Annotated in this window: 43 protein-coding genes; 21 read left to right on the top strand and 22 right to left on the bottom strand. The window is 73.6% G+C overall.

Features of this window, described 5'->3' with window-relative positions; translation table 11 throughout:
• Window positions 1–41 precede the first annotated feature (41 nt).
• From ACFUVW_RS04090 to ACFUVW_RS04055, 8 genes are all read right to left on the bottom strand, one after another.
• Window positions 42–1,352 (bottom strand): ABC transporter substrate-binding protein, encoded by a 1,311-nt coding sequence (locus ACFUVW_RS04090; RefSeq protein WP_430570078.1) that lies wholly within the window; start codon window positions 1,350–1,352, stop codon window positions 42–44.
• A 173-nt stretch (window positions 1,353–1,525) separates the two neighbouring features.
• Window positions 1,526–2,251: a ZIP family metal transporter gene (locus ACFUVW_RS04085; protein ID WP_430570077.1), complete on the bottom strand. Its 726-nt coding sequence runs from the start codon at window positions 2,249–2,251 to the stop codon at window positions 1,526–1,528.
• A 17-nt stretch (window positions 2,252–2,268) separates the two neighbouring features.
• The gene (locus ACFUVW_RS04080) at window positions 2,269–2,862 is read right to left on the bottom strand and encodes a DNA-3-methyladenine glycosylase I (RefSeq protein WP_430570076.1); all 594 of its coding nucleotides are present in this window, start codon (window positions 2,860–2,862) and stop codon (window positions 2,269–2,271) included.
• Window positions 2,863–2,929: 67 nt separating this feature from the next.
• Entirely contained in the window at window positions 2,930–3,817 is an 888-nt protein-coding gene (locus ACFUVW_RS04075) for a carbohydrate ABC transporter permease (RefSeq protein ID WP_430570075.1), read from the bottom strand.
• Window positions 3,814–4,746 carry a carbohydrate ABC transporter permease gene (locus tag ACFUVW_RS04070; RefSeq protein ID WP_430570074.1) on the bottom strand — a complete coding sequence of 311 codons (933 nt, stop codon included), beginning with the start codon at window positions 4,744–4,746 and terminating at the stop codon, window positions 3,814–3,816. Before ACFUVW_RS04070 ends, ACFUVW_RS04075 begins: the two co-directional genes overlap by 4 nt.
• 7 nt (window positions 4,747–4,753) lie before the next feature.
• The gene (locus ACFUVW_RS04065; protein WP_430570073.1) at window positions 4,754–6,043 is read right to left on the bottom strand and encodes an ABC transporter substrate-binding protein; all 1,290 of its coding nucleotides are present in this window, start codon (window positions 6,041–6,043) and stop codon (window positions 4,754–4,756) included.
• A 254-nt stretch (window positions 6,044–6,297) separates the two neighbouring features.
• Entirely contained in the window at window positions 6,298–6,795 is a 498-nt protein-coding gene (locus ACFUVW_RS04060; RefSeq protein ID WP_430570072.1) for an excalibur calcium-binding domain-containing protein, read from the bottom strand.
• 177 nt (window positions 6,796–6,972) lie between these two features.
• Complete coding sequence (locus ACFUVW_RS04055) at window positions 6,973–8,184, bottom strand: beta-ketoacyl-[acyl-carrier-protein] synthase family protein (protein WP_430570071.1); 1,212 nt, start codon at window positions 8,182–8,184, stop codon at window positions 6,973–6,975.
• Window positions 8,185–8,415: 231 nt separating this feature from the next.
• On the opposite strand from ACFUVW_RS04055, the gene ACFUVW_RS04050 reads away from it, so the two are divergent.
• Window positions 8,416–9,909, top strand: a complete 1,494-nt coding sequence (locus ACFUVW_RS04050; protein ID WP_430570070.1) for an APC family permease — start codon at window positions 8,416–8,418, stop codon at window positions 9,907–9,909.
• A 134-nt stretch (window positions 9,910–10,043) separates the two neighbouring features.
• Here ACFUVW_RS04050 and ACFUVW_RS04045 read toward each other — a convergent pair whose 3' ends face one another.
• From ACFUVW_RS04045 to ACFUVW_RS04030, 4 genes are all read right to left on the bottom strand, one after another.
• Entirely contained in the window at window positions 10,044–11,414 is a 1,371-nt protein-coding gene (locus ACFUVW_RS04045; RefSeq protein ID WP_430570069.1) for a DUF222 domain-containing protein, read from the bottom strand.
• A gap of 75 nt (window positions 11,415–11,489) precedes the next feature.
• On the bottom strand, window positions 11,490–12,014 hold the full coding sequence (locus tag ACFUVW_RS04040) for an O-acetyl-ADP-ribose deacetylase (protein ID WP_430570068.1): 525 nt from the start codon (window positions 12,012–12,014) through the stop codon (window positions 11,490–11,492).
• Window positions 12,015–12,068: 54 nt separating this feature from the next.
• Window positions 12,069–12,317 carry a PspC domain-containing protein gene (locus ACFUVW_RS04035; RefSeq protein WP_430570067.1) on the bottom strand — a complete coding sequence of 83 codons (249 nt, stop codon included), beginning with the start codon at window positions 12,315–12,317 and terminating at the stop codon, window positions 12,069–12,071.
• Between the two features lie 89 nt (window positions 12,318–12,406).
• Window positions 12,407–13,336: an aminoglycoside phosphotransferase family protein gene (locus ACFUVW_RS04030; RefSeq protein ID WP_430570066.1), complete on the bottom strand. Its 930-nt coding sequence runs from the start codon at window positions 13,334–13,336 to the stop codon at window positions 12,407–12,409.
• 167 nt (window positions 13,337–13,503) lie between these two features.
• On the opposite strand from ACFUVW_RS04030, the gene ACFUVW_RS04025 reads away from it, so the two are divergent.
• Genes ACFUVW_RS04025 through ACFUVW_RS04010 form a run of 4 tightly spaced genes read left to right on the top strand, consistent with a single transcriptional unit; the run spans window position 13,504 to window position 17,106 of the window.
• Window positions 13,504–13,794 (top strand): hypothetical protein, encoded by a 291-nt coding sequence (locus ACFUVW_RS04025; protein WP_430570065.1) that lies wholly within the window; start codon window positions 13,504–13,506, stop codon window positions 13,792–13,794.
• Entirely contained in the window at window positions 13,794–15,086 is a 1,293-nt protein-coding gene (locus ACFUVW_RS04020; protein ID WP_430570064.1) for a hypothetical protein, read from the top strand. Before ACFUVW_RS04025 ends, ACFUVW_RS04020 begins: the two co-directional genes overlap by 1 nt.
• Before the next feature lie 5 nt (window positions 15,087–15,091).
• On the top strand, window positions 15,092–15,787 hold the full coding sequence (locus ACFUVW_RS04015) for a hypothetical protein (protein WP_430570063.1): 696 nt from the start codon (window positions 15,092–15,094) through the stop codon (window positions 15,785–15,787).
• Window positions 15,784–17,106 carry a hypothetical protein gene (locus tag ACFUVW_RS04010; protein ID WP_430570062.1) on the top strand — a complete coding sequence of 441 codons (1,323 nt, stop codon included), beginning with the start codon at window positions 15,784–15,786 and terminating at the stop codon, window positions 17,104–17,106. Before ACFUVW_RS04015 ends, ACFUVW_RS04010 begins: the two co-directional genes overlap by 4 nt.
• Before the next feature lie 19 nt (window positions 17,107–17,125).
• Here the strand turns inward: ACFUVW_RS04010 and ACFUVW_RS04005 are convergent, their stop codons facing one another.
• Window positions 17,126–18,226 carry an amidohydrolase family protein gene (locus ACFUVW_RS04005; protein WP_430570061.1) on the bottom strand — a complete coding sequence of 367 codons (1,101 nt, stop codon included), beginning with the start codon at window positions 18,224–18,226 and terminating at the stop codon, window positions 17,126–17,128.
• Window positions 18,227–18,465: 239 nt separating this feature from the next.
• Between ACFUVW_RS04005 and ACFUVW_RS04000 the strand changes: the two genes are divergently transcribed.
• From ACFUVW_RS04000 to ACFUVW_RS03975, 6 genes are read left to right on the top strand one after another with little or no spacing between them, the layout of a single operon-like run.
• Window positions 18,466–19,353 (top strand): SIS domain-containing protein, encoded by an 888-nt coding sequence (locus tag ACFUVW_RS04000; protein ID WP_430570060.1) that lies wholly within the window; start codon window positions 18,466–18,468, stop codon window positions 19,351–19,353.
• Window positions 19,354–19,400: 47 nt separating this feature from the next.
• Entirely contained in the window at window positions 19,401–20,723 is a 1,323-nt protein-coding gene (locus ACFUVW_RS03995; protein WP_430570059.1) for an ABC transporter substrate-binding protein, read from the top strand.
• Window positions 20,720–21,664, top strand: a complete 945-nt coding sequence (locus tag ACFUVW_RS03990) for a carbohydrate ABC transporter permease (RefSeq protein WP_430570058.1) — start codon at window positions 20,720–20,722, stop codon at window positions 21,662–21,664. The genes ACFUVW_RS03995 and ACFUVW_RS03990 overlap by 4 nt, the downstream gene beginning before the upstream one ends.
• The gene (locus ACFUVW_RS03985; RefSeq protein WP_430570057.1) at window positions 21,664–22,554 is read left to right on the top strand and encodes a carbohydrate ABC transporter permease; all 891 of its coding nucleotides are present in this window, start codon (window positions 21,664–21,666) and stop codon (window positions 22,552–22,554) included. The genes ACFUVW_RS03990 and ACFUVW_RS03985 overlap by 1 nt, the downstream gene beginning before the upstream one ends.
• Window positions 22,551–23,504 carry a carbohydrate kinase family protein gene (locus tag ACFUVW_RS03980; protein WP_430570056.1) on the top strand — a complete coding sequence of 318 codons (954 nt, stop codon included), beginning with the start codon at window positions 22,551–22,553 and terminating at the stop codon, window positions 23,502–23,504. The genes ACFUVW_RS03985 and ACFUVW_RS03980 overlap by 4 nt, the downstream gene beginning before the upstream one ends.
• Window positions 23,501–24,478 carry a PfkB family carbohydrate kinase gene (locus ACFUVW_RS03975; protein WP_430570055.1) on the top strand — a complete coding sequence of 326 codons (978 nt, stop codon included), beginning with the start codon at window positions 23,501–23,503 and terminating at the stop codon, window positions 24,476–24,478. Before ACFUVW_RS03980 ends, ACFUVW_RS03975 begins: the two co-directional genes overlap by 4 nt.
• Here the strand turns inward: ACFUVW_RS03975 and ACFUVW_RS03970 are convergent.
• Window positions 24,460–25,266, bottom strand: coding sequence for a DeoR/GlpR family DNA-binding transcription regulator (locus tag ACFUVW_RS03970; protein WP_430570054.1), 807 nt, complete (start codon window positions 25,264–25,266; stop codon window positions 24,460–24,462). The genes ACFUVW_RS03975 and ACFUVW_RS03970 overlap by 19 nt on opposite strands.
• A 174-nt stretch (window positions 25,267–25,440) precedes the next feature.
• Here ACFUVW_RS03970 and ACFUVW_RS03965 point away from each other — a divergent pair, with 174 nt between their 5' ends.
• From ACFUVW_RS03965 to ACFUVW_RS03955, 3 genes are read left to right on the top strand one after another with little or no spacing between them, the layout of a single operon-like run.
• Window positions 25,441–26,757, top strand: coding sequence for an alpha-glucosidase/alpha-galactosidase (locus ACFUVW_RS03965; RefSeq protein WP_430570053.1), 1,317 nt, complete (start codon window positions 25,441–25,443; stop codon window positions 26,755–26,757).
• Window positions 26,754–27,605 (top strand): class II fructose-bisphosphate aldolase, encoded by an 852-nt coding sequence (locus ACFUVW_RS03960; RefSeq protein ID WP_430570052.1) that lies wholly within the window; start codon window positions 26,754–26,756, stop codon window positions 27,603–27,605. Before ACFUVW_RS03965 ends, ACFUVW_RS03960 begins: the two co-directional genes overlap by 4 nt.
• A 31-nt stretch (window positions 27,606–27,636) precedes the next feature.
• A complete protein-coding gene (locus ACFUVW_RS03955) occupies window positions 27,637–28,518 on the top strand; it encodes an endo alpha-1,4 polygalactosaminidase (RefSeq protein WP_430570051.1) in 882 nt (293 codons plus the stop codon).
• Window positions 28,519–28,528: 10 nt separating this feature from the next.
• On the opposite strand, the gene hrpA is transcribed toward ACFUVW_RS03955, so the two are convergent.
• The 3 genes from hrpA to ACFUVW_RS03940 are packed head-to-tail and all read right to left on the bottom strand — an operon-like array spanning window position 28,529 to window position 34,773.
• On the bottom strand, window positions 28,529–32,998 hold the full coding sequence (gene hrpA / locus ACFUVW_RS03950; RefSeq protein WP_430570050.1) for an ATP-dependent RNA helicase HrpA: 4,470 nt from the start codon (window positions 32,996–32,998) through the stop codon (window positions 28,529–28,531).
• A 14-nt stretch (window positions 32,999–33,012) separates the two neighbouring features.
• Window positions 33,013–33,618 (bottom strand): VanZ family protein, encoded by a 606-nt coding sequence (locus ACFUVW_RS03945; protein ID WP_430570049.1) that lies wholly within the window; start codon window positions 33,616–33,618, stop codon window positions 33,013–33,015.
• A gap of 54 nt (window positions 33,619–33,672) precedes the next feature.
• Complete coding sequence (locus tag ACFUVW_RS03940) at window positions 33,673–34,773, bottom strand: substrate-binding domain-containing protein (RefSeq protein WP_430570048.1); 1,101 nt, start codon at window positions 34,771–34,773, stop codon at window positions 33,673–33,675.
• 125 nt (window positions 34,774–34,898) lie between these two features.
• Here ACFUVW_RS03940 and ACFUVW_RS03935 point away from each other — a divergent pair, with 125 nt between their 5' ends.
• Entirely contained in the window at window positions 34,899–36,590 is a 1,692-nt protein-coding gene (locus ACFUVW_RS03935; protein WP_430570047.1) for an acyltransferase, read from the top strand.
• A 109-nt stretch (window positions 36,591–36,699) separates the two neighbouring features.
• Here ACFUVW_RS03935 and ACFUVW_RS03930 read toward each other — a convergent pair whose 3' ends face one another.
• Window positions 36,700–37,476, bottom strand: a complete 777-nt coding sequence (locus tag ACFUVW_RS03930) for a class I SAM-dependent methyltransferase (protein ID WP_430570046.1) — start codon at window positions 37,474–37,476, stop codon at window positions 36,700–36,702.
• Window positions 37,477–37,569: 93 nt separating this feature from the next.
• Here ACFUVW_RS03930 and ACFUVW_RS03925 point away from each other — a divergent pair, with 93 nt between their 5' ends.
• Window positions 37,570–38,610, top strand: a complete 1,041-nt coding sequence (locus tag ACFUVW_RS03925) for a D-2-hydroxyacid dehydrogenase family protein (protein WP_430570045.1) — start codon at window positions 37,570–37,572, stop codon at window positions 38,608–38,610.
• Here ACFUVW_RS03925 and ACFUVW_RS03920 read toward each other — a convergent pair.
• Together ACFUVW_RS03920 and ACFUVW_RS03915 are read right to left on the bottom strand one after the other, a co-directional pair.
• Window positions 38,517–38,990, bottom strand: coding sequence for a hypothetical protein (locus tag ACFUVW_RS03920; RefSeq protein WP_430570044.1), 474 nt, complete (start codon window positions 38,988–38,990; stop codon window positions 38,517–38,519). The two genes, ACFUVW_RS03925 and ACFUVW_RS03920, sit on opposite strands and share 94 nt — an antisense overlap.
• Window positions 38,991–39,033: 43 nt before the next feature.
• Window positions 39,034–39,984: a helix-turn-helix transcriptional regulator gene (locus ACFUVW_RS03915; protein WP_430570043.1), complete on the bottom strand. Its 951-nt coding sequence runs from the start codon at window positions 39,982–39,984 to the stop codon at window positions 39,034–39,036.
• 145 nt (window positions 39,985–40,129) lie between these two features.
• Here ACFUVW_RS03915 and ACFUVW_RS03910 point away from each other — a divergent pair, with 145 nt between their 5' ends.
• Both ACFUVW_RS03910 and ACFUVW_RS03905 read left to right on the top strand, forming a co-directional pair.
• The gene (locus ACFUVW_RS03910) at window positions 40,130–41,254 is read left to right on the top strand and encodes an epoxide hydrolase family protein (protein WP_430570042.1); all 1,125 of its coding nucleotides are present in this window, start codon (window positions 40,130–40,132) and stop codon (window positions 41,252–41,254) included.
• Between the two features lie 103 nt (window positions 41,255–41,357).
• On the top strand, window positions 41,358–42,206 hold the full coding sequence (locus ACFUVW_RS03905; RefSeq protein WP_430570041.1) for a siderophore-interacting protein: 849 nt from the start codon (window positions 41,358–41,360) through the stop codon (window positions 42,204–42,206).
• 45 nt (window positions 42,207–42,251) lie between these two features.
• Here ACFUVW_RS03905 and ACFUVW_RS03900 read toward each other — a convergent pair whose 3' ends face one another.
• Window positions 42,252–42,962, bottom strand: coding sequence for a GntR family transcriptional regulator (locus ACFUVW_RS03900; RefSeq protein WP_430570040.1), 711 nt, complete (start codon window positions 42,960–42,962; stop codon window positions 42,252–42,254).
• A gap of 159 nt (window positions 42,963–43,121) precedes the next feature.
• Here ACFUVW_RS03900 and ACFUVW_RS03895 point away from each other — a divergent pair, with 159 nt between their 5' ends.
• Both ACFUVW_RS03895 and ACFUVW_RS03890 read left to right on the top strand, forming a co-directional pair.
• Complete coding sequence (locus ACFUVW_RS03895; protein WP_430570039.1) at window positions 43,122–44,540, top strand: MFS transporter; 1,419 nt, start codon at window positions 43,122–43,124, stop codon at window positions 44,538–44,540.
• Window positions 44,537–45,571 (top strand): L-idonate 5-dehydrogenase, encoded by a 1,035-nt coding sequence (locus tag ACFUVW_RS03890; RefSeq protein WP_430570038.1) that lies wholly within the window; start codon window positions 44,537–44,539, stop codon window positions 45,569–45,571. The genes ACFUVW_RS03895 and ACFUVW_RS03890 overlap by 4 nt, the downstream gene beginning before the upstream one ends.
• Before the next feature lie 35 nt (window positions 45,572–45,606).
• On the opposite strand, the gene ACFUVW_RS03885 is transcribed toward ACFUVW_RS03890, so the two are convergent.
• Window positions 45,607–46,083, bottom strand: coding sequence for a hypothetical protein (locus ACFUVW_RS03885; protein ID WP_430570037.1), 477 nt, complete (start codon window positions 46,081–46,083; stop codon window positions 45,607–45,609).
• A gap of 80 nt (window positions 46,084–46,163) precedes the next feature.
• Between ACFUVW_RS03885 and ACFUVW_RS03880 the strand changes: the two genes are divergently transcribed.
• Window positions 46,164–47,429: an amidohydrolase gene (locus tag ACFUVW_RS03880; protein WP_430570036.1), complete on the top strand. Its 1,266-nt coding sequence runs from the start codon at window positions 46,164–46,166 to the stop codon at window positions 47,427–47,429.
• Window positions 47,430–47,495: the final 66 nt, after the last annotated feature.

The raw sequence follows: 47,495 nt of genomic DNA, 5'->3' as shown, positions 1-47,495 counted from the left end.
GAAGTCGGCCCGGGGGCGTCGTCGTCCTCCGCCTGACGCGGTTACTCCGCCTTGACGGTGTCCTGCACGTAGGCGAACCACTGGGAGGCGAACTGGTCCTCGTCGAGGTTGCCGTACTGCATCTCCTCGGAGAGGCGGGCCATCTCCACCTCGATCTCGCCGTAGCCCTCGACCGGGACGGGGGCGGGCTCGGTGACGTCGTCGGCGCGGGCGTCCTCGTAGGCGAGCAGGCGGGCGTCGGGCGACCCCTCCTCGATCGTCATCGCGTCCTTCTGGGCGTCCGTGGCGGGCACGCCCTTGCTGGTGCCGAAGATCTCGCCCACCTGCGGGTCGTTCGTCATGAAGTCGATGAACGCGGCCGCCGCGTCCGGGTGCGCGGAGCTGGCCGAGGCCGAGAGCATCACGCCGGAGTGCCAGTACATCTTCTTGCCGTCGTCACCGGTCGGGATGGGCATGAGCTCCAGGTCGTCGCTGCCGAGCTCTGCGGTGTAGTTGGGCATCAGCGTGTCCCAGTTCGCCTCGGCCACGACCTCGGCGGAGTTCAGGCCGGTCTTGGGCTCGAGCTGGGCGGCCCGCTTGGCGGGGAAGAACGCCTGGGACTCGCGCAGGGGGGCCCACAGGTCGGCCCACGCCTGGACGTCCTCCTCGGTGAACGCGATCTGGCCGTCGTCGGTGAAGGGTGCCTTGCCCTGCTGCACCAGCCACTGCAGGAACCACGGGTTGTTCCCCGTCATGTCGCCGACGGGGTACACCTGCGGGTCGTGCTCCGCGCCCGCCTCGGCGACGTCGGCGAACCACTGGACCAGGTCGTCCCAGGTGTAGCCGTCGGCCGGGGGCTCCATGCCGAGCTCCTCGAGGAGCGTCGCGTTGTAGATGATCGACTGGGTGTTCAGGCTGACGGGGACCGCGTAGGTCCTGCCCTCGATCTGGCCCGACGCGAGAGCGGTCTCGTCCACGCCGTCGGTGTCGAGGTTGACGCCCACCTGGCCGTCCAGCTCGGCGAGCTGGCCCGTGGCGCCGTACTGCCGCACGTAGCCCGCGTCCATCTGGACGACGTCGGGCAGGGCGCTGCCGGCGGCCTCGGTGGAGCGCGCCGTCCAGTAGTCGTCCCAGGACTGGAACTGCGTCTGGACGGTGATGTTCGGGTACTTCTCCTCGAAGGCGTCGATCGCCTTCTCGTACCGCGCGGCGCGGTCGTCGTTGCCCCACCACGCGAACGTCAGCGTGATCTCCTCGTCCATGGAGACCGGGGCGGCCGGGCCGGCGTCGGCCCCGCCGTTCCCGCAGGCGGCGGTCAGGCCGACGGCGAGGGCGAGCGTGGCGATCGTTCCGGTCGCACGAGAGAGCTTCATGAGGTGCGTTCCTCCGTCCCGCAACGGTGCGGGGGTTGGGCGGGTCGGCGTCGACCCGCGATCCAGGCGGCGATCTAACGTGGGACCACTCTGGGAGCGAGATCGTCACCCGTCAAGGGAGGCGCGCCGAGTTCAAGCCGCGCGGGCGCGATGCAACGTGGAACAGATGGCGGTCAATCCAGCGCCGACAGCCCGAAGGCGGTGGCGAAGCCGAGCACGGTGACGAGCCCGGTGACCGGGCCGCCGAACTCGGTGGCCTCGGGGATCATCGTGTCCACCAGCATGGTGAGCAGGGCGCCCGCGGCGAACGCCTGCACGACGGCGATGGTCACCGGGTCCGCCGCGCCCAGCGTGGCGTAGCCGACCCCGGCGGCGACGGCGGAGACGAGGGTGGTGCCGCCCCACAGCAGCGCCAGCCGGGCGGTGGACGCGCCGGCCTGCCGCAGCCCCACGGTGGCGGACATCGCCTCGGGCAGGTTGGAGATGAAGACGGCGGCCAGCACCGCCACGCTCACCCCGCCGCCGCCGACCAGGGTGGAGCCCAGCACCACGGACTCGGGGACGCCGTCCAGCACCGTGCCCAGCGCGATCGCGCCGCCGGAGCCCTCCGACTGCGCGCCCGTGGACCGCTTGCGGTCACGTCCCCCGCGGCGGTCGATGAGCAGGTCGCCCACGAAGAACGTCAGCGCGCCGGCGGCCAGCCCCGCGAGCAGCACCCAGCCGCTCGCCGCCCGCGAGGCGTCCTCGACCAGGTCGTAGGCGACCGCGCTGATGAGCACGCCCGCGCCGAACGCCATGACGAGGCCCGTGAGCCGGCGGCTCGGCGTCCGCCACAGGACCAGGGCAGCGCCGAGCAGCAGCGACGAGCTGCCCAGCAGGCCCCACCAGAACCCGGTCACGGGGTCATTCGACCAGGTCAGGAAGAGCGCTGCGCGCCGAGCGTCCCGCCGGTGACCGCCGGGCACGTGGCGAGGTGGTCGTCCACGAGCCCGCAGGCCTGCATGGCCGCGTATGCCGTCGTCGGGCCGAAGAACCGGAACCCCGCGGCCTTGAGCGCCTTGGCCATGGCCCTCGACTCGTCGGTCGCCGCGGGCACCGCCTGCCAGGACGCGAGACGCGAGGCGCGCGGCTCCGGTGCGAACGACCAGAACAGCTCGTCGAGCGTGCGGCCGTCGTCGTGCAGGGCGAGCACGGCGCGGGCGTTGCCGATGGTGGCCTCGATCTTCTGCCGGTTGCGGATGATCCGGGCGTCGCCGAGCAGGCGTTCGACGTCGTCGGGCGTGAGCGCCGCGACCTTCTCCGGCTCGAACTCGGCGAACACCTCCCGGAACGCGGGGCGCTTGCGCAGCACGGTGATCCACGACAGCCCGGACTGGAACCCCTCCAGCGCGATCCGCTCCAGCAGCGCGGCCTCGCCGTGCACGGGCACGCCCCACTCGGTGTCGTGGTACTCCTCGTACAGGGGGTCGCCGTCGCCGAAGCACCGGGCGGCGGGGGTCGTCGTCGTCATGCCCCCAGCCTGCCCGGTCCTGCCGACACGCGAGGCCCGCCGTCCACAGGCTGCCCGCGCGGCCGGTTCAGCCCTTCACCGACCCCGACATCAGTCCGCCCATGAAGTACCGGCCCAGCAGCACGTACACGAGCAGCGTGGGCAGCGACGCGAACAGCGCGCCCGCCATGGAGACGCCGTAGTCCTGCAGCAGCGCGCCGTTGGCCAGGTTGTTCAGCGCGAGCGTCACGGGGCCGTTCTGGCTGGAGGAGAAGAAGACGGCGAACAGGAAGTCGTTCCATGCGGACGTGAACTGCCAGATGAGCACGACGACGAAGCTCGGCACCGAGATCGGCAGCACGATCGACGCGTAGGTGCGCAGCATCCCCGCACCGTCGACGCGCGCGGCCTCGATGAGCTCCTGCGGCACGGTCATGTAGTAGTTGCGGAAGATCAACGTCGTGATGGGGATGCCGTAGACGACGTGCAGCAGGATCAGCGAGGGGACGCCGCTGGGCACGCCCAGCCCGAGCACCAGCTGGTTCAGCGGGATCATCACCGCCTGGTACGGGATGAACATGCCGAACAGGATCAGCGTGAACACCAGGTCGGCGCCGGGGAACCGCCACCGCGACAGCACGAACCCGTTGAGCGACCCCAGGAACGCCGAGATCAGCGCAGCCGGCACCACCATCTGCACGGTGCGCGCGATGGCGGGCGAGAGGGTGCTCCACGCCGTCTCCCAGTTGGCGGTGGTCCACACCTGCGGCAGGTTCCACGCCCGCGTGGGGGCGGCGTCGCCGGGGCCCTTGAAGCTGGTCACGAGCAGCACGTACACGGGCACCAGCACCACGAGGACGAAGAGCAGCAGCACCAGGTAGCGCAGCGTGCGGCCCACGGTGAACCGGCCGCGCGGCGCCGCCGGCCGTCCCAGGTCGACGGGGCGCCCGGCCTCGGCCTCCACGACGGCGGTCATCGCTTCGCCTGCCGGTGCGTGTGCACGAGGTACGGCACGATGACGACGGCCACGATGACCAGCAGGATCGTGCCGACGGCGGCCGCGTTCGCGTAGTCGAAGGCCGACTTGAAGACGTACATGTCCACGGCGGGCACCTTGGTCTGGTAGTTCGCCGGCTTGGAGATCGACATGATGAGGTCGAACGCCTTGAGCGACATGTGGCCGATGATGATGAGCGCCGACAGCGCGATCGGCGACAGCTGCGGGAACAGCACGTGCCGGTACAGCTTCCACTCGCTGGCGCCGTCCACCCGGGCGGCCTCGCGCAGCTCCACGGGGATGCCGCGGAAGCCGGCGAGGAACAGCGCCATCACGTAGCCGGACAGCTGCCAGATCGCGGGGATCGCGATGGCGACGATGCCCACGGACACGTTGTTCCACCAGTTGTTCTGCAGCGCGTCCAGCCCGATCATCTGGAACAGCCGGTTGAGGCCGGACGCCTGCTCGTCCTGGTTGGAGTTGAGCAGCCACCGCCACACCACGCCCGACGCGATGAACGAGACCGCCATCGGGAACAGGTAGATCGACCGGAAGAACCCCTCGCCCCGCAGCGGCTTGTCGAGCAGCCAGGCCCACAGGAAGCCGATGATCATCGTGCCCACGAGGAACACCACGGTGTACAGCACAAGGTTCGTCAGCGAGTGCTGGAACTCCTCGCTCGCCAGCAGGTCGAGGTAGTTGCGCAGCCCGACGCCCGTCGTCGGCTCCTGGCCCGTCGCCTGGGCGGCGGTGTGGTTGTCGGTGGCGGACTGCCGGGCGTTCGCCACGATGAGGCCGTAGACGAACACCCCGACGAGGATCAGCGACGGCAGCAGCAGGAGCAGGGGCGCGCCGGCGCGGCGGACCGCGCGGCGCACCCCCGCCCGCCGGCGGGTGGCGGTGGCCATCGGCGCCTCAGCCGGCGTTCGCGGCGGCCAGCTCCGACTGGAACCCCGCCAGGTCGGAGGCTCCCGAGGTGAACTTGCTCGTGGCGTCGGTGATCGCGGTGAGCGTGGCCACCGGGACGGCGGCCCCGTGCGCCAGCGAGGACACGATGGCGTCGCTCTTGAACGACTCCGCGGCGGACTGCTGGTACTCGCCGAAGGTCGACATGTCGACGTCGGTGCGGGCGGGGATGGAGCCCTTGGCCTTGTTGAACGCCTCCTGGCCCTCGGCCGAGCCCACCGTCTCGAGCCAGGCCTTGGCGCCGTCGGGGTGCGGCGCGCCCACCGGGAGCGTGAACGAGTCGGCGAGGAAGTCGAAGACGCCGTCCGTGCCGGGCACGGGGAACGCCGTGTAGTCGGAGCCGAGCTTCTTGCCCTGCTCCACGTACGAGGCCTCGGCCCAGTCGCCCATCACCGTGAACGCCGCCTTGCCGTCGATGACGAGCTGCTGCGACTCCGGCCAGTCCAGGCCGTCGCGGTCGGTGTTCGTGTAGCCCATGAGCTTCTCGAAGTCCTCCAGCGCGGCGGTCACCTCCGGGCCGCTCCAGTCCGTCGAGCCGTCCCACAGCCCGGAGTAGCCCTCCACACCGAGGTCGGCCAGCAGCACCGTCTCGAGCAGGTGCACCTGCGTCCACGCCTGCGCGACGGCGAGCGGGGTCACCCCGGCCGCCTTGAGCTTGTCGAGGTCGGCCATCCAGGCGTCCAGGTCCGCGTAGGTCGCGGCCGGGTCGATGCCGTTGTCCGTGAGCACCTGGGGGTTGGACCAGACGACGTTGGCGCGGTGGATGTTCGAGGGGACGGAGTAGATCTCGCCGTCGTCGGCGGTGAGCCGGTCCACCAGGTCGGACGGGAAGGCCTCGGTGAGCCCGAACTCGTCGTAGAGCGCGGTGACGGACTCGATCTGCGCGGCGTCGATGTAGTCCTGCAGCTCGGCCCCCGCGTGGGCCTGGAAGGTGTCCGGCGGGTCCTGCGCCTGCAGGCGGGTCTGCAGCAGGTCCTTCGCCTGCGAGCCGGCACCGCCGGCCACGGCCCCGTTGACGAACGTCACGTCCGGGTGCTGCTGCTCGAAGACGCCGACCAGCGCGTCCAGGCCGGCCTTCTCCGACCCGGCGGCCCACCAGGTGAAGACCTCCACCTCGTCCCCGCCTCCGCCGCTTCCACCGCTCTCGGGTTCACCGCCGTTGCCGCCGCACGCGGCCAGCGTCAACGCCGCCACGGCCGCGACCGCGGCGATCGCCGACGTCCTGGGAGCTCCTCGCATGTGCCTCACCCCTACGCCCTCGGGCCGGTCGGGGGTCGGTGCGCGCAGCTGCGCGTCACCGGCCTGGCGCGTCGTTGCGCCCCGGTCTCGCTCTCATCGCACGACCGCGCCGTCACGGTGTCAAGACAACGGGGGAACCTTCGCCCGAATCGTGACCGGAGGTCACCCCGCCCGCGTCCCCACCGGCGAGGCTGCGTGCCGGCCGAGCCGCACGCGGGGCGGACACCGGAGTGACCATCCCGGCGGTGGGTTGATCACTCGCACCCGACGCCGTCACCGTCCCGGTCCAGATGCTCTCCGTAGCCCGGGTCTCCTGCGTGGACCGGCGCAGCACCGGCGGTTCGCGCGGCGTCGCAGTTCTCGAAGGGCGCCGACGCAGGCTCGGGCTCCGGAGCCGCGTCCAGCTCGGATCCTGTCTCGGCCTCCGGGGCCGACGACGCACCGTCGCTCTCCACGACCGCGGCCTCGCCCCTCGGACCCTGCTTCCCCTCGGGGCCCTGCTCGCCGCGGGGACCGGCCGGACCCGCCGGGCCAGGTTCGCCCTGCGGCCCCGGAGGTCCGGCAGGGCCTGCCGGACCTTGGAGCGTCCCGGCATCCTCCAAGGCGGCGATCCGTGCGTCCTGCGATGCGAGGACGGCGGTCTCGACGAGGACGACCAGCGACAGGAAGGCGATGAGCACGATCGCCGGCCAACCGGTCTTCCTGCGAAGCCGGGGAGACACCCCGGGTGCCTCGATCGGTGGTGCAGCCATGTCACCCTCCGCGTGTGCAGGTGGGCGCCGCCCAGGAGGCGGGCGGTGACGCCGGCATCGTCGTCGACGTGCCAGAAAAGAGGAGCGGCGCCGCCCGTCCGAACGTCGCGACCGGGTGAACTGCCACGACATCACCGTGACGGGGTGTCGCCACGCTCCGTGACGGTGCTCCCGGCGTCAGTCCCGCGACAGCACGAGCGCGCCGCTGTGCCCGCCGAAGCCGAAGGCGTCGACGAGCGCGTGCCGCGCCGTCGTCGTCCGGGGCGTGGTGACGACGTCGAGGTCGACGTCCGGGTCGGGGTCGTCGAGGTTGATGGTCGGCGGGACGACGCCGTCGCGCAGCGCCAGCAGCGCGACGAGCGCGCCCAGGGCGCCGGACGCGCCGAGCAGGTGCCCCGTGGAGGCCTTCGTGGCGGTCACGGCGGGCGGGCTGCCGAGGGCGGCGCGCAGGGCCGCGGCCTCGTTGACGTCGCCCATCGGCGTGGAGGTGGCGTGCGCGTGCACCAGCCCGACGTCGCGCGGGTCCAGGCCGGCGTCGCGCACCGCGAGCGTGATGGTCCGGGCCTGGTTGGCGGGGTCGCCGCCGACGATGTCGAACGCGTCGGAGGTGAGGGACGCGCCGTCGACGGCGCCCAGGACGGTCGCGCCGCGGGCGCGGGCGTGCTCCTCGGCCTCCAGCACCACGAGCACGGCGCCCTCGCCCATGACGAAGCCGTCGCGGTGGGCGTCGAACGGGCGCGAGGCGCGCAGCGGCTCGTCGTTGCGGGTCGACAGGGCGCGCACCCGGCCGAAACCGGTGAGGGACAGCGGCACGATGCTGGCCTCCGCCCCTCCGCACACCACGACGTCTGCCGCTCCCGAGCGGATCAGGTCGCGGCCCTGCCCGATCGCCTCCACCCCCGCGGCGCACGCGCTCACCGGCGCGCGGGCCCCGGCCTTGGCCCCCAGGTCGAGGGACAGGTACGCCGCCGGCCCGTTCGCCATCGCCATCGTGATGGTGTGCGGGTTCACGCGGCGGTAGCCGGCCGTCCCCAGGACGTCCTGCATGGCGACGGTCGTCGCGATGCCGCCGTGCGCGGTGCCCACGGCCACGGCGAGCCGGGTGGGGTCCACGTCCGGAGCCCCCGCCGACGCCCAGGCCTCCCGGCCCGCGACCAGCGTCAGCTGCTCCACCCGGTCGCGCGCGCGACGCTCGGGCACGCTCAGCCCGTCGGCGAAGGAGTCGTCCGCCCGCGCGGCGATGCGCACGGGCAGCGTCCCGGCCCAGTCGTCCGCGATCGCACCGGCCCCGTTCGCGCCCGCCCGGAGAGCCGCCCACGTCTCCTCGACCGTTCCCCCGACGGGCGTGACCGCCCCCGCACCCGTGACCACCGCTCGTCGCACCCGCATGCTCCTCGTCAGTCCGGTTGCCCCCTGCACCCGCACCGTGCGAGACCTTGTTGCGGGCAACTCTGCCCTGCCCGCCCGCGCGTCGCCCATGCAGGTCACGCCTCGGCGCGGTTCCATGAGGGGACTGAGGGGACGGCCGGGCCCGCGCGACGAGGCGAGGGGTACGGACGAACCGTGCGAGAGCACGATCCATGCGAGAGCACGATCCACAGCAGGATCCAGGAGGTCGCGATGAGCCAGACGATCGACCAGGCCGGCGGCGGAGCGGGCGGTACCGCCCCCGAACCGGGCCTCAAGCGGGTGATGGGCCGCAAGCTCCTGCTGCTCTTCATCGTCGGGGACATCCTCGGCACCGGCGTCTACGCCCTCACCGGGCAGGTGGCCGGCGAGGTGGGCGGCGCGGCCTGGGCGCCGTTCCTCATCGCGTTCCTGGTGGCGACGCTCACCGCGTTCTCCTACCTGGAGCTCGTCACCAAGTACCCGCAGGCCGCCGGTGCCGCGCTCTACACGCACAAGGCGTTCGGCATCCACTTCGTCACGTTCATCATCGCCTTCATGGTGATGTGCTCCGGCATCACGTCGGCGTCGACGGCGTCGAACGCGTTCGCGGGCTTCCTCAACGACGGCTTCGGGCTCGGCCTCGAGGCCGGTGGTTCCGGGCTGCTGCTGATCGCGCTGGGGTTCATGACGCTCGTCGCGCTGGTGAACTTCCGCGGCGTCGGCGAGAGCGTCAAGGCGAACGTCGTGCTGACCCTCGTGGAGCTGTCCGGCCTGCTCATGGTGATCTTCGTCGGCCTGTGGGGCATGACCCAGGGGCGGGCCGACTTCTCCCGGGTGGTCGTGTTCGAGAGCCCGGACGACAAGGGCGTGTTCCTCGCGGTGACGGCCGCGACGACGCTCGCCTTCTTCGCGATGGTGGGCTTCGAGGACTCCGTGAACATGGCCGAGGAGTGCCGCGACCCCGTGAAGGACTTCCCGCGCACCATGCTCACGGGCCTGTCGATCACGGGGCTGATCTACGTGCTGGTCGCGATCACCGCCGTCGCGCTGGTGCCGGTGGGCGACCTCACCGACGACTCCAAGGGTTCCGCGCTCACGCAGGTCGTCGCGGCCGGGGCGCCCGACGTGCCGTTCGACACGATCTTCCCGTTCATCGGCATGTTCGCCGTCGCGAACTCGGCGCTGATCAACATGCTCATGGCGTCCCGGCTGCTGTACGGGCTGGCGAACCAGCACGTGCTGCCGCGCAGCTTCGGCAAGGTGCACCGCACCCGCAAGACGCCGTGGGTGTCGATCATCGTCACGACGCTGATCTCCTACGGCCTCATCACCTACGTGGTGCGCGCGAGCGGCACCGAGGCGGGGTCGAACGCGATCAGCCTCCTGGGCGGGACGACGTCGCTGCTGCTGCTCACCGTGTTCGCCGTCGTCAACGTGGCGCTGCTCGTGCTGCGGCGCAAGCCCGTGCAGCACGCACACTTCCGCACCAAGGCGTGGGTCGCCGGGCTCGGCGCCGTCACCTGTGCCTTCCTCGCGGGACCGTGGGCGCGCAGCGCGGAGCAGCAGGAGCAGTACGTCATCGCGGGTGGCCTGCTCGCCGTCGGCATCGTGCTCTCCTTCATCACCTGGCTCTACAACCGCGCCGTGCGGCACGAGCCCACCGAGTTCGAGCACGTCGAGGACCTCGACGAGGACCGGCCGCAGGCGGGCTACCCGAAGCGCTGAGCAGGGGCGTCGACCCTGCGCTCGTTGGACCCTGCGCTCGTTGGACCCCGCGCCCGTTCGACCCGCGCCGTCCAGCAGCTCGACAGGTGCTCTGTCTCGGGCCGGCCGTGCGGGTGCGCCCGACGTTCCCGCGCTCACGGCGACGGTCCTGGTCGCCCTGGTTCCGGCGGGGCGGCACCGTGGCGCGGAGGGTGCGGGTGCGCGGCCGGCGGATCCGGGTGGGTGCGTCCGGTCGGTGAGGTCCAGGTGGCCACACCGTCCCGCCCGAGCGTGCTCCGCCAGGCGGTTTGGTGCTTCATCACGTGATGGTGGCGGCACAGGTGAGCCAGGTTGTCCGCGACCGTCCGTCCGCCGTCGGCCCAGGCGACCACGTGGTCGACGTCGCAGCGCACGGCTGCACGCGTACAGCCCGGGAACCGGCAGACGCCGTCACGCGCCCGCAGGAACGCGCGCAGCGCGGCGGGGACGGCGTAGGTGCCGGGGTCGGTGGTGAGCAGGCGACCGTCCACAGGATCGACGAGCAGCCGCCGCAGCGAGGGCGCCGCGGCGGTGAGCACGGACGCGGTCTGCGCGTCCACCGGCCGGTGGCCGTCGAGGTCGGCGACCGCGTCGGAGCCTCCCAGCAGCGACAGCACCGGGACCGTGACCCGCACGGTCGGGACGATGCGCCGCGTGATCCAGGTCGGGTCCGGCACGGAGCCCTGCTCGCCGGTCGGGAAGTCGGTGTCCCGCGCGCCGGCGAGGAGCAGGCCGCCGAGGGCGTCGGCGCGCAGCTGCGCCAGGGTGCGGGTGTCCCCGGCCTCCTGCGCACGTCTCGCGGCGCTGGTGAGTCGGTCGTAGGCGGCGTGGGCGACGTGCGCGGGCACGTACGCGGTGAGCCAGGCCATGCCGTCGGCGCCGGGGTCGACGTAGACGGCCCGCGCCTCCGCCGCCCGGCGATGCCGCTCGACGAAGGGCTCCGGGTGGGCGACGTCCCGGGCACGCCGCAGGTGTCGCCGCAGCTGGGGCACCGTGCAGGTCGTGGCGCGGGGCAGCACGGCAGCCTCGACCAGGGCGCGCGCGTCAGGGTCCGGGAGGTCGGCCAGGGTGTCCGCGACGGCGGTGGCGTGCGCCAGCGAGAGGCGGCCGTGCCGCAGCGCGTCGAGGGTGGCGTGCCCCGGCGCTCCGGGCTCCACGACCAGGGTGCGCGCCGTGTCGAGGAGATGGGCGGCCGCCTGCTCGGTGAGGTGCAGCGCCGTCGCGAGGTCGGCGCCGAAGGCGCGCCGCGCGAGGTCGCGGCGACGTTCCGCGTCCGCGCGGCTCAGCGCGACGTCGTGAGGCGCGAGCAGGGCCGCCTCCGCGCGTTCTGCCACGACCTCCGCGCGTGCCGCCGCGTCCAGCTTGCGCGCCTCGAGCGCGTCGATCTGGTGCTGGAGGCCGACCACCTCGTCGATCGCGGCCGACACGTGCGCGAGCGACGGCCGGGCCGGGACCGGGTCGGTCGCGAGTGCCGATGTGTCGAACATGTGTTCGACCCTAGCGAGCCCGAACACCGGCGACAAGGGTGTGGACAACGGCCTGTGGACAACTGTCCGCGCAGGTCAGGAAGCGACGAGAGCCGCCTCGAACGCCGCGAGGACCGGCGCGTTGAAGAGCACGAAGCGGACCTCGTCGACCGCTGACGGGTTGGTGTCGTCCCACGACCGGACGGCGTCGAGCGCGGCGCGCGCGACGTCGTCGGGCGCCCAGCCGTAGACGCCCGCGCCGACGGCGGGGAACGCAACGGTCCGGGCCCGGAGGTCGGCCGCGACGTCCAGCGAGCGGCTGAAGCACGAGGCGAGCAGCGCCGGGTCGGTCTGCCCGGCGTGCCGGTTCGGGCCGACGGTGTGGATCACCCACGCGGCGGGCAGGTCGAAGCCGGGGGTCGCGACGGCGTCGCCCACCGGCAGGCCGTCGGGCAGGGTGCTGCGCCGCAGCTCGCGGCAGGCCTCCACCAGGCGGGGACCCGCGGCGGCGTGGATGGCGCCGTCGACCCCGCCGCCGCCCAGCAGCGACGAGTTCGCGGCGTTGACGACGGCGTCCGTGGCGACGGTCGTGAGGTCGCCGCGTTCGAGGGTGAGCTCCACGGTTCCTCCAGGGGACGGGCCGGTGGGGTGGGGCCGGTGGGTGGTGCCGGTCGGTCAGGCCGCGCGGAGGGCCTTCTCCTCGTCGGGCATGAGGATCCACAGCACGATGTAGGCGAGCACCTGCGGGCCGGGGATGAGGATCGACGCCACGGTGAGCACGCGGACGAGGCCGCGGCTCCAGCCGAGGTAGTCGGCGAGGCCGGCGCAGACGCCGCCGAGCACGCGCCCGTGCTTCGGGCGGAACAGCTTGCGCTTCGGGGCGGGGCCGGGCTGGACGTACGGGGTCGAGGTCGATGTGGTCATGCTTCGACGGTACGAGCGGCGTCGTGCGCTCGGTATCGGGTGGTCCCCCCGTTCGACCCTGAGGAACCCTGACCGGCTCGTGCTCGCGCTCACCCGGCGACGGCGGCCGCGACGCGTCGCTGCGACGCCCTGGCGAACTCGGGCCAGCGGTCCCAGTAGTACGGCAGCGCGATGATCCCCTGCACCAGCACCCACCCGCGCCCGCGCTCCCAGGCGCCGTCGTCGAGGTCGCCGCCCGGGCCGGCGCCGGCCGCCTCGCGGAACGCGTCGCGGTCACTGCCGCCGAACAGCCACCACGCGGGCGGCAGGTCGGCCGCCGGGTCGCCGACGCCGAGGGCGCCCCAGTCGATGACGGCGGTGAGCCGCCGGCCGGAGACCACGAGGTTGCCCGGCATGAGGTCGCCGTGCAGCCAGGTGCCGGGCACCGGGTCCGACGCCGCCTCGAGCGCGCGGTCCCACGCCTTGAGGACGGCGGGTCCGTCGACGCGGTCGCCGGCCTCGGCGGTGGCGCGGCGGACGTCGTCGTCCAGGCGGGCGAGCGGGACGCCGCGGCCGGTGCCGTCCTTGACCGGGCCGCCCGTCGGGTCGACGGCGCGCAGCGCGGTGACGAACGCTCCGAGGTCGACGGCCGCGGCGGCGGTGTCCAGGTTCGGGGCGGCGGCAGGGTCGAGCGGGTCCGCCGTCGCCGCGCCCGGCACCCACGGCACCACGGACCAGTGGAACGGGTACGCGTCGTCGGGCTCGCCGACGGCGAGCGGCGCGGGCACCGTCAGCGGCACGTGCGGGGCCAGGCGCGGCAGCCATCGCGCGTCGGCGAGCGCATGCTCGCCCGCCCAGGCGATCTTCGGCATCCGCGCCACGAGGCCGTCGTCCTCGTCGCCCAGCCGGAACAGCAGGTGGTCGGTGCCGGACTCCCGCACCGGCGTCACCGGCAGCGCGGCCCACTGCGGGTGCTGCGCCGCGACCAGGCGACGCACGTCGTCAGCGGTGATCCGGACCTCGTCGTCGTGCAGCGGCATGGGCCGACCGTACGGAGGCGGCCGCCGCACCGCCAGATCATTCCCGCGACCTGCGTCGACGTCGTCGGGGGACCGGGGAGAGGTACCCATCGGCGGACGCCACCCAGCGACGCGGGCTGTGAAATCCTTGCGCGAGCACACGTCGACGCCCGGAGGAGAGGACGCTGATGTCCGGCGAGATCGTCATGAACGACACGTTCCTGTCGCAGGTCGAGAACGACCTGGGGCAGATGAGGGAGCGGCTGTACGAGCCGCTCGACGCGATCCGGCGCGCCGAGCCGTCCGCGGTGGGCGAGCCGGAGCTCGTGGACCGGGTCTCCCACTTCCGGGACCGCTGGGACCACAGCATCGACGAGATGTGCGAGGCGACGGACAACGCCCAGGAGCAGCTGCGCAAGATCCGCGACGGCTTCGCCCAGATCGACGCCGACCTCGCCGCGGCGCTGCGGGACGGCTGATGGTCCACTACGAGCACATCGGGTACGACCCCGCCCCGGGCGACCACGACGTCACCGGCTCGCTCGCGACCGGTCTGTCGACCGGGCACGACACGCTCGCCCGCGTGAAGTTCCTGCTCGGCAGCGTGGACGAGGGCGAATGGGTGGGCGAGACGGCGATCGCCTTCCGCTCCATGCTGCACGACGGCTTCGAGCCCAAGGTCGTCGAGGCGGAGGCGGCGTTCCGCAAGGCGGCGGGCGCGCTCGAGACCTGGGCCGGCAGGCTCGAGGACTTCCGGGGCCGGGCGGACACCCTGGACCGCGAGCTGGGCGAGGCGAAGGCCGCGCTGAGCGCGGCCGAGTCGAACCTCTACGGCATGCCCGAGGGCCGCCGGCCCGAGGACGACGCACCGCAGCACGAGTGGGACGACTACCAGGAGGGCGAGCGCGCCCGGGAGACGGCCCGGGGCGCGGTGGACGACGCCCAGGCCGCGGTCGACGGCGTCTGGGGCCGCATCCGCACCCTGGTCGAGGAGTACGGGACCGCGTCGCGCGCTCTGCTCGGCGACTTCGACACGGCGGCCGCGATGGCGCCGGACGACCCGTCGTGGTTCGACCAGGCGGTGGACTGGGTGGGGGACCGGTTCGAGGACCTGGGCGACGCGTTCGCCGACCTCGGCGACATGATCCTCGAGTGGGCGGCCGAGAACGCCGGCCTGCTCGACCTCATCGCGGACGTCCTCGGGGTGGTCAGCCTCGTCGCGGGGATCATCTCCTTGCTGCCGATCCCGGGCGCGCAGGTCTTCGCGCTCGTGAGCGTCCTGGCCAGCGGCGTGGGCACCCTCGCGTCGTATCTCAGCGCCGCGGGGCAGGCCGGCTCCTTCGCCGGTGGCTTCACGCCGGGCGTCATCATGGGCATGGTCGGGACGGCGCTGGGGGCCGGGGGGCTCACGGCCACGTTCAAGGCCGTGGCCGCGTCGGCGACGGCGGCCGGGCGGGCGGCCCCGACGTTCGCGCAGTTCATGAACCCGATGTCGAGCGTGGGCCGCGCGGCGACCGGTGCGTTCCCCGGCTTCTTCACGATGGCGGCCAGGGGCGGCAGCATCGACTCCGTCGCGGAGCTCGGCTGGCGCTCGGCCGACATCATGTTCGACCAGGGGATCTTCCTCGTCGTCGAGCCCTTCAACTGGTTCAGCGACTACGGGCACCTCAAGGGCGACTCGTACAACGGCATCCTGCCCGACTGGGGTGCCACCGCCGACGAGACGGACGGCGAGGGCGCGCTGCTGCGCACCCAGCTCGAGAACAGGTGAGCACGATGACGGATGCCGAGACGCTGGACGTCGACAACCCGACCCGGTGGAAGCTCAGCCTGCGGGTGCCCGACGACTGGGTGGAGCTCGCGGGGACGCAGAGCGCCGAGGAGGCGCTGGGCGTCATCCGCGGGGCCCTGGAGGCGGTGGACGTCGACCTTCCGGCGCGCGACGCCGGTCTCCTGCTGGCGGGGCTGCGCGCCTGGCGTGACGTCTGGAGCGACCGGGCGGTGCTGCTGCACGGCCTCGTCTACCAGGGCAAGGACTATCGCGGACCGACCGCGATCGACGAGGAGATCTTCGTCAACGTCGTGGGGTCCGTGCGGCAGATCGACGCGTTCGACGGGCCGCTGTCCCTGCTCGAGGTCGTGCGACGGGTGGTCGCGGCCAAGATGGGCTTCGACCTGTCCGCCGCGTACACCGAGGGCTTCGAGACCGGCATCGGGCCCGCCCTCGGCGTGACCGTGACGTACCCGGTGGACGTGCGCGACCCGGCGTCGCCACAGGTCACGACCGGAGCCACGCGCGAGATCGGGCTGGCGGTGGTCGTCACGGCGCCGTCGGACGGCGGCCCCGGCCTCGTGCTCGTCGGCTGGTCGAGCGAGCCGCACCACGTGCGCGCCGTCGGCATGCTGCTCGCCGCCATGGCCGGGCCTGCGAGGATCGTCCCCGTGGACGCGCAGGGCGAGGAGACGGAGTGACGGTGCAGGAGGCTGAGGCGCCGGCGCAGCGTCGACGCGGCCGCGAGCCGCTGCCCCCGTTCCCGCACGAGGTGCCGCTGCCCGCGACGTTCGGCGACTGGTACGACGTGGCCGCCGCGAACCTCGGCGTCGCCCAGCGGCGCGACGGCGGCGGGCGGCGCATGCTCGCGGGACTGCTGCTCCTGCTGGGCTGCCTGGCCGGGGCCGGCCTGGCCGCCCGGCCCGTCCTGGTGCTGCTCGGGCGGGGCGCGGACGGCGAGCGGGCCGACGTCGCGTCGCTCGTCGTGGGCGCCGTCCTCGTGCTGGGGACGCTCGGCTGGTGGTTCCGGTACCGGCGCGACTGGGGGCGGGCGCGGCGCCTGCGCCAGGCCTGGTCCCTCGCGCTGCGACGGCCCGAGGTGTTGGCGCTGCCGGCGCGGAAACGCCCGGCCAGCGGCGTCGCTGCTGATCGGGTCGATGCTGTGGTGGTCGACCCCGAGCAGATGCACGACTACCGCGCGCGCGAGCACGGGCTCGAGGGGTACCCCGGGGTCAAGCCCGTGGACGGGGCCACCGGTCTGCTCGACGCGCTGCGCGCGATCCTCTACCCGATCGTGGCCGCCGTCGGCCTCCTGCTGGTGGTCGTCGGACTGGACCAGCGACCGCTGAGCGACGGCGCCACCGCCCTGGCACCCGGGCTCGTCCTGCTGGTCGTCGGGCTCGCGGCGTCGGTGCGGGCATGGTGGCGCCTGGCGGACGGCTGGGCCGTGGTCGGTCTGGAGCACGACGACCGCGCCCGGTGGAGCGGTTGGCGCGTGCTGCACGGATTCCAGGAGCCGGCGGGGCAGCGTCCGTGGTGGCGTCGGCTCAACCTCATGTTCCTGCCCGTCGCGGCCGGTGGCCTGGTCGTCGTGGGCACTCGGCTCGCCTCCGGCACGAGGACGGGCGTCGACGGGGTGTCCGTCGGCGTCGCGATCGTCGTGGTGCCGATCCTGGTGGTCTACGGCAGCTTCGTGGTGCGCGTGCTGGCCGGGCGGGCGCGGGCCCGGGGGGCGGCGGTCGCCGTCCGGGTGCTGGCCGACGACGTGCCGCCGCAGGGCCCGGTCGCGGTCCCCGCGGGCCCGGCGGTGCTCGCCCTCGGCGAGGAGCCGGAGCTGCGCCCCGCGCACGGGCCGGCGGTCGCGCTCGCCGGCGCCGCGCTGATCAGCGGCGCCCCGCACACGGTCGCCGCGCGCCGGCACTGGCTGCTGCTGGCCGACGGGTCGCAGGTGCCGTTGGCGTGCACCGACGTGCGCCGGCTGCGCGCGCTGGCCGGGTCCGCGGGGCTCCGGGTGCTCTGAGCCTCGGCGTGCCGTCGCCTCAGAGCCCGTCGAGGCCGAGCACGCGGCGGGCGTTGCCGGCGTACAGGGCCGGCAGCAGGTGGGCGGGCAGCGCGGCTGCGGAGATCTGCCACCGGCCCTGCGGCGGGACGTCCTCGCCGGGGGCGTAGTCGAAGCTCTCGTCGTCGGTCTCGAGGAACCGGAAGTGCACGTCGAGCTGGTCGCGCGTCACCGGGAACGCGTCGGTGCCGAACAGGACGCGGTCGGGGAACTCCTCGACCAGGCGGCGGAAGCGTCGTGGCTGGCGGCCGAGCTCGGCGAGCCTGCCCGCGATGTCGACCACCAGGTTCGGCGCCGTCCGCAGGAGCCGTCCGACGTGGTCCAGGTCCTCGGCGACGCAGCCCACGTGCGCGCCGATGTACCGCGTGCCGGGCGTCGCGATCAACAGGCGCTCGAACGCGCCGAGCAGCTGCTCGAACGACGGGTAGCGGTCCCGGTCGGCGAACGACCAGTCCGGCTGGCCCGCCAGCTCGTCGAACCGCTCGTTGTGCGCGTCGAGCGGTTCGAAGAAGGCCTTGGGGTCCGCCACGTGCATGAGCACGGGCAGACCCAGCTCGCCCGCCAGGGCGAGGACGCGGACCACCCGGGGGTCGTCGGGCGTGACGAGCGCGCCATCCGGCCCGACGACGGTGAGCCCGAGGTTCTTCCACACCTTCACGCCCCGGGCGCCGCGGGCCGCGCAGTCGCGCAGCTGGTCGGCGAGCTCGAGCTCCCCGTCGGGACGGGCCAGCAACGACCAGTCGAGCTGGCAGAAGGTGATGAAGCGACCTGGGTGGGCACGGTCGTACCGGTCGAGGTTGGCCTCCAGCTCGTCGCCCCACCGCCCGTCGAGGTTCACGACCGTCTCGAGGTTCGCGGTGTCCATCATCCGGAGCAGCTCCCCGACGTCGGGGGCGCACCAGTCGGGCGTCAACCAGCGGCCGAGGTGGTTGTGGACGTCGACGGCCGGGACCGCGGCGCGCACGACCCGGGTGGCCGGCAGCGACACCTGCGGGCGCGGGGACCAGTCGGCGAGCCTGAGGTCCGGGACGGTGACGACGGCGGGGCGTGCTGCCCCCAGCGCGTCCGGTGCTTGGGTCATGGAGGCCCTCCTCGAAGGCGTGCAGAAAGTGCTCGGCGTGCGCGGGTCGTCCCCGAGAATGGGGCACGCATGAGCAGGTTGCCGATCTGTTACGCGAATCACTCAGTCAGAATGATCGAATTCACCAGTTTTGCTGACTTGCGCGCAACGGCCGAGCACGATGGGCCCGACGGCGCCGGTCCGGGGCGTCGTTCCCCCGCACCCACCGCGGGCGGTCGCACGAGGACAGGAAGCCGCACGTGAGTACCAGCGCCATCACCGAGCGTGAGATCCGCAGCCAGCCCGAGGTCTGGGCCCGAGCCGTCGCCACCGCGCCGACGCAGGGGCACGTGCTCGGCCGCCCTGGCGAGCGGGTGCTGCTGCTCGGCTGTGGCACCAGCGCCTTCGTCGCCGAGTCGGCCGCGAGCCTGCGCGAGCGTGCCGGGCACGGCGAGGCCGACGCCGCCTACGCGTCCGAGTGGAGGCCGGGGCGCCAGTACGACCGTGTCGTCGTCATCAGCCGCTCCGGGACCACGAGCGAGGTGCTCGAAGCGCTCGCGGCCGTCCCTGCCGGCACCACCAAGGCCGCGGTCGTCGGCGTCGCCGGCTCCCCGGTCGCCCAGGCGGCCGACGAGACCGTGGTGCTCGACTTCGCGGACGAGGAGTCCGTGGTCCAGACGCGGTTCCCGACGTCGGTCCTCGCGCTCGCCCGCGCCGCCCTCGGTGAGGACCTCGGGCCGGTCGTCGAGCAGGCAGCCGACGTGCTCGCCGCGCCGCTTCCCGTGGACCCGGCCCGCTTCGAGCACTTTGTCTTCCTGGGCCGGTCGTGGGGCTACGGCCTCGCCCAGGAGGCCGCGCTCAAGGTGCGCGAAGCCGCCCAGGCATGGTCGGAGTCGTACCCGGCGCTCGACTACCGGCACGGGCCCGTCGCGGTCGCGGGCCCGACGAGCCTCGTCACGCTCTTCGGTGACGCCGACGACGCCCTCGCCGCCGACGTGCGCCGCACCGGAGCGACCGTGCTCCACGAAACCCTCGACCCCCTGGTCCAGCTGGTCCAGGCGCAGCGGCTCGCCGTCGAGCTCGCCACCAGCCGCGGGCTCGACGCCGACGCCCCGCGGCACCTCACCCGGTCGGTCGTGCTCGGCTGAGCCGAAGCGTTCACCGACGAGACTTCGCAGAAGAGACAAGGACGATCATGCTGCGTCAACACACTCGTACCGGCCGCCGGTGGGGCGCGACCGCCGCCCTCGTGACGGCGACCGCCCTGCTGGCCGCCTGCTCGTCGGGCACCCAGGGCGCCACGACCCTCGACAAGGACGCCGACGTCACCCTCACGTGGTGGACGGGGCAGGCCGACCAGGCCCAGACCATCCTCACCGGTCTCGCCGAGGAGTTCGAGAAGGAGCACCCCAACGTCACGATCGAGCTCTCGTCCGGCGCGCCGTCCACGGAGGACCTGCTGCAGAAGCTGTCGTCGTCGTTCGCGGGCGGCACCTACCCGGACATCTCGTACGCCTTCGGCTCGTGGGCGAGCGAGCTCGCCGACTCGGAGCGGACGCTCGACATCACCGAGCAGGTGTCCGACCCCGAGGTCGGGTGGGAGGAGTTCTCCGGAGCGGCCCGCCAGACGGCGCAGCCGACCGGGCACGCCACGATCGGCTTTCCTGCGGTCGTCGACAACCTCTCGCTGATCTACAACAAGACCGTCTTCGACGCCGCGGGGGTCGAGTACCCGACCGAGGACTGGACCTGGGACGACTTCCGCGCGGCCGCGAAAGAGCTCACCGACCCGGCCACCAACACCTACGGGTACGCGTACTCGGTCTCCGGGTCGGAGGAGACGACGTGGCAGTTCTGGCCGCACCTGTGGCAGAACGGCGGCGAGATCCTCGACGAGTCGAACACCCAGGCCACGTTCGACTCACCGGCCGGCGTCGACGCGCTCACGTTCCTGCGTGACATGGCGGTCGAGGACCAGTCGGTGTATCTCGACCAGACGGACACCAAGTTCGGACAGATCTTCGCCAGCGACCAGATCGGCATGATCACCTCCGGGCCGTGGTCGCTCTACGACCTGCAGGTCGCCGGGACGGACTACGGCGTCGTGCCGCTGCCGGGCACGGACGGGAAGCACACGACGATCTCGGGCGCCGACCTGTGGGTGCTCTTCGACCACCAGGACGCCAACCGCGAGTACTGGTCGTACCAGTTCACCAAGTGGCTCACCGACCCCGAGCAGGACGTGCGCTGGAACGTCGCCTACGGGAACCTGCCGCTGCGGGAGAGCGAAATCGACTCCCCGGAGTTCCAGAAGCAGGTGAAGGAGATGCCGGGCATCGAGGTCATGGCCGCGAACAGCACGAACGCCACCATCCCGCGCCCCACCGTCGCAGGCTACGTGAACCTCTCCGAAGCGATCGGCACCGCGATCTCCCAGGTGCTGCAGGGCCAGGGCGACCCGGCCGAGGCCCTGGCGAAGGCCGCCGACGAGGCGACTGCGGCCCTGGCGGACCAATGACCGCGACGCTGTCCCCGGCCGCGACCCCCGCGGCGACCCCCTCCCGCACGCGGCGGCCCGCACGGGCCCGCCGCGTGCGGGAGGGGCTCACCGGCTGGGGGTTCGTGGGCCCGGCGACCCTCATCGTGCTCGGCCTGTCGATCTTCCCCGCGGTCTGGGCGTTCCTGCTGTCCCTGCAGGACTGGAACGGCTTCTCGACGCCGGAGCCGGTCGGCCTCGACAACTACCGGGCGATGGCCTCCGACCCGGACCTCGCCGCCGCTGCCGGGCACACCCTGCTGTACACGGCGCTCTTCGTGCCGGCCTCGGTGCTGCTGGGGCTCGGACTCGCCGTCCTGCTCAACCGGCGGATCATCCTCGTCGGGGTGTACCGGACCCTGATCTTCCTTCCGTTCGTCGTCTCGGCGGCGGCGACCGGCATCCTCACGACGTACCTGTTCAACCCCCAGTTCGGGCTCGTCAACAACGCGCTGCGCGTGCTCGGGCTGCCGCAGCAGGGCTGGTTGGAGGACCCGCACCAGGCGATGGTGGTCATCGCGATCATGTCGCTGTGGGGGCAAGCCGCCTTCACCACCGTCATCTACCTCGCCGCGCTCCAGGACATCCCCGCCGAGCTGACCGAAGCCGCCCGCGTGGACGGCGCCAACCGCTGGCAGTCGTTCTGGCACGTGACCTTCCCGCAGCTCGCCCCGGTCACGGTGTTCGTGGCCATCTGGCAGACCATCCAGGCGATCCAGCTCTTCGACCTCGTCTACACGACGACGCGCGGCGGGCCGCTCGGGTCGACAGAGACGATCGTCTACTACCTGTGGAGCTCGGCCTTCAAGGACCTCGAGTTCGGGTACGCGTCGGCGGTCGCCTACGGGCTGTTCGCCGTCACCCTCGCGATCACCATCGGCGTAACGGTCTACTCGCGCCGCAGCAAGGTAGGTGGACTCTGATGACGATGCTCGACGCCCCCGCCCCCGCCGTCGCGGGCCCGCCGCCGGAGCCGGGCTCCGAGCCCGCTCGCCGCCACCCGCGCCGCACCGGCTGGTGGCACCTGCTGCTGGTGCCCGTGGCCCTGCTGTTCGCCGTGCCGTTCGTGCAGATGTTCCTCACGTCGCTCACGCCGGAGTCGGAGATCAACCGGTTCCCGCCCCGCTTCTTCCCGTCGTCGCTCACGCTCGCCGGGTACGAGAAGCTCTTTCGGGACAGCGACATCCTGCTGTGGACCGGCAACACGATCCTCGTGTCCGTCGTCGCGGTGGTCTCGCACCTGATCCTGTGCTCGCTGGCCGGGTACGGGTTCGCGCGGCTCAAGTTCCCCGGCCGCAACGTCGGCTTCCTCATGATCGTCGCGACGATCATGATCCCGACGCAGCTGCTCATGGTGCCGACCTACGTGATGTTCGCCCGCGTAGGCATCATCGACACCCTGGCGGCGGCGATGGTCCCGTGGCTCGCATCCGTCTTCGGGATCTTCCTCATGCGGCAGTTCTTCCTGTCGTTGCCGGCGGAGCTCGAGGAGGCGGCCGTGCTCGACGGCTGCTCCCGCTTCGGCACGTTCTGGCGGATCATCCTGCCGCTGGCTCGGCCGGCACTGGCGACCCTCGCGATCTTCACGCTGCTGAGCTCGTGGAACGACCTCGTGTGGCCGCTCATCGCCATCAACGACCCCAGCGCCTTCACGCTGCAGCTCGGCATCACCAACTTTCAGGGCGCCCGCCGCACCGACTGGTCGCTGCTCATGGCGAGCAACGTGGTCGCGACCCTGCCCCTGATCCTGTTCTTCGTCTTCGCGCAGAAGCAGTTCATCGCCACCATGACGTTCACGGGGGTCAAGGGATGACGGCCAACCCGCTCTCCGTCGTGGTCGTGGGTGACGCGAACGTCGACCTCGTGCTGCGCGGCGACGTCGTGCCCCGGTTCGGCCAGGCCGAGCAGCTCGCCGAGTCGGGCGACCTCGTGCTGGGCGGGTCGGCGAGCATCGCCGCGTCGGGCGTGGCACGGCTGGGGGTGCCGACGTCGCTCGTAGCCCGGGTGGGCGCCGACACGTTCGGTGGCTTCACTCTCGACGCCCTTCGAGGTTTCGGCGTCGACGTCTCCGAGGTCGAGGTGGCGAACGACGAGGCGACGGGCCTGTCCGTGATCCTGTCCACGCCGCACGACCGGGCGATCCTCACCGTGCCGGGCACCATCCCCACGCTCACGGGCGAGCGCGTCACCGACGTGCTCGACGCGCGGTCGCCAGGCCTCGTGCACACCGCGTCGTACTTCCTGCAGCCCGGGCTGGCGGCGGCCCTGCCCGCCGTGCTGGCCCGGGCGCGTGCGCACGGCTGGACCACGAGCCTCGATACCAACTGGGACCCGCGGGAGGAGTGGGCGGGGCTCGGCGACGTGCTGCCGCACCTCGACCTCCTGCTGCCCAACCGCAACGAGCTGCGGGCGATCGCCGTCGCGCTCGGTGAGTCCGCGGGCCTGGACGACGTCGCCCTGGCGACGCGGATCGCCGGCCGCGGGCCGCGCGTGGTCGTCAAGGACGGCGCGGACGGCGGCTGGTCGGTGGGCGCGGACGGCGAGGTCGTGCGCGCGCCGGGCGTCGCCGTGGACGTGGTCGACACCACCGGCGCGGGGGACAGCTTCGACGCCGGCTACCTGGCGGCCGTCGCCTCCGGCGTCACCGACGAGCGCGAGCGCGTGCGCTGGGCGTCGACGGCCGGGTCGCTGTCGACGCTCGGCCCGGGCGGCACCGGCCGGCAGGCGACCCGCGAGGACCTCGAGGAGGTGCTCGCGCGGTGATCTCGGCCCTGGCGCTGAGCCCGTCGCTCGACGTCACGTACGTGGTCGACGAGCTGGAGGGGATCCAGCGCCCGCTGTCCACGCACCGGGTGCCGGGCGGCAAGGCGCTCAACGCAGCCCGCGCCGCCGCCGCGCTCGGCGCGCGGGTGTCGGCCGTGGCGGTGCTCGGGGCGGGCGTCGGGGACGACGTCGCCGCGGGCGCGCGGGCGGAGGGCGTCGACCTGCACGTCGTTCCCGGCGAGGAGGCGACCCGCAGCTGCGTCTCGATCCTCTCCCGGCGCTCCGGCCGGCTGACGGAGGTCTACGAGCAAGCCGTGCCCCTCGCGGCCGCCACGGCGGCCGCCGCGGTCGACACCGCGGTCGCGCTCGCGGCGCGGCGTCCGGGGTGGTGGTTCGCCTCCGGCGGCCTGCCGGCGTCTGCTCCCGCCGGCCTGCTGGCGGAGGTCGTGCGTTCCTGGCACGACGCCGGCGTGCGGGTGGCCGTGGACAGCCACGGCCCCGCCCTGCGCAGCGCAGTTCTGGCACGCCCCGACCTGGTCAAGGTCAACCGGGCCGAGGCCGTCGAGCTCACGGGCGCCGACCAGCAGGCGCCCGTCTCGGAGATCCTGGCAGAGGTCCGGGCGCTGACCGGTGGCGCGGTCGTCGTGACGGACGGCGCCGCCGGGGCGTGGGCGACCGACGGGCGTCGCGTGCTGCGTGCGCGGCTCGAGGGCCACGTCGGGCGCTTCCCGGTCGGCAGTGGCGACTCGTTCCTGAGTGGGCTGCTCGTGGCCCTCGACCGCGGCGACGACCTTGCCGGCGCGATGGCGCTCGCGACGGCCGCGGGGACCGCGAACGCCCAGGTGCCGGGGGCGGCGGTGCTCGACCCGGTGCTGGTGGGCCGCCTGGTCGCGGAGGTCGAGCTGACCGAGGCGGCGTATCCGGGCGGCGCCCGGCCCGACCGTCGGTCCGGTGCTCAGTCCGCGACGACCTGAACGTCCACCCCCGCGTCGCGGATCGCGGCGAGCGCCTCGGGGTCGGCCGAGGAGTCGGTGACCAGCACGTCGATCTCCGCGAGGTCCGCGACCTTCGCGAGCGTCACCCGGCCCACCTTGGAGCCGTCCGCCACGACCACGACGTGCTCGGCGTGCGCCACCATCGCGTGGTTGGTGCGAGCCTCGGTCTCGTCGTGGGTCGTGGCGCCCCCGCGCACGCTGATGCCGTCCGTTCCGAGGAAGGCGGTGCCGACGTTGATCGCGTTGAACGTGTTCTCCGCGAGCACGCCCACGGCCTCGAACGAGCTGGAGCGGACGAACCCGCCGGTCATGATGACCTGCAGGTTGCTCCGCGACGCCAGCTCCATCGCGGTGGTCAGCGCGTTGGTGGCGATGGCAAGGTCGGGGCGGGTCGCGAGCACGCGCGCGACGGCAGCCGCGGTGGTGCCACCGCTGATGGCCACCGAGTACCGCCCCGGGGGCAGCAGGCCGGCGGCGTGCTCGGCGATGCGCAGCTTCGCCTCCCGGAACCGGGTGTCCCGCAGCAGCACGGGCACCTCGGTCGTCGGGTCGAGCGCCCGGACACCGCCGTGGGTGCGCACCAGCAGGCCCTGCTCCTCCATGGAGGCCAGGTCCCGCCGCATGGTCGCGGAGGAGACGTCGAGCTCCCGGACGAGGTCGGTGAGGCGGGCCGTGCCGCGCTCGTTGACGTAGGTCAGGGTCTGCATCATGCGCTCGGTGCGCTTGTGGGAGATCGCGCGCGGCGCCGTCTCGGTCGTGGTCGGCATGCCGTTCCCTTCGGCCGGGTGGCGGTCCGCGCCGGGCTGTTCCGAGGCTTCTCGAACCGCTCGGGCTTTTCGAACCGCTCGGGCTTCTCGAACCGCTCAGTCCGAGTGATTGTTTATCGTGAATTCTGATCGCATTCTTGCACAGCTCGCGCGAAGCCGCCGATGATCGACGCCATGGTCAGCATCGTGTTCATCGGCGCCGGGAGCGTCGTCTTCACCCGCCAGCTCGTCGCCGACGTCCTGCGGTTCCCCGAGCTCGCGGACGCCCGCCTCGTGCTGCACGACATCGACCCCGATCGCCTGGAGGTGGCCGAGGCGACCGCCCACCAGGTGGGCCAGCAGCTCGGCGCCAGGGCCACCGTCGTCGCGACGGTCGACCGGCGCGAGGCGCTGGACGGCGCCGACTTCGTGATCAACATGATCCAGGTGGGCGGCATCGACGCCACCGTCGCCGACCTGGAGATCCCGGCACACCACGGTCTGCGTCAGACCATCGGCGACACCACCGGCGTGGGCGGCGTCTTCCGCGCCCTGCGCACCTTCCCCGTCCTCACCGGCCTCGCCGCCGACATGCGCGAGCTGTGCCCGGACGCCTGGCTGCTCAACTACACCAACCCGATGGCGATGAACGTCTGGTGGCTGTCCGTCGTCGCGCCCGAGCTCAAGGTCGCCGGGTTGTGCCACAGCGTGTACTGGACCGCGCACGACCTCGCCGAGCTGGTCGGCGTGCCAGTCGAGGAGACCCGCTACCGCGCGGCCGGCGTCAATCACCAGGCCTGGCTGCTCGAGTGGGAGCACCAGGGTCAGGACCTCTACCCGATGCTGCGCGAGCGCATCCGCGCCGACCCCGAGCTCGAGCGTCGCGTGCGGGTCGAGATCTTCCGCCGCATCGGCTACTACCCGACGGAGACCAGCGAGCACTCGTCCGAGTACCTGTCCTGGTTCCTGCGCTCCGACGCGCAGATCGAGCGCTTCCGGCTGGAGCCTCTCGAGTACGTCGGCATCAGCCGCGAGAACCTCGCGGAGCTGGACCGGGCCAAGAAGACCCTCGCCTCGGGCGGCGACCTCGAGCTGGAGGAGGGTGCGAGCGAGTACGCGCCGCAGATCATCCACTCCCTGGTGACCGGCACCCGCCGCGAGGTGCACGTCAACGTCCCGAACCGCGGCCTGATCGACAACCTGGCGCACGACGCCGTCGTCGAGGTACCCGCCGTCGTCGACGGGGACGGCCTGGTGCCGGTGCCGATGGGGGCGCTGCCCGTGCAGTGTGCGGCGGTCAACCAGGCGTACGTCTCGGTGGGCCGGCTGACGGTCGAGGCCGCCCGCAGCGGCGACCCCGTGCTCGTGCGGCAGGCCGCACTCATGGACCCCAACGCGTCGTCGACCCTGACGCCCGAGCAGATCTGGGCCCTGTGCGACGAGCTCGTCGACGCCCATGGCGACCTGCTGCCCGAGGCGCTGCGCACCCACGTACCGGCGGGTGCGCTGTGACCCTCGCGGCCACCGGGTCTCTCGTCGCCGACGCCGCGCGGGCGGGCGGCGCCGTGCTGGCGTTCAACGTCATCACGCTCGAGCATGCCGAGGGCATCGTCCAGGGACTCGAGGCCGCGGGGCTGCCCGGCATTCTGCAGGTGAGCGAGAACGCGGTGCGCTTCCATGGCGGACGCACCGCGCCGCTGGTCGCGGCCTGCCGCGAGGTCGCGGCGTCGGCGGGTGTGCCCGTCTCTGTGCACCTCGACCATGTGCAGGACGCGGGCCTGGCCCGGGCGGTCGTCGCGAGCGCCTGGCAGCTCGGCATCTCGTCGGTCATGGTCGACGCCGCCCACCTCGACTACGAGGAGAACGTCGCGACGACGGCGGAGCTCGCCGCGTCCGCCCACCGCACGTCGCTGTGGGTGGAGGCGGAGCTCGGCGAGATCGGGGGCAAGGACGGCGCGCACGCGCCCGGCGTGCGCACCGACCCCGAGGAGGCCGCGTCGTTCGTGGCGCGCACGGGCGTCGACGGCCTGGCGGTCGCTGTCGGCAGCTCGCACGCGATGACGACGGCGACGGCCGAGCTCGATCTCGGGCTGGTCGAACGGCTCGCGGAGCGCGTCCCGGTGCCGCTGGTGCTGCACGGGTCGTCGGGGGTGCCCGTGCCGGCGCTGCGGGCCGCCGTCGCCGCAGGCATCCGTAAAATCAACGTCGGCACGGCGCTCAACGTCGGGTACACGGCACAGGTGCGGCAGTTCCTCGCCGCAGACGGGACGACCACCGATCCGCGGAAGTACCTCGACCCGGCGCGCGGCGCGGTGCGCGACGCCGTCGACCAGCTCTGCACCCAGGTGCTGCACGGCTGACCGCGAGACGACCGACGGAGGGGACGACGGCATGAGGCACGCGACGAGCATGACCATCGCGCTCGGGCTGGCACTGACGGCTACCGCCTGCGGCGGTGCGCCGGGGGCGAGCGGGGTGGACCCCGCGGCGTCGGCATCGCCGGCGTCCGACGAGGCGGCCGTCGCCCTGCCGCCCACGAGCGGTGTCTTCGACTACCAGCTCGGTGGCGCGTACGACGAGGTGGACCCCGGCCACGGCGCCACGCCGATCGACGTCGTCGTGCGCGACGCGACGGCCGACCCGCTGCCTGGCGCGTACAACGTCTGCTACGTCAACGGCTTCCAGACCCAGCCCGACGACGCGGAGGCGTGGCTGGAGCGCGAGGAGCTGCTGCTGCACGACGCGGACGGCGAGCTCGTGATCGACCCGGACTGGCCGGACGAGCACGTGCTGGACCCGTCGACCGCCGAGCAGCGCGCCGGGATCCTCGAGGTGCTGGGGCCGGTGGTGACGGGGTGCGCGGACGCCGGGTTCGAGGCCGTCGAGCTCGACAACCTCGACACGTGGACGCGGTTCGACGCGATCGACGAGGCCGGGGCGCACGCGCTGGCCCGCGCGTACGTGGACCTGGCGCACGACGCCGGGCTCGCCGTCGCGCAGAAGAACGCCGCGGAGATCACCCGCGTGGCCCGTGAGGAGCTCGGGTTCGACCTGGCCGTCACCGAGGAGTGCGCCGCGTGGGACGAGTGCGCCGCGTACACCGACGTCTACGGCGACCACGTGCTTCAGGTCGAGTACCCCGACGCGCTCGACGACGCCGGCCTGACCTTCGACGACGTGTGCTCCCGCGACGACCGCGCGCCGCTGACGATCCTGCGCGACCGAGACCTCGTCGCCGCCGGCGAGAACGGCTACGTCTACGACGCCTGCTGAGGAGGCCGGGTCACCAGCCGTTCGGGCTGAGCACCTTGCGGATGCGCTTCTCGCTGACGGCGCCGTCGGTGCCGAGCTGCTGCGCGAACAGCGAGACGCGCAGCTCCTCGATCAGCCAGCGCACGTCGGCCAGCTCCGCCGCCCGCGCCGGGTCGGCGGGCCCGGCGGCGTACTGGGCGCGCGCCTTGTCGTAGGCCTCGGTGACGTCGTGCACGCGCCAGGCGAGCTCGGCGTCGCGCGCCGGGTTGGTCTGCGCCTTCTCCAGCCGGTACGACGCCGCGCGCAGGTAGCGCACCAGGTGCGGCACGCGCCGCGGCGGCGTCGCGGACACGAACCCGTCGTGGACGAGGCCCGCGACGTGGTCGCGGATGTCCTGCAGCGTGCCCAGCAGCGCCAGCGACGACGACGCCCGCACCTCGCCCTCGACCGTCCGCCACGCGGCGAGCGCGGCGACGACGTGCCCGACGATCCGGTGCACCTCGTCCTCCAGGTGCCGGCGGACGAACTCCCGCGCCGTCGTGTACGACTGGACGTCCCGGATCTGTACAGCGATTGGTCCGCCGGTCGGGGTGCCCGAAGCCTTCTCGGCGTCGGGGCTGGTCAGGGCGATGATGGCGGCGAGCTGCAGGTCGGCCACCAGGGCCTCGGTGTTCCGGTACGGCGCGGCCGCGAGCGTCAGCGACTGCTTCGACGTCCACCGCGACGTGATGCGGCCCGTCTGCAGCGCCGTCTCCGTCAGCAGCAGGCGGCGTACCCCGCGCGCGTGCGCGGCGTCGCGGCCGGACGCGTCGGCGAGCACCCGCAGCGCGACCGCCGGCTGGCGCTTCGCGTCCTCCTCCTCGACGAGCGCGGGGTACCCGCGCACGACGACTCCGCCGCCCAGGTCGGTCGACACGCTCTCCGGGAGCGCGCCGTCGGGCAGGCCCTCAGGCCAGGTCGTCAGGCCCGTCTGCTCCGGGACGACGCCGCTGGCGCCGCCGGTCGCGGACGGCGCGGGGGAGCGGGGCGCAGGCTTGCCCGGCGTCGGCGCGGCCTCCGCGGGGGCCGGCGCGCCGGCCTGCCGCCGCGCCTCCTCGAGCGCCAGCCCGACGGCGCCCTTGACGGCCGCGCGGACGGCCGCCTCGGCCTGCGCCGCGAGCCGCTTCTGGAGCGACAGCAGGTCCTTGGACTCGTCGAGCGGCGCCGGGGCGGGGCGCCGCCCCTTGCCCTTGCGCCCCTTGCCCTTCCTCGCTCCCTGGGCGGGCGCGGGGGCGGCGTCCTCGACCCGGAACGTCATGCGCAGGTGCGCGGGCAGCCGCTCGACGCGCTCGGCGTCCCACACGTCGTCGGGGATGACGACGTCGCGCAAGGCGCGGACGGCGCGCGAGAACGGGACGTGGAACGGCTCCGCCATGTCGCCGGCCCGGGTCATGTCCTCCCACGACGGCGTGTTCTCGCGCAGCCAGCCGGCGACGGCGCGGCCGACGTCGGGCGCGGGCACGAGCTGCACGCGCACGGCCTTGGGCAGGGACTTGATGGTGGCCACGCACAGCTCGTCGAGCAGGCCGGGCACCATCCAGTCGAAGCCCTCCGGGGCCACCCGGTTGAGGATCGACAGCGGGATGTGCACGGTGACGCCGTCGGCGGCCGCGCCGGGCTGGAACTGGTACGTCAGGGGCAGCGTGACCTCGCCCTGCGTCCAGGTCTCCGGGAACTCGGAGGTGTCCACGGCGTCGGCGTCCACGAGCTGGTCGAGCGTGAACGTCAGCAGGTCCGGCGTCTCGCGCTGCGCCCGCTTCCACCACCGGTCGAAGTGGGCGGCGCTGACGACGTCGTCGGGCACCCGCTCGTCGTAGAAGGCGAACAGGTCGTCCTCGGAGGCGACGAGCCCGCGCTGCCGCGAGCGCGCCTCGAGCTCCTCCGCCTCGGCGAGCAGGCGCCGGTTCTCGGCGAAGAACTTGTGGTGCGTGGTCCACTGCCCCTCGACGAGGGCGTGCCGCACGAACATCTCGCGCGCCGCCTCCGGGTCGACCTTGGCGTAGAGCACGGGGCGGTCGGCGACGATCGGCACGCCGTACAGCAGCACCTTCTCCGTGGCCATGGCCGCGCCCTGCTTGGTGGACCAGTGCGGGTCGGAGTACGTGTGCTTGGCGAGCGGGCCCGCGAGCTCCTCGGCCCACTCGGGCTTGATGCGGGCGACGTCGCGCGCCCACAGGCGGGACGTCTCGACGAGCTCGCCGGCCATGATCCACTCCGGCGGCTTCTTGCTCAGCGGCGAACCGGGGAAGATCGCGAACCGCGCGCCGCGGGCACCGACGTACTCGTTGCGGGCACGCCTGGCGGCCTGCCGCAGCGCGCGGGCGCGGGCCTCGCCGCGCAGGTGCGCCACCGACGACGCCTTGATCTCGCCCGTGTCCTGCATGCCGATCTGGCTGAGCAGCCCGGCCAGCAGCGAGCGGTGGATGGTGTCGTCGTCCCAGGTGAGGCGGTAGTCGGGCTCGGCCTCGACCGGCTCGACCGACGACGGCGTCCGGGGCTTGAACGACATGTCGATGCCGAGCGGCTTGGCCATCTCGCGCAGCTGCGCGACGACGTCCTGCCACTCGCGGATGCGCAGGAAGTTGAGGTACTCGGCCTTGCACATCCGGCGGAACGCGGAGGAGCCCATCTCGTGCTGCTGGCCGCGCACGTACTCCCACAGGTTCAGGGCGGTGAGGAAGTCGGACGACTGGTCGGTGAACCGGGCGTGCAGCTGGTCGGCCTGCGCGCGGGACTCGGCGGGCCGTTCGCGCGGGTCCTGGATGGACAGCAGCGCCGCGACGATCGCGACCTCGCGCGCGACACCGCGCTTCGAGCCCTCGATGATCATGCGCGCCAGGCGCGGGTCCATCGGGAGCTGCGCGAGCGTGCGGCCGACATCGGTGAGGCGGGTCGCGCCGTCCTTCGTCTCCAGCGCGCCCAGCTCGGTCAGCAGCTGCACGCCGTCGCGCACGGCCCGCGTGTCCGGGGGCTCGACGAACGGGAACTTCGCCACGTCGTCGGGCGTCGTGACGACGCCGACGGAGATCATCTGCAGCAGCACGGACGCGAGCGAGGTGCGCAGGATCTCCGGCTCGGTGAACTCGGGCCGGCCCTCGAAGTCGTCCTGCGAGTAGAGGCGGATCGCGACACCGTCGGCCACACGCCCGGACCGCCCGGAGCGCTGGTTGGCCGACGCCTGGCTGATCGGCTCGATCGGCAGCCGCTGCACCTTGGTCGCCTTGGAGTAGCGCGAGATGCGCGCCGTGCCCGGGTCGACCACGTAGTGGATGCCCGGCACCGTCAGCGACGTCTCCGCGACGTTCGTCGACAGCACGATGCGCCGGCCCGGGTGGGACTGGAACACGCGGTGCTGCTCCGCCGCGGACAGCCGCGAGTACAGCGGCAGGATCTCGACGTGGTCGGGGCGCTTGGCGTCCCGCACGCGGTCCTTGAGGTGCCCCTCCAGCGCGTCCGCGGCGTCGTGGATCTCCCGCTCGCCCGACAGGAACACGAGGATGTCGCCCGGGCCCTCGCGCATCAGCTCGTCGCAGGCCTCGACGATGCCCGTGACCAGGTCCTTCTCCTCGCCCTTCTTCTTGGCGGGAGCGTCGGGGTCGCTGTCGGGGGACAGCGGGCGCCAGCGGATCTCGACCGGGTACGTGCGGCCGGAGACCTCGACGACGGGCGCGTGGTCGGGCAGCACGTCGATCACCGCGGGCGGCGCGCCGCCGATCTCGGCGAGGTGCGACGGCGAGAAGTGCGCCGCGAACCGTTCCGAGTCGATCGTCGCGGACGTGATGACGAGCTTGAGGTCCGGCCGGCGCGGCAGCAGGCGGGAGAGGTAGCCGAGCAGGAAGTCGATGTTGAGCGACCGCTCGTGCGCCTCGTCGATGACGATCGTGTCGTAGGCGAGCAGGTCCGGGTCCCGCTGGATCTGCGCCAGCAGGATGCCGTCCGTCATCACCTTGACGAGGGTCTCCTCGCTGGAGGTGTCGGTGAACCGCACCTGGTACCCGACGACGCCGCCCAGCTCGGTGCCGAGCTCCTCCGCGACGCGCTCGGCGACGCTGCGCGCCGCGATCCGCCGCGGCTGCGTGTGCCCGATCTGGCCCTTCCGGCCGCGCCCGAGCTCCAGCAGGATCTTCGGCAGCTGCGTCGTCTTGCCGGAGCCCGTCTCGCCCGCGACGACGACGACCTGGTGGTCGCGGATCGCGGCGGCGATGTCCTCCCGGCGCGCCGAGACCGGCAGCTGCTCGGGGTAGACGATCGGCGGCACCTCGACGGCGGCGCGCAGCGCCGCGGCCTTCTCCAGCTGCTCGCGGCTGACGCGGCGCGGGCCCGCCTGCCGGGGGCCGCGGCCCTGCCCGCGACCGCGCCCTCGGCCCCGCCCGCGACCCCGGCCGTGCCCCCGGTCCTGGGGACGACGCGCACCGCCGTCGTCCGACGACGACTGCGGTGCGGGGCTGGGCTCGGTGCTCACGACGTCCCATTCTCTCAACCTCGGCAAGGTGATTCGCGCCCGCCCGTCGCGCCGTCCTCACAACCCACCACGACGTCGCCCGGAGGCGGTCCGGTGAGCCGCACGGGCGAGGCGACGAAGAGTCCCGCCGCGAGCAGGGCGAGCACGGTCCCGGCGGCGCACCACCGCGTCACGACCGTGGCCGTCCGGGCCCGCAGCGCGCGGCGCGCGAGGACGACGACGCCCAGCCCGGCGAGGCCGCCCGCGGTGTTGACGACGACGTCGGTGACGTCCGAGTTCCCGACGGCCAGCACGTACTGCGCGACCTCGAGGAACGCGCTGGCGCCCGCGAGCGTCCCTGCGACCCGCCACCACGGCCACCTCGGCGCGAGGAGCCCGAGGTAGACGCCGAAGGGCAGGAAGATCGCCAGGTTCAGCACGAGCTCGACGGGGTCGCTCGGGCCCGCGTGGGCGGTGGCCGCGAACGGCACGAGCTTGACGACGCGCTCGCCCGCGTCGCCGACCCGGGGGACGTCGAGCTTCCACAGGACGGTCCAGACGACCAGGGCGAGGTATGCCGCGAACAGGAGGGGCAGGAGAGGCCTGGAACGCGGTGCGGGGACGGGGACAGCGGCGGTCATGAGCACAGACCACACGCCGCCATGTTGCGGGAGCGTATGCGAAAGCGACGGCGGTCAGCGCCGGGGGCGCACGCTCGACGCGCGGACGGTGAGGGTCGGGTCGAGCAGCAGGCGGTGCGTCGGGCGGCGGTCGCCCTCCGTGAGGCGGGCGACCATCGTCTCCACGGCGAGCCGCCCCACGTCGTACGTCGGGGGCCGGACGGCGGTGAGCGGCGGGTCGCCCAGCTCGGCGACCTCGTCGTCGTACGCGACGATCGCGAGGTCGTCGGGCACCCGGACGCCGTGGTCCTGGCAGTACTGCGCGAAGGTCAGCGCGAACGGGTCGGAGTGCAGCAGCAGGGCCGTGGTGCCCGTGCGATGGATGGCGTCCAGGGTCGATTCCAGCAGCTCTGCCCGGCCCGGCCGGTCGAAGCCGTCGCTGTGCCCCACGACCTGCTCCTCCGGGTCGATCCCCAGGGCGCGCAGCGCGTCGCGCCACCCTCGGCCGAGGGCGCGCGACGTCGTCGTGCCCGCGATCGACAGCAGCCCGATGCGGCGGTGGCCCTGCGCGTGCAGGTGCCACACCGCGGTCGCCGCGCCGGACGCGTGGTCGGACACCACCCACTCCAGGCTCTTGAAGGGACTGATCTCCGGAGGCCGCCGGTCCGCGAGCAGCACCGGCGTGCGCAGCCGGTCCAGCCAGGCCAGGAGCTCGCCGGCCCGCGACCCGTCCAGGGTGGGCGTCACGACGAGACCGTCCACCCCCGCCTCGGCGAGCCGCCGGCACTGCTGGAGGTCCTCCTCGGGGTCGTAGGCCGTGGTGCGGATGACGAGCCGCACGCCGGCGCGGGCGGCGGACGCCCGGGCCCCGGCCACCACCCGGGGGAAGTAGTAGTCGAGCTGCGGGACGACGAGGCCGACGGTCAGCCGGGAGCCCCGGGCGGTCGGCTCGGGCGCGAGGGCCGGGGCGACGCCCGCGGACGGCTCGGGCAGCGCGGCGCCGCCGTGCACGCGGACGAGCAGCCCCTTCGCGGCCAGCGCGTTGACGTCGCGGCGCACCGTCATCGCGGACACGCCGAGCTGGGCGGCGAGCGCGCCCACCGCCACCGTCCCGTGCGTGCGCAGCTCCCGCAGGATGTGCTCGCGCCGCGCAGTGCCGAACGGCGGGGATGCCAAGGGTGCCTCCTCGGGCGCGGTCGGAACTGGCTGTTCGAGTGTGTTCATTTCTAGCGGACGCCGACGGTCGGAGCCCGCCTCCGTCCGACACTCGTGCACGTCCGTCGACGAACGAAGGGGTCGAGATGACCGTGCGAACGCACACGCAGGAACCGGTGACGGCCGAGCTCGATCGGGCCGCGCTCGACTTCACGCCCTGGCGGTTCTGGGCCGACGCGGACGACGGGCAGCGGGAGCGTCAGCTCGCCCTGCAGGCCGGGCTGGGCCGCGAGCGGGGGTACGTCCTCGGCGAGCGGTGCTTCGTGTCCGAGCAGGCGTCCGTGACGAACGAGGTCCTCGAGCTCGGCGACCGCACCTACGTCGCCGCCGGCGCCTACGTCAGCGGCAGCATGCGCGCGGGCCGCGACTGCAGCCTCAACCCGTACACGGTGGTGCGCGGCGACGTGCGGCTCGGCGACGCCGTCCGGATCGGCTCGCACACGTCCGTGCTGGGCTTCAACCACTCGATGGACCCGGAGACGGAGGTGCACCGCCAGCCGCTGACGTCCGCGGGGATCACGGTCGGCGACGACGTGTGGATCGGCTCGCACGTCGTCGTGCTCGACGGCGTCACGGTGGGGGACAAGGCGGTGCTGGCCGCGGGCGCCGTCGTCACCAAGGACGTGCCCGCGGGCGCGGTGGTGGGCGGCAACCCCGCGCGGCTGATCCGCTGGCGGGTGCCGCCGGCCGGCGGCCGGGCCGGCACCGGACTCGCGCTGCAGGTGCGGGACTTCGGCGACGTGGCCCGCGAGCAGGCGCGGGCGCTGCTCGACCGGTGCTGGGACCCGGCGTCCGGGCTGTTCGTCGACGCCCCCGGCAAGGCCCCGACCGTCCGGGCACAGTGCGACGCCGTCGCGATCGCGGACCTGCTGCTCGCCGGGGCGCCGCCGCAGCTGCCGGCTCACGAGCAGGTCGCCCGGCTGCGGTCGTGGCAGGACCCGGCCACTGGCATGGTCGGCGAGCTCGGGGCCGACCTCGCGCCCGCGCCACCCCGACCGGGCCTGTTCGACCCCGCCGCCGGCTACCACGTCCTGTCCGTCGGGTACGCGCTCGACCTCCTCGGCAGCGCGTTCCCGCACCCGGTCGCCGTCGTCGCGGAGGCGACCCCGCGCGACGTGATCGACGGCCTCGAGCGGCAGGACTGGCACGCGGGCGCCTGGTCGGCCGGTCACTGGGTCGACATCCTCGGCACGGCGATGCACTGGAACCGCCGGGCCGGCGTCGCCGGGTCGCCGGGGGCGCAGGAGGCCCTGCTCGGGTGGCTGCTGACGCACGCGGACCCGCGCACGGGTATGTGGGGCACGCCGGGCGGGGCCGACGGCCTGCTGCAGGTCGTCAACGGCTACTACCGGGCGTCGCGGGGCACGTTCGCGCAGCTCGGGCTGCCGGTGCCCTACCCCGAGCGGGTCGTCGACACGGTGCTGGAGCACGCCCGCGACCCGCGGTTCTTCCGGCCGGAGCGGCAGAACGCGTGCAACGTGCTCGACGTCGCCCACCCCCTGTGGCTCACCCGCGGCGCCGGCCACCGCGGCGACGAGGTCGTCGAGCTGGCCAGGGACCTCCTCGGGCAGGCGCTGCGCCGCTGGTCGGACGGCGAGGGCCTCGCCTTCCAGGCCGCACACCCGTCCACCGCCGGCACCCCCGCGACGACGCCGGGCCTCCAGGGCACGGAGATGTGGCTCGCGATCGTGTGGCTGCTGGCCGACCTCGCGGGCCTGTCCGACGAGCTCGGCTACCGCCCGCGCGGGGTGCACCGGCCGGAGCCCGTCGACGGGTGACGGGGCCGGCCGACCGGGGCACATGACAACACGTGCGCGCGCCGGCTCGAGATGGTGGGGCAGGCCTACCTGGCCGTGGCGCAGCCGGCCTGAGCCGGCGTGCCGTCGGTCAGGGCTTGCGGGCGGTGCAGCGGAAACGGGCCTGCGTGACGTCGACCGGCCCGGAGCGGTGCAGCGCCACGAGCCGCTCGGCGTGTGTCGCGACGTCGAACCCGGGCACCGTCCACGGTGTGAGGGCGAGATAGGTGACCACCGCCTCGACGTCGGCGAAGCGGAGCCGCCCCCGCCACTCGTCAGCGACGTCGACGGTCAGCCCCGCCCGCTCCAGGTCCGGGCGCGCACGGTCGAGCCGGACGTGCGGGTAGAGCGACTCCGCACCGAACCCGTCGCGCAGCTCGAATGCGTCACGCCCGTCCACCTGCTGGGTGAGGAAGACGCCGCCAGGGGCTAGGACGCGCGCCACCTCGACGGCGTCGTACGCCTCGTGTCGCGCCATGAGGACGTCGACCGAGCCGTCGGCGAACGGCATCCGGGGGCCGGCCTCGGCGTCGTACGCCAGCACCGGCACTCCGTACGGCGCGAGCCGCTCCCGCGCGACCGGCTCGTTCGGCGCCCAGCCCTCCGTCGCGACCACCGTCGCTCCGGACCTGGCCGGCAACTGGTCCAGCAGCGTGGACAGTCGCTCGCCCCCGCCCGTTCCCAGATCCACGACCGTGCCGTGCAACGCGCGCCGCATCGCGGCGAGGCAGTCCGCCTCGAAGTCCCAGGGCAGCTCGTCTGACGTCGTCGCGCCGTTGAGGACGGTGAAGTCCCAACCGACCATGGTCGTGCGGCGATACAGGTCGGCCAGCCTGGTCACGAGGTCGTCGGCGCGGTCGTCCGTCATCGGGCGAGACTAGCCACGCGCGGCCGCGAGCCCGCAGCCGTTTCCGGGTAGCGTCGGCCCCGTCCGAGAGCCGGGCAGAACGAGGAGGTCACCGTGCGCGTCGCCGTCCTGGACGACTACCAGCGTGTCGCCCACCGTTTCGCCGACTGGGCGAGCCTGGGCGCGGAGGTCGACTTCCTCGACCGTCCGCTGCCCGACGACGACGCGGTGGCCGCGGCGCTCGCGGGGTACGACGTCGTCGTCGCGATGCGGGAGCGGACGCCGTTCACCGCGGCACGGCTGGCGCGGCTGCCCGACCTGCGGTTGCTGGTGACCACGGGGCGGCAGAACGCGGCGATCGACCTCGACGCGGCGCGGGAGCGCGGCGTGGTCGTGTGCGGCACGGAGTCCCCGACGAACGCGACGCCGGAGCTCACCTGGGCGCTGATCCTCGCCGTCCTGCGGCACGTGCCCGCCGAGGACCGCGCGATGCGCGACGGCGGGTGGCAGCACACCGTCGGCGGCGACCTGGAGGGCCGGCGGCTGGGGATCGTCGGGCTCGGGCGCCTCGGCACGCGCGTGGCGCGGGTCGGGCAGGCGTTCGGGATGGACGTCGTCGCCTGGAGCCAGCGGCTCGACCCGGCGACGGCCGCGGAGGCCGGGGTGCGCGCCGTCGCGAAGGACGAGCTGTTCGCGACGTCGGACGTCGTCACCGTGCACTACAAGCTGAGCGACCGCAGCCGCGGCATCGTGGGCGCCGACGACCTGGCGCGCATGAAGCCCGGCGCCGTGCTCGTCAACACCTCGCGCGGCCCGCTCGTCGACACGGGCGCCCTGCTCGCCGCGCTGCACGACGGCAGGCTCGGCGGGGCCGGGATCGACGTGTACGACGTCGAGCCGCTGCCCGCCGACCACCCGCTGCGCTCCGCGCCGCGCACCGTCCTCACGCCGCACCTCGGCTACGTCACCGAGGCGACGTACCGGACCTTCTACGGCCAGGCCGTCGAGGACGTCGCCGCGTGGGCGGCGGGGGGGGCCGGTGCGGGTGCTGACGTAGGTCGTCAGACCGACATGCCCATGCTGTCGAAGGACGACGTGGTGGAGAACACCGTGAAGAACGTGCCCGCCATGAAGAGCAGGATGAACACGACGTAGAGCACCGCGAGCGACGTGAAGACGATCGACAGCCACAGCCCCCACTTGCCGAGCACGTTGTCGTAGCCGGCCTTCTTCGACTCCGACAGCGCCATCGCGGACACCACGATGCCGGCGGGCGCGATGACGAACGCCAGCACGAAGCCGACGATGCCCATCGTCTTGCCGGGCGGCTCCGGGGCGTAGGCGGGATACGCCGGGTACGGCGCCTGGGGGTACTGGCCCTGCGTGTACTGGCCCGGCGCGGCCGGGTAGCCCTGCTGCGGTGGCGCCTGGTCGGGGTATGCCTGGCCGGGGTACGCCTGGTCGCCGTAGCCGGGCTGGGGCTGCTGCGGGCTCGGCTCCTGGTACGGCTGGCCGGGCGGGTACGGATCGCTCACCGGCACAGTCTGACGCAGCGCGGGTCGCAGGTCGAGCACGTCGTCAGCCCGGGACGGCGCGGGCGTAGCGCGCCGCCAGCACGCGCAGGTGCTCGACGAGCTCGGGCGGCTCGGTGACGTGGAAGTCGAGGCCGAGCAGGCCGATCCAGACCGCGACGACCTCGGCGCTGTCGCCGCCCGTGACCAGCACGGACCGCCCGTCGGGCAGGGGCTGGACCGTGCCGACCGCGGGGTTGATCCGCGCCAGGACCTCCTGCGCCGGCGCGTCGACCACGACGCGCGCGTGGAACGCCCATCCGGTGCGCGCGACCTCCTGCACGACGAACGTGGTGAGGTCGCCCGGGAACTCCGCGGGGGTGAACCGCCGCCCGCCGGGGGTGCGCAGGCGCAGCCAGTCGACGCGGTACGGCGCCCAGGTGCCGGTGGCCGGGTCGCGCGCCACGAGGAACCACCGGTGCTGCCACGCGACCAGGTGGTGCGGCTCGAGCTCCAGCGGCTCGCCCTGGTAGTCGCAGCGCAGGCCCTGGTGGTCGCGGATGGCGGCGGCCAGGGCGGTGAGCTCCTCCGGGTCCACCTCGGGCTCGTCGGTGTACGGGCCGGTGTTCGCCGGCCCGGCCGTCGAGGCGGTGCGCAGCGCCGAGACCCGGCGCCGCAGGCGGTCGGGCAGCACCTGCTCCAGCTTGGTGAGCGCGGACTGCCCGGACTCCTCGAAGCCCGCGGTGCCGGTCGCGGCGCGCAGCCCGACGGCGACGGCGACCGCCTCGCCGTCGTCGAGCAGCAGCGGGGGCAGCCGCGCGCCCGCGCCCAGCCGGTAGCGCCCGCCGGGGCCGCGCGCGGCGTGGACGGGGTAGCCCAGCTCGCGCAGCCGCGCGACGTCGTTGCGCACCGTGCGGTCGGTGACGTCGAGGCGCTCGGCGAGCTCGGCGCCGGACCAGTCGGGGCGGGCCTGGAGCAGGCCGAGCAGGGCGAGCAGCCGCGCGGACGTGGAGCCCATCGAGACCTCCGGAGGGTCGCCGGGGACGTGCCGAGAACTCGTCGGAACCTGTTCAGAATAGAGGAACGAACCGTTCCTGAACCGTTCCTACCGTGGGGTTCAGGAGCTGGGGCACGGGCCCGGCTCACCACCTCGGGAGAACGCCATGAACGCCACGACCCGCCTCGAGCTCAGCCCCTTCACCGCCTCCGTCCCGCAGGCCGACCTGGACGACCTGCAGCAGCGCCTCGAGCGCACCCGCTTCGCGCCGGCCGCCCCGGGCGACTCGTGGGAGTACGGCACCCCGGAGTCGTACCTGCGCGACATGGTCGAGCGCTGGAAGGGCTTCGACTGGCGCGCCGTCGAGGCCCGGCTCAACGCCTACCCGCAGTTCACCACCGAGATCGACGGGCAGCCGCTGCACTTCCTGCACGTGCGCTCGCCGCACCCGGACGCCACGCCGCTGCTGCTCGCCCACACCTACCCCGGCTCGGTGCTCGACTTCCTCGACATGATCGACCCGCTCGTCGACCCCGTCGCCCACGGCGGGCGCGCCGGGGACGCGTTCGACGTCGTCGTGCCCTCCATGCCCGGCTTCGGGTTCTCGACGCCGCTGGTCGGGGAATGGACGATGGCGCGGGTCGCGCGCGCCTACGACGCGCTTATGCGGGGCCTCGGCTACGACGCGTACGGCATCCACGGCAGCGACGGCGGGGCGATGGTGTCGCGCGAGCTGGCGGTACTCGACCCCGAGGGCTTCCTCGGCGCCCACGTGCTGCAGCTGTTCTCGTTCCCGTCCGGCGCGGAGGGGGAGCTGGACGGGTTCGGCGAGAAGGAGCTCGCTGCCCTCGGGCACCTGCAGTGGTTCCGGTCCGTCGGGGCGTACAACGTCATGAACGCGTCGCGGCCCCAGACGATGGCGGCCGGCCTGGCCGACTCGCCCGTCGCGACGCTGGCGTACCACGAGCTCTTCGAGAGCTTCGGCAACGGGACGTCGCTCGTCCGCCCGGAGCAGGTGCTGGCGCAGGCCACGCTGTACTGGCTGACCAACACGTACGCGACGGCCGCGCGGTACCACTACGCGGAGCAGCGCTCCGGCGCCGAGCCAGTCGTGAGCACCGGCCGGATCGGCGTCGCCGTCTTCAAGGACGACTTCCAGACCATCCGCGCCCTCGCCGAGCGCGACAACGCGCGCATCGAGCACTGGTCGGAGTTCCCGCGCGGAGGCCACTACGCCGCCCTGGAGGTGCCCGACGACGTCGTCGCCGACCTGCGGGTCTTCTTCGGCTGAGCCTTTCGGCCGTCACTTCGGCAGGCGGTGGATCTGTTCGGCAGGGGAGGGTGCCGAACAGATCTGCTCCGTGCCGAACGGATCGCCATGGTGGAATCGAGGCGTGTTCTCGCGACCCCGCACCCGTTTCGACCTGGTCCCCCGCCGCGTGCGCGTGCACGCCGTCACCGAGCTCACCGGCACGGTGCGCCGCACCACGTTCCGCGACGTCGACGGCGCGGACCCTGCCGCCGCGACGTCGCTCGCGGCGCTGCGCGCGCCCGGGCCGGAGGACCACGTCAAGGTCTTCCTGCCCGACCCCGCGACCGGCGAGCTGCACGCTCCCACCCTCGCCGCGGACGGCGGGCTGCAGCGCCCGACCGGCGTCGTGTCCATCTCGCGCGACTACACGGTGCGGGCCACCCGCACGGTGGACGGCGTGGCCGAGCTCGACGTCGACTGGGTGCTGCACGGCGACGAGGGCCCGGCCTCCGCGTGGGCGTCGCGGGCCGCCGAGGGCGACGAGGTCGTGCTCGCCGGCCCGCGCGGAAGCGTGGGGGTGCCGGACGGTATCGGCCGGCTGACCCTGGCCGGCGACGAGACCGGCCTGCCGGCCCTCGCCCGCTGGGTGGCCGCCGTCGGGGCGGACGTCCCGGTGACGGCGATCGTCGAGATCGGCGACGACGTCGACGAGGTGTACGTCGAGGACGAGCTGGACGGCGCGACCGTCGAGGTCCTCTACCGCACCGATGGGCCCGGGCAGCTCGCCGAGGCGGTGCGCTCGCTCGGCGGGCTGGAGCCCGACGAGCTGTTCGTCGGGCTCGGCGAGGCCGACGACCTGGTGCCCGTGCGCCGCCACCTCCGCCGGGAGCTGGGGCTGCCCGCCGAGCAGGTGCACGTCTCCGGGTACTGGCGGCGCGGCACGGTGAACCTCGACCACCACCTGCCGATCGACCCGAGCGACCCGGACTGACCCGGCCCGGGTCCTGAGGTCAGGCCCCGAGGTCAGGCTCCGAGGTCAGGTCCAGACGGCGACGCTGCGGCGCACCGGGACCGAACCGGCGTCGGACGCGAAGAGCTCGGGGGAGCGGGCCCGCACCTGCTCGATGTCGTCGAAGACGGCGCGCAGGTGCGAGCGCAGGACGTCGTGCGCGGTCGTGCGGTCGCCCGCGACGAGCGCGTCGAGGATCTGCTGGTGCTGGGAGACGAACGCGTCCGGCGGGGTCTCGTTGAGGCCGAGGCGACGGGCCCGGTCGAGGTGCGCCTTCGCGGACGCCACCGTGCCCCACGCGCGGGCGTGCCCGGAGAGCCCCAGCAGCCCGCGGTGGAACTCCTCGTCGAGGCGGAAGAACTCCTCCACGTCGATGCCCGACCGGTGCTGCTGCTCGAGGTTCTCGCGCAGGGCAGCGACACCGTCGGCGTCCGGGGGGTCGGGGACGGCGGCGAGCGAGGCGAGCTCCACCGCCTCGCGGACGAACTGGGCGTCGGCGACGCGCTGCGGGTCGACGCGCGAGACGAACGAGCCCACCTGCGGGAACACCTGGACGAAGCCCTCCTCGGACAGCAGGAGGAGGCTCTCGCGCACCGGGGTGCGGCTGACGCCGAGGCTCGCCGCGAGCTCGTTCTCGGAGAGCGCCGAGCCCGGGGGCAGCTCCAGCGTGACCACCTTCTGGCGCAGCGTCTCGTGGACCGCACGGCGTGCGGTGCGGCGACCGCCCGGAAGGCTCATGGCCGTCACTCTAATCGACCTCCCCGCGCCGACCGTGGGGTTCGGCAGCCGGCTGACAGTTGGTTGACAACCTGAGGTTCCAGTACTTGTATACCAGTACTGCCATGAAAGTGGGTGCCCGCACCCTGCCGGCGCAGCCGCCGGCCACGACGGTCGACCATGACGGTCGGCGACGCGAAGGAGCAGACCGTGACGCACGAGTCCACCACCAGCCCTCCGGGGCAGCGGTCCACCAAGGACCTCACCCGCGCCGCCGTCTCCGGATGGCTCGGCACGGCGATGGAGTTCATGGACTTCCAGCTCTACTCGCTCGCCGCCGCGATCGTGTTCAACCGGATCTTCTTCCCGGACGTCAGCCCCGCCATCGGGCTCATCGCCGCGATGGGCACGTACGGCGTCGGATACGTGGCGCGGCTCGCCGGCGCGATCTACTTCGGCCGGATGGGCGACCGCATCGGCGCCAAGCGGGTGCTCGTCATCACCATCACGCTCATGGGCGTCTCGACCACCCTCATCGGCGCCCTGCCCACCCACGCCGTCATCGGCATCTGGGCCCCGATCCTGCTCGTCGCGCTGCGGATGATCCAGGGCTTCGGGGCGGGCGCGGAGATCGCGGGGGCGACCGTGATGCTCGCGGAGTACGCGCCGGCGCGGAAGCGCGGCCTCATCGCGTCCCTCGTCTGCCTCGGCACCAACTCGGGCACGCTCGCCGCCTCCGCCCTGTGGGCGCTGCTGCTGGCCGTGCTGAGCGAGGAGCAGCTCCTGTCCTGGGGCTGGCGCCTCCCGTTCCTGCTGAGCTTCGTGCTCATGATCTTCGCCGTGTGGCTGCGCCGCCGCCTCAAGGAGAGCCCGGTGTTCGAGCAGCGGTCCGACGTCGTCGACGGCGTGGCCCTCTCCCGTGACGAGCTCGCGGCCGCCGACCGCTCCGCCGGCTCGGAGGGGGAGCGCAGCACCCTCGAGGCCGCGCTGCACCAGCGCAAGGGCAAGGCCTTCTTCCTGGCCCTCGCCCTGCGCTTCGGGCAGGCCGGGAACTCCGGCCTCGTCCAGACCTTCCTCGTGGGCTACATCGCGACCACCGTGCTGGTGGACGAGTCGGTGGGCACCACGGCCATCGCCATCGGCTCGCTCGTCGGCTTCGTGACCATCCCCGTGGTCGGCCTGCTCGGCGACCGCTACGGCCGCCGCCCGGTGTACACGGCGATGACGGTCCTGTCCGTGCTGGTCGCCGTGCCGGGCATGCTGCTCGTCACCACCGGGAACCCGGTGCTCGTCGTCGTCGCCGTGGCGCTGCTGCTGAACGTCGCCGTGCTGAGCCTGTTCTCGCTCGAGAGCGTCACGATGGCGGAGCTGTTCGGCGCCCGCACCCGCTTCACGCAGCTCGCCCTCGCCAAGGAGCTCGGCGGCATCCTCGCCACGGCGATCGGCCCGGTCGTCGCGGCCAGCCTCACCGCGCTCACCGGCCACTGGTGGCCGATCGCGGCGATGCTCGTCGCGTACTCGCTCATCACGCTGGTGGCGGCCCGGATCGCGCCCGAGGTGCGCGGGCGCGACCTCGTGCGGCTGGAGGACGCGGTATGAGGGCCGTCGTGGTGCACGGCGCCGGCGACGTCCGCGTGGACGACCGCCCCGACCCCGTGCCCGGTCCGGGCGAGGTGCTGCTCGCCGTCGAGTGGGGCGGCGTCTGCGGCTCCGACCTCGCCTACTGGCGGCACGGCGCCTCCGGGACGGCCGTCCTGCGCGCCCCGCTGGTGCTCGGGCACGAGATCGCGGGGCACGTCGTCGCGACGGGGCCCGGCGTCGACGGAGTCGACGTCGGCCTGCGCGCCGCGGTGCATCCCGCGACGCCGGTCGGCGCCGAGCCGCTGCCGGCCCGCCTCGCGGGCCGCACCAACCTGCACGCCCAGGTCCGGTACCTCGGCTCGGCGGCCTTCGACCCGCACACCGACGGCGGGTTCGCCGAGCGGGTCGTGGTGCGGGCCGACCAGCTGCGTCCCCTGCCCGGCGGCGTGAGCACCCAGCACGGGGCGCTCGCCGAGCCGCTCGCCGTCGCCATGCACGCCGTCGCGCGCGCCGGCGACCTGCACGGCCGGCAGGTGCTCGTCAACGGGTGCGGCCCGATCGGCGCGCTCGCCGTGGCGGCGGCCCGCCGCGCCGGAGCGGCGCGGATCGTCGCGGCTGACGTCGCCCCGGCGTCGGCGGCCGTCGCCTCCCGCATGGGGGCGGACGACGCCCGCGTGCTCTCCGAGGGCGACACGCTCCCCGAGGACGTCGAGGTGGTGATCGAGGCGTCCGGCGCGCCGGGCGCCCTCGCGGGCGTGCTGCGCGCGACCGCGCGGGGCGGCACGCTCGTGCAGGTCGGCAACCTGCCCGGCGGCGAGGTCACGGCCGTGCTCGGCGACCTCGTCACCCGGGAGATCACCTGGGTGGGCTCCTACCGCTTCGTCGACGAGATCGCCGACGCGATCGAGGCGATGGCCGCGGGGCTCGACGTCTCGCCCGTCGTCTCGCACGTCTTCGGCGTCGACGACGCCGAGAAGGCGCTCGCCGTCGCCGCCGACCGGTCGACCGGCTCCAGCAAGGTGATGCTGCGGCTCGGCGAGCCCGCGTAGCGGGCCCCTCCGTCGTGCCCGAGGGCGCCGCCGCGTCAGGCGGCGGCGCTCTCCGTCTCCCCGCGCAGGGCGTCGATCTGCTCCTGCAGCGTGGACAGCAGGTCGGCGACCTGGTCGGAGCCGTTCTGGCGGGCCTCGTCGGTCACGTGCTTCACCTCGGCGGACGCCGCCTCGAGCGCCACCTGGGCGTCCTCGAGCGCGACCACCGCGCCGTCCTGGGACTGCTCGGCCCGCGCGAGCGCGTCGCGCGCCTCGTCGGTCGCGGCCTGGGCGGAGGCCATGGCGTTCGTGACGTCGGTGCGGAGCTCGTCGGGGATGCCGGTCACCTGCTCCTCGATGCGCTGCAGGTCGTCCTCGATGGCCTCGGCCTGGCTCTGCGCGTCGGCGATGAACTGTTCGACGTCGGCGGGGGCGGAACACGCGCCGAGCATCATCGCGAGCGCGAGGAGGCTGGCTGCGGCGAGACGGGTCGTCGTCTTGCCCTTCGTGGTGCTCGTCGTCGCTGACGTCATGCCCACGATTCTGCACTGCCGAACTGAACATTCCCTTATGGCGTCGTGGAGATCTTGCACACAGCGGGCACGATGACGCCATGAGCGCGCTGACGACGGCCGAGCTGACGGCGATCTACACCGACCTGCACGCCCACCCGGAGCTCGGGTTCGCCGAGCATCGCACGGCCGGGATCGTGGCCGACCGGCTCCGCGGCTGGGGCTACGAGGTGCACGAGGGCATCGGCGGGACCGGCGTCGCCGGGGTCCTGGCGAACGGCGCGGGGCCGCGCGTGCTGCTGCGCGCGGACATGGACGGCCTGCCGGTCACCGAGCAGACCGGGCTGCCGTACGCGTCGACGCAGGTCACGACGACCGCCGACGGCCAGGAGGCGGGCGTCATGCACGCCTGCGGCCACGACGTGCACGTCACCTGCCTGCTCGGCGCCGCGGCCGAGCTCGCCGCGCGCCGGGACGTGTGGTCGGGCACGCTCCTCCTCGTCTTCCAGCCGGCTGAGGAGCTCGGCAACGGCGCGCGGGCCATGCTCGACGACGGCCTGTACGCGACGGTCGGCGGCGCGCCCGACGTGGTGCTCGGCCAGCACGTCATGCCCACGCCCGCCGGCGTCGTCAGCGTGACGCCGGGGGTGGCGATGTCGGCGACCGACTCGCTGCGGATCACGCTGCACGGCCGCGGCGGGCACGGGTCGATGCCGGAGACCACCGTGGACCCGGTCCTCATGGCCGCGGCCACGGTGCAGCGGCTGCAGGGCATCGTGTCCCGCGAGGTCGCGGCGGGCGACTCGGCGGTCGTGACGGTGGGCGCGGTCCGCGCCGGGACGCAAGCCAACATCATCCCGGACCGCGCCGAGCTGCTCGTCAACGTGCGGACCTTCACGGAGCCGGTGCGCGAGCGGGTGCTGGGCGCGATCCGGCGCATCGTCGCGGCCGAGGCCGCCGCCTCGGGCGCCGTCGACGCTCCCGAGGTCGAGACGATCACCACCTTCGCGGCGCTGGTCAACGACCCGGACGCGGTCGAGCGCACCCGCCCGGTGCTGGCCGCCGCGCTGGAGGGGCGGCGGGGCCTCGTCGAGTCGGTCGGCGGCCGCCCCGCGGTGCTCACCCTGCCGCCGATGCCGGCGTCGGAGGACGTCGGCGAGCTCGCCACCGACGCCGGTGCGCCCCTCGTGTACTGGTTCCTCGGCGGCTTCGACCCCGCCCGGTTCGCCGGCGTCGACCTGGCGGCCGGCCGGCTCCCCGAGGGCGTCGCGTCCAACCACTCGCCGTTCTTCGCCCCGACGCCCGAGCCGACCCTCGACCTGGGGGTCGCCACCCTGGTCGCCGCCGCGCAGGAGTGGCTCGACTGAGCGGGGGCCGTCATCGAGCGTGCTGACTTGATCCTCAAACCCGCCGATTGAGGATCAAGTCAGCAC

It is taken from the genome of Isoptericola sp. NPDC057391 (assembly GCF_042668085.1).
Taxonomy (GTDB): domain Bacteria; phylum Actinomycetota; class Actinomycetes; order Actinomycetales; family Cellulomonadaceae; genus Isoptericola.
This window is presented reverse-complemented; position numbering and strand designations above follow the sequence as displayed.

What these genes read in the sequence shown, in the direction of transcription:
- ACFUVW_RS04055 (WP_430570071.1), bottom strand. Translation starts at nt 8,184, where the DNA reads ATGCGGGTGCGACGAGCGGTGGTCACGGGTGCGGGGGCGGTCACGCCC.
- ACFUVW_RS04080 (WP_430570076.1), bottom strand. Translation starts at nt 2,862, where the DNA reads ATGACGACGACGACCCCCGCCGCCCGGTGCTTCGGCGACGGCGACCCC.
- ACFUVW_RS04020 (WP_430570064.1), top strand. Translation starts at nt 13,794, where the DNA reads ATGGTCCACTACGAGCACATCGGGTACGACCCCGCCCCGGGCGACCAC.
- ACFUVW_RS03995 (WP_430570059.1), top strand. Translation starts at nt 19,401, where the DNA reads ATGCTGCGTCAACACACTCGTACCGGCCGCCGGTGGGGCGCGACCGCC.
- ACFUVW_RS04030 (WP_430570066.1), bottom strand. Translation starts at nt 13,336, where the DNA reads ATGCCGCTGCACGACGACGAGGTCCGGATCACCGCTGACGACGTGCGT.
- ACFUVW_RS04090 (WP_430570078.1), bottom strand. Translation starts at nt 1,352, where the DNA reads ATGAAGCTCTCTCGTGCGACCGGAACGATCGCCACGCTCGCCCTCGCC.
- ACFUVW_RS03910 (WP_430570042.1), top strand. Translation starts at nt 40,130, where the DNA reads ATGAACGCCACGACCCGCCTCGAGCTCAGCCCCTTCACCGCCTCCGTC.
- ACFUVW_RS03880 (WP_430570036.1), top strand. Translation starts at nt 46,164, where the DNA reads ATGAGCGCGCTGACGACGGCCGAGCTGACGGCGATCTACACCGACCTG.
- ACFUVW_RS04060 (WP_430570072.1), bottom strand. Translation starts at nt 6,795, where the DNA reads ATGGCTGCACCACCGATCGAGGCACCCGGGGTGTCTCCCCGGCTTCGC.
- ACFUVW_RS04065 (WP_430570073.1), bottom strand. Translation starts at nt 6,043, where the DNA reads ATGCGAGGAGCTCCCAGGACGTCGGCGATCGCCGCGGTCGCGGCCGTG.
- ACFUVW_RS03970 (WP_430570054.1), bottom strand. Translation starts at nt 25,266, where the DNA reads ATGCCGACCACGACCGAGACGGCGCCGCGCGCGATCTCCCACAAGCGC.
- ACFUVW_RS04045 (WP_430570069.1), bottom strand. Translation starts at nt 11,414, where the DNA reads ATGTTCGACACATCGGCACTCGCGACCGACCCGGTCCCGGCCCGGCCG.
- ACFUVW_RS04050 (WP_430570070.1), top strand. Translation starts at nt 8,416, where the DNA reads ATGAGCCAGACGATCGACCAGGCCGGCGGCGGAGCGGGCGGTACCGCC.
- ACFUVW_RS03955 (WP_430570051.1), top strand. Translation starts at nt 27,637, where the DNA reads ATGAGGCACGCGACGAGCATGACCATCGCGCTCGGGCTGGCACTGACG.
- ACFUVW_RS03990 (WP_430570058.1), top strand. Translation starts at nt 20,720, where the DNA reads ATGACCGCGACGCTGTCCCCGGCCGCGACCCCCGCGGCGACCCCCTCC.
- ACFUVW_RS03935 (WP_430570047.1), top strand. Translation starts at nt 34,899, where the DNA reads ATGACCGTGCGAACGCACACGCAGGAACCGGTGACGGCCGAGCTCGAT.
- ACFUVW_RS04015 (WP_430570063.1), top strand. Translation starts at nt 15,092, where the DNA reads ATGACGGATGCCGAGACGCTGGACGTCGACAACCCGACCCGGTGGAAG.
- ACFUVW_RS03900 (WP_430570040.1), bottom strand. Translation starts at nt 42,962, where the DNA reads ATGAGCCTTCCGGGCGGTCGCCGCACCGCACGCCGTGCGGTCCACGAG.
- ACFUVW_RS04070 (WP_430570074.1), bottom strand. Translation starts at nt 4,746, where the DNA reads ATGGCCACCGCCACCCGCCGGCGGGCGGGGGTGCGCCGCGCGGTCCGC.
- ACFUVW_RS03890 (WP_430570038.1), top strand. Translation starts at nt 44,537, where the DNA reads ATGAGGGCCGTCGTGGTGCACGGCGCCGGCGACGTCCGCGTGGACGAC.
- ACFUVW_RS03895 (WP_430570039.1), top strand. Translation starts at nt 43,122, where the DNA reads ATGACGGTCGGCGACGCGAAGGAGCAGACCGTGACGCACGAGTCCACC.
- ACFUVW_RS03980 (WP_430570056.1), top strand. Translation starts at nt 22,551, where the DNA reads ATGACGGCCAACCCGCTCTCCGTCGTGGTCGTGGGTGACGCGAACGTC.
- ACFUVW_RS03985 (WP_430570057.1), top strand. Translation starts at nt 21,664, where the DNA reads ATGACGATGCTCGACGCCCCCGCCCCCGCCGTCGCGGGCCCGCCGCCG.
- ACFUVW_RS03930 (WP_430570046.1), bottom strand. Translation starts at nt 37,476, where the DNA reads ATGACGGACGACCGCGCCGACGACCTCGTGACCAGGCTGGCCGACCTG.
- ACFUVW_RS03945 (WP_430570049.1), bottom strand. Translation starts at nt 33,618, where the DNA reads ATGACCGCCGCTGTCCCCGTCCCCGCACCGCGTTCCAGGCCTCTCCTG.
- ACFUVW_RS04075 (WP_430570075.1), bottom strand. Translation starts at nt 3,817, where the DNA reads ATGACCGCCGTCGTGGAGGCCGAGGCCGGGCGCCCCGTCGACCTGGGA.
- ACFUVW_RS04035 (WP_430570067.1), bottom strand. Translation starts at nt 12,317, where the DNA reads ATGACCACATCGACCTCGACCCCGTACGTCCAGCCCGGCCCCGCCCCG.
- ACFUVW_RS03885 (WP_430570037.1), bottom strand. Translation starts at nt 46,083, where the DNA reads ATGACGTCAGCGACGACGAGCACCACGAAGGGCAAGACGACGACCCGT.
- ACFUVW_RS04025 (WP_430570065.1), top strand. Translation starts at nt 13,504, where the DNA reads ATGTCCGGCGAGATCGTCATGAACGACACGTTCCTGTCGCAGGTCGAG.
- ACFUVW_RS03965 (WP_430570053.1), top strand. Translation starts at nt 25,441, where the DNA reads ATGGTCAGCATCGTGTTCATCGGCGCCGGGAGCGTCGTCTTCACCCGC.
- ACFUVW_RS04005 (WP_430570061.1), bottom strand. Translation starts at nt 18,226, where the DNA reads ATGACCCAAGCACCGGACGCGCTGGGGGCAGCACGCCCCGCCGTCGTC.
- ACFUVW_RS03915 (WP_430570043.1), bottom strand. Translation starts at nt 39,984, where the DNA reads ATGGGCTCCACGTCCGCGCGGCTGCTCGCCCTGCTCGGCCTGCTCCAG.